The sequence below is a fragment of the Caldovatus sediminis genome (genome assembly GCF_014644455.1).
Classification (GTDB): domain Bacteria; phylum Pseudomonadota; class Alphaproteobacteria; order Acetobacterales; family Acetobacteraceae; genus Caldovatus; species Caldovatus sediminis.
Map to the genome: position 1 here is coordinate 447,016 of NZ_BMKS01000002.1, position 55,164 is coordinate 502,179.

Here is a 55,164-nt window from a genome sequence, read left to right on the forward strand (position 1 = left end):
AGATCGTGGGCCCGCCCGCCGCGGCGACGGCGCGCCCGATCTGGCCGGCGCCGCCCTGGAACCAGCGCGGCTGAAGGGAAGGGGAGGCGCGACCATGATCGACATGCGCGTGAACTGGCCGAACGGCGCCCGCATCGCGGTGATGCTCACCTTCGACTTCGACGCGGAGACGCTCTGGACCAGCCGCGATCCCGCCAATGCCCGCCGTCCCGGCACGCTCAGCCAGGGCACCTATGGCGGCCGGGTCGCGGTGCCGAAGATCCTCGAGACGCTGCGCGAGGCCGGCGTGAAGGGCACCTTCTTCGTCCCCGGCTGGACCGCCGAGCACTGGACCGACCGGGTCGAGATGATCCTGAAGGAAGGCCACGAGGTCGCCCACCACTCCTACAGCCACCGCTGGATCGATCCCGACTTCCCCGACCAGGAGGCCGAGGAGATGGAGAAGGGGCTGGAGGCGCTGAAGCGCACGGTCGGTGTCGTCCCGAAGGGCTACCGCTCCCCGGCCGGCGAGACCAGCGACAACATGATCCGCCTGCTGCAGAAGCACAATTTCCTCTACGACTCCTCGCTCATGGCGGACATCAATCCCTACCGCCTCACCGGCCCGGACGGCACCCCCGGCCCGATCGAGATCCCCTGGCACTGGAGCCTGGACGACGCGGTCTTCGCGCTGTTCTCGATCAGGAACCCCCGCCCGATCTTCACCAACGGCCACATCAGGGAGGTCTGGCAGGACGAGTTCCGCGAGATCTACCGCTGGGGCGGGCTGTTCGACCTCGTCATGCACCCGCAGGTCAGCGGGCGCCCGAGCCGGATCGCCCTGCTGCGCGAGATGATCGCCTGGATGCGGACCTTCCCCGGCGTCTGGTTCGCCACCGGCACGGAGGTCGCCGAGGCCTGGGCGAAGGCGCACGAAGGCAAGTGATCCCCCTCCTCCAGACGCTGCTCGACGGGCTGGTGCTGGGCGGCGTCTACGCCTTCGCCGCGGTGGGCTTCAGCCTGATCTTCGGCGTGCTCGGCGTGGTGAATTTGACGCACGGCGTCTTCGTCGTGCTCGGCGCCTACGGCGCGCTGCTGCTGCACGAGGTGGTCGGGCTCGACCCGATCCTCGGCCTGCCGCTGGTGATGGCGGCGCTGTTCGCGCTCGGCTACCTCTACCAGCGCACGCTGATCGCGGCGGCGGTGGAGCGCGCCTCGCTGGTGGCCTCGCTGCTGGTCACCTTCGGCGTGGCGCTGATGGCGCGCAACCTGCTGCAGGTCGTCGCCTCGCCGGACGTGCGCAGCATCGCCACCGCCTACAGCTTCGCCGGGCTGTCGCTCGGGCCGCTGCGCGTGGACCTGGTGCGGGCGGCCGGGCTGCTGACCAGCCTGGTGCTGCTCTCCGGCCTCGCGCTGCTGCTCGGGCGCACCGCCTTCGGGCGCGCGATCCGCGCCACCGCGCAGCAGCCGGTGGGCGCGGCGCTCTCCGGGGTGAACGTCCGGCACGTGCACGGCCTCACCTTCGGCCTCGGCGCCGCCTTCGCCGGCGCCTCGGGCGCGGTGATCGGCATGATGCTGCCCTTCACGCCGGGCTCCGAGGCCGCCTGGACGCTCAACGCCTTCGTCGTCGTCACCCTGGGCGGCGTCGGCAGCCCGCAGGGCGCGCTGCTCGGCGGGCTGCTGCTCGGCGTGATCGCGACCCTGACGGCGCAGTATGTCGGGCCCGCCTTCCAGAACGCGGCGATGTTCCTCGTGCTGGTGCTGATGCTGCTGCTCCGCCCGCAGGGCCTGCTCGGCCACGCCTTCGCGGCCAGCCGATGACGATCCGGATCGCCGCCGTCCTCCTCCTCTTCGCCGCGCTCGCCGCGGCGCCGGCCTTCGTCCCGCCCTTCGAGGTGCGCGTCCTCTCCCTGTTCTGCTTCTGGGGCGCGCTCTCCCTCGCCTGGAGCATCCTCGGCGGCTTCGCCGGCTACTGGAGCTTCGGCCACACCGTCTTCATCGGCGTCGGCGCCTTCGTCCCCGGCCTGATCGTCGCCAGGCTGCTCGATGGCGGCGGCGCGGAGCTGATGCCGCTGATGGTGCTCGCCGGCGGCCTCGTCTCGGCGGCCTTCGCCGCCGTCATCGCCTGGCCGCTGCTCCGCCTGCGCGGGATCTACTTCGCCATCGCCATGCTCGGCGTCGCGCAGGTGACCGGCGAGCTCTCGGCCGCGATCGAGTGGATCGGCGGCGGCATCGGCCTCTCCCTGCCCGACGCCGCGCCGGCCGCGCTCGCGCCGGAGGCCTTCTACCACTACGTCTTCGTCGGCCTCCTCGCGCTGACCGTCGGCGTCGCCGCCTGGGTGCGCGGCGCGCGGTTCGGCCAGGGCCTGCTCGCGATCCGCGAGGACGAGGACACCGCGCGCATGCTCGCCGTGCCGACCGAGGGCTACAAGATCGCGGCGCTCGTCCTCTCCGCCTTCCTCACCGGCCTGCTCGGCGCGACCTACGGCTTCAGCCTCGGCTACATCACCACCGACAGCGTCTTCCGCACCGACTTCTCGCTCAACATGATCGTCCACGCGCTGCTCGGCGGCATCGGGACCGTCGCCGGGCCGCTGCTCGGCGCCGCGGTGATGGTGGTGCTGACCCAGGTGGTGCTCGGCGAGATGCTCAACCTGCACCTCTTCGCCACCGGCGCGCTGGTCGTCGCGATGGTGCTGCTCGCGCCGCAGGGCCTGCTCGGCCTCTGGCGCCGGCGCGCGCGGCGCGGCGCGGACGGGAGGCCCCGCCCATGAGCGCGCCTCCGGTCCTCGAGGTCCGCGGCCTCACCAAGCGGTTCCGCGGCCTGGTGGCGCTGGACGGCGTGGACTTCGCGGTCCCGGAAGGCGCGATCTGCGGCCTGATCGGGCCGAACGGCGCCGGCAAGTCCACCCTGTTCAACCTCGTCACCGGCTTCCTCCCGCCGAGCGAGGGCGAGATCCGCTTCCGCGGCGCGCCCGTGACGGGATGGAGCCCGCAGCAGGCGGGCCGCAGCGGCATCGCCCGCGCCTTCCAGATCGCGCGTCCCTTCCCGGGCCTCACGGTGCGGCAGAACGTCCGCATCGGCGCGCTGTTCGGCCGCAGCGGGCCGCGCGACGTGGAGGGCGCGACGGATTCCGCGCTCGCCCTGCTCGGCATCGAGGACCTCGCCGACCGCCCGGCCGAGGGCCTCACCGTCGGCCATCTGCGCCGGCTCGAGGTCGCGCGCGCCCTCGCCGCGCGCCCCCTCCTCCTGCTCGCCGACGAGCCTTGCGCCGGCCTCAACCCCGCCGAGACCGACGCCATGATCGCCGCGCTGCGGCGCATCCGCGACGGCGGCGTGACCATCTGGCTCGTCGAGCACGACATGCGCGCGGTGATGGGCGTCTGCGACCGCATCCTCGTCATCGCCGCCGGCCGCGCCATCGCCGAGGGCACGCCGGGCGAGGTCGCCGCGGACCCCGCCGTCATCGCCGCCTATCTCGGCGCGGCGGAGGAGTCCCGCGGCGCATGATCCGGGACCCGATCCTCGTCGCCGGCTGCGGCGCGGTCGGCGGCTACCTCGCCGCGCATCTCCGGCGCCTCGGCCGCGAGATCCTGATCCTCGAGCCCTGGGCGGCGAACCGCGAGGCGATCGCCGCGCGCGGCCTGCGCGTCGAGGAGCCGGACGGCGTGCTGACCGCCCTCGGCCTGCCCGTGTTCCACGCGCCCGGCGACCTGGCCGGCCGGCCGATCGGCCTCGTCATCCTCTGCAGCAAGCTGTTCGAGGCGCTGCCCCTGGTCGCGGCGCTCGAGGCCAAGGCGCACCACCGCGGCCCCTACCTCGCCACGCTCAACGGCCTCGCGGACGGCAGGATCGCCGGCATGGTCGGGCCGGAGCGGGTGATGGGCTGCATCGTCACCGGCTTCTTCGGCCATCTCGTCGCCCCGGGCCTGGTGCAGCGCCACCGGCGGCGCGATCCGGGCGGCGCGCACCCGCTGTTCCGCATCGGCGAGGTCGCCGGCCCGCCGGGCGAGCGGGTCCGCGCCCTGGCGGAGCTGCTCGGCCGGATCGACGCGACCGAGGTCGTCGCCGACCTGCCGCGCGCCCGCTGGACCAAGCTCGTCTTCAACGCGATGACCTCGCCGCTCGCCGCCGTGCACGGCCGGCCGACGCGCGACCTGTTCCTCGACCCCGCGCTGCGGGCGGAGATGACGGAGCTCGCCTTCGAGGCGGTGCGCGTCGCCGCCCTGGTCGTCACGGAGATCGAGGCGATCTGCGGCATCCCCGGCGCGCTCTGGCATGCCGCCGCGAACGGCGAGCCGACCGCGCGCGCCGCGCTCGACCAGGCCCTCCGCCGCTACGGCGAAGGCGTCAGCCCCGCGGCCACCAGCGGCATGGCGCAGGACCTCGCGCGCGGCCGCCCGACCGAGGCGGACTGGCTGAACGGGGCCATCGTCGAGGAGGCGGAGGCGCGCGGGCTGGCGGCGCCGGCCCACCGCGCGGTCATCGCGCGCCTGCACGCCCTCTCGGCCGCGCACCGCGCGCGATGACGGCGCCGACGAGGGCGCCGACCAGCGCGAGCTGCGCCGCGATCGCGACGAAGGCCGCCTCCCACCCCGCCCAGGCGACCACCGCCGCGAACAGCGACGGTCCGGCGACATAGCCGAGGAAGATCACCAGCGTGCTCCCCGCCGTCGCCTCGGCGACGCGATCGAGCGGGCAGAGCCGGGCCACCTCCGCCATCGTCACGCCGTTCCAGCTCGCCCCCGCCGCGGCGGCGAGCGCGCCGAGCGCCGCGACCAGCCACGGCCCGGTCCCCGGCGCGTGCGTCCCGAGCGCCACGACGCAGGCGGCCGCGGCGAAGGCCTGCACCACCAGGTTCAGCAGCGCCCGCCCGGTGCGGTCGGCGAGCCAGCCCAGCACGATCCGCGCCACGATGCCGGCCGCCTGCATCGCCGCGAACACCGTCCCCGCCTGCACCAGCGGGAAGCCGCGCGCCTCGACCAGCCAGGTGACGGTGAAGGAGAACAGGCTGCCCTGCACCATCGCGAAGGCCACGGCGAGCGCCGTCAGCGGCGGCAGCAGCGGATCGAGCCGCAGCGCGCGGAAGGGCGCGGCGAGCGCCCCCGGCGCGAGCAGCGCGCGCGGGCCGAGGTGCCGCGTCGGGTCGCGCTCCGCGTCCATCGTCTCCCGCACCGGCTGCACGGCCGCGGCCGCGCACAGCGAGACGACCAGCGTCAGCAGCACCGCCGCCGGCCAGCCCGCCGCGGCCGCCACCGGGGCGCAGATCAGCCCCGCCAGCACGCCGCCGAGCGGCGCCCCCGCCTGCTTGACCGAGAAGATCAGCGTGCGGTGCCGCTTCGGCGCCGCCGCCGCGAGGATCCGGCTCCCCGCCGGCGGCGACGGCCCGTAGCCGAGGCCGAGCAGCAGCCCGGCGAGCGCCAGTCCCGGCAGCGTCCCCGTCGCCAGCGCGGCCATGCCGGCGGCCTGCAGCACCGCCCCGGCCTGCAGCGTGCGCACCGGCCCGAGCCGCGCCAGCACCGCGCCCCCGCCCAGCAGGAACAGCACCGTGCCGAAGGCGACGAGCGAGCTGAGCGGCCCCATCCGCTCCGGCGGCAGCCCCGCCTCCGCGATGACCAGGGGCGCGATCACCGGGAGGCTCTGGTTCAGGAAGGAGGCGACGGTCTGCGTCAGCAGCGTCGCCCCCAGCGCGGTGGCCCAGACGGGCATCACCGCGCGCGCCGCTCGGCCGCCCCGCTCAATCCGGCTTGATCCCGGCGGCGCGGATCACGCGCGTGAACTTCTCCGTCTCGCGCGCGATCAGGTCCGCGTACTCCGCGGGCCCGCCGCCGTGCGGGATGAACCCCATCTGGTTCAGCCGCGGGGCGAGATCGGGGCGCCGCACCGCCTCGCCGAACACGGCGGCGAGCCGCTCGATGATCGGCGCCGGCGTGCCGGCGCGGGTCAGCACGCCCCAGTTGGTGAACACGTCCACGTCGGCGAGGCCCACCTCGCGGAAGGTCGGCACGTCGGGGAAGGCCGGCGCGCGCGCCTCGCCGGTCACCGCCAGCGCGCGCACCCGCCCGCTCTCGATGTGCGGGCCGGAGGCGCTGAGGCCGTTGAAGGTCATCGGCACGTGCCCGGCGATCACGTCGTTCATCGCGGGCCCGGAGCCGCGGTAGGGCAGGTGGGTGATCTGGATGTCCGCGGCGAAGCGCAGCATCTCCCCCGCCAGATGCGTCGGCGACCCGTTGCCGCCGGAGGCGTAGGCGAGCGCGCCCGGCCGCTCCTTCGCCATCCTCACCAGGTCGGCCATGGTGCGGGCCGGGAAGCCGGCATGCACGACCAGCACGATCGGCGCGCGCGCCAGCAGGCACACCGGCGCGAGGTCGCGCGCCGTGTCGTAGGGCAGGCGCGGGAACAGCCCCGGGTTGATCGAGATCGAGGTGTCCACCGCGAGCAGCGTGTAGCCGTCGGGCTCCGCGCGCGCGACCATCTCCGTCCCGATGGTGCTGCCGCCGCCGGGCCGGTTCTCGATCACCAGCGGCTGGCCGAGCGCGCGCGAGACATGCGGCTCGAGCGTGCGGATCAGGTTGTCCGTGCCGCCGCCGGGCCCGAAGGGGATGACGAGGCGAACGGGGCGCGTCGGATAGCCCTGCTGGGCCGAGGCGCCGCGCCCGACGGCAACGCCAGCGGCAGCGGCGAGCGCCGCGGCCAGGGATCGGCGATGGATCTGCGGCATCCGGCGGTCCTCCCTCCTGCATGCGCATCGTAGCCCTGCCGGGCGGCGGGGCCAACAAGGGGCCATGCCTTGCGGCGCATGCCTGCCGGCGCTTTCATCCGCGCGACCGCGGGAGGGACCGATGCCCGAGCCGAACATGGCCTTCGTCACGGCGAGCGACGGCGTGCGCCTCGCCTACCGCGTGGACGACTTCACCGATCCCTGGGCCACCCCGCCGACGCCGATCCTCCTCCTGCACGCGGCGATGGGCGAATACCGCCGCTGGTACGCCTGGATTCCGATCCTCGCGCGGCGCTTCGCCACGATCAGCCAGGACCTGCGCGGCTTCGGCGCCTCCGAGGTGCCGGACGAGTCGAAGCCGATCACCGTCGAGCGGCTGGTCGAGGACGCGATCGGCCTGCTCGACCATCTCGGCGTCGCGCGCGCCCATGTCGTCGGCCTCTCCGCCGGCGGCTATGTCGGCCAGCGCATGGCGATGGCGCATCCCGACCGGGTGGCGACGCTCGCCCTCTTCGCCTCCACGCCGGGCCTGAAGAACAGCCGGGCCGCGACCTGGCCCGCGCGCGCCGCCGCGGTCGGCCTCGAGGCCTTCATGCGCGAGGGCGTCGCCGACCGCTTCCCGAGGGAGGCCGATCCGCGCCTCGTGGACTGGTTCTGCCGCCGGACCGGCGCCTGCGACCTCGGCTGGGTCGGCCGCTTCGTCGCCCACATGAGCAGCCGCGACTGGGAGGAGGAACTGCCGCGCATCGCCTGCCCGACCCTGATCGTCGCCCCCGGCGAGGAGCCCATCGGCTCGCACAACCAGTACGAGCGCATGCGCGACCGCATCCCCGGCAGCGAGCTCCTCACCTACGAGGGCATGCCGCACAACATCGGCGACGCGGCGCCGGAGCGCTGCGCCCGCGACCTGCTCGCCTTCCTCGACCGCCGCGGCGGCGGCGCGTGATCAGGCGCCCTGCAGCTCGACCTTCTGCCGCCCGGCCTTCTCCGCCTCCGCCAGCGCCTCGCCGTAGTTGGCGCGCTGGTAGGTGGTCATGAACTCCGAGTAGGTGATCGGCTCGTACCGCGGCGGGTTGTCGGCGTCCACGCAGGTCGGCACGGGCGTCATCACGTGCCCGAAGGAGCAGTCCATGAAGAACGGGATGGCGTAGCGCTCGCGCCCGGAGCGGTTAACCACCCGGTGCGGCGTCGCCAGGAAGCGGTCGTTGGTCCAGCGGCGCAGCAGCATGCCGCCGTTGACGAGAAAGGTGCCCTCCGGCGCCGGCGCGTCGAGCCAGGTGCCGTCCGGCAGCCGCACCGACAGGCCCGGCACCCTGTTCTGCGCCAGGATGGTCATGAAGGAGGTGTCCACATGCGGCGCGAGGCCCCATTCCTCCTCCGCCGTGGCCGGGTCCTGCTGCGGGTAGTGCGTCATCCGCAGGGTGTACATCGGCTCGCGGAACGCCTCGTCGAACCAGTCCGGCGGCAGGCCGAGCGCGACCGCGTAGAGCGGCACCAGCGACTTGCCCAGCGCCTCCATGGCATCCATGTAGCGCAGCGCCGTCTCGCGGAAGCCCGGGAGGTTCTCCGGCCAGCGGTTGCGCGCGCGGAAGCGCACGCCGTTCACCACGTCCGGGTGGTCCGCCGGCAGCTCGCGCTTGAGGAACACCGCCTCGTTGGCGTTCGGCTTGTAGATCGTGCCGAGCGAGTTCATGCGGGTCGTCGAGCCGCGCATGGGCATGTAGCCCATGTTGTGCTCGTTGAAGCGCATCGCGAGCTTCGCCTCGAGCGGCTGGGCGTGGAAGCGGCGCGCCGCCTCGAACACCTCCTCGACCAGCGCCTCCGGCACGCCGTGGTTGCGCACGAAGTAGAAGCCCACCTCGGTGAAGGCCCGGCGCAGCTCGGCGCCGAGGCGCTCCAGCGCGCCGGGCTCGCCCGCGCGCAACGGGCCGAGGTCGAGGACCGGGATCGCAACCGCCGCCATTCTCCGCACTCCCTCTCGAAAGGCGGGGACGAGCCTAGGCCGGGGCGGCCCTGGCGCAAACCCTGCCCGGATGCGCGGCGCCATGCACGCCGGGCGGGCAGGCCGGGTCCCGGCCGGCGGAAGCGCGGCCAAGGCGGGGCTTGCACCGCGGCGCGCCCAGGCGTTCACTCGCGGCGGGGAGAGGATCCGTCGGGAGGCCGCCAATGCGAATCCGCCTGCGCTCCGCACTGTTCGCCGCCGCGCTGCTGGCCCTGGCGCCTGCCGCGGACACCCAGCGGCCGGCGCACGCCCAGGCCCAGCAGCGGCCGCTCGTCTGGGGCGACAACCTGCCCGCCTCGCTCGATCCCCACGCGCTGTTCGACGTGCCGAGCCAGTTCATCCTGCTCAATGTCTACGACGGGCTCTACCGCTACCAGGGCAACCCGCCGGAGCTCGTCCCCTGGCTCGCCGAACGCCACACGGTCAGCGAGGACGGCCTGACCTGGGAGTTCACGCTCCGCCCCGGCGCCAAATTCCACGACGGCAGCGCCGTCACCGCGGAGGACGTCGTCTACAGCTTCCGCCGCCTGCTGGCCATGAACCGCGCGCCGGCGGCCGCCTTCCGGCCCGTCCTGCGACCCGAGAACGTCTCCGCGCGCGACGAGCGGACGGTGCGCTTCGTGCTCTCGCAGCCCTACGCGCCCTTCCTCGCCGCCATCCCGCTCGTCGCCGTCGTCAACCCGCGCGCCATCCGGCCGAACGTCCGCAACGACGACTGGGGCGCGGAGTGGCTGGCCGCCAACGCCGCCGGCTCCGGCGCCTACCGCATCAACCCGGACACCTACCGGCCGCGCAGCCAGCTCGACATGGAGCGGTTCGCCGACCACTTCATGGGCTGGTCGCACAACCCGAGGCCGATCGATTCCGTGCGCGTCCGGCCGGTGCTGGAGACCTCCACCCGCGTCCTCGCCCTGATGCGGGGCGAGATCGACGCCACCGACAGCTACCTGCCCACCGACCAGGTCGAGCGCGTGGACCGCAACCCGCGCACCCGCGTCGCGCGGGACGAGAGCATGCGCGTCTTCATCCTGCGCATGAACAACCGCAAGCCGCCCTTCGACAACCGCGACGCCCGCCTCTGCTTCGCGCACGCCTTCAACTACCAGGGCTTCAACGAGGTGATCCTGAAGGGCCTCGTCATCCGCAACGCCAGCCCGAACCCGAACAACCTCTGGGGCAACCCGCCGGACCTGCAACCCTACGCCTTCGACCTCGAGCGCGCCCGCCAGCACTGCGACCGCGCCCGCGCCGCGGGTGCCCCGCTCGGGCGCGAGATCGAGATCCACGTGCAGACCGAGCTCGAGCAGACGGTGCAGGCGGCGCAGATGTTCCAGGCCGACCTCCGCCGCGTCGGCGTCAACCTCAAGATCGTGCCCAACACCTGGGCCGGCATCACCAGCTCGACGACCCGCGCGGAGACGACGCCGGACATGTGGGTGCACTGGGTCTCCACCTACTTCGTGGACCCCGAGAACTGGATCGGCCAGATGTACGACAGCCGCTTCCACGGTACCTGGAAGGCCTCTTCCTGGTACCGCAACGAGCGCGTGGACGAGCTCCTGACCCGCGCCCGCACCAGCCTCGACCGCGCCGAGCGCGAGCGGCTCTACCAGGAGGCGACGCGCCTCGTCGTCGCCGACAGCCCCGACATCTGGGTGTACAACACGGTGAACCTGCGCGGCCTCTCGCGGCGCGTGCAGGGCTACCGCTTCTCGCCCGTCGGCTCCGGCGGCGAGCTGCGCAGCATGTGGCTGGAGAACTAGGCGGCTGCCTTGGCGCGCTTCGTCATCCGCCGCATCCTGCTCGCGCTTCCCGCCCTGTTCGGGCTGGTGGTGCTGACCTTCGTGCTGTCGCGCGTCGTCCCGGGCGATCCGGCGGCGACGCTCGCCGGCGACGCCGCCACGCCGGCGCAGATCGCGGAGATCCGCGCCCAGTACGGTCTCGACCGGCCGATCTGGGAGCAGGCGATCGTCCATGTCCGCCAGGTGCTGACCGGCGACTTCGGCCGTTCCGTCTTCTCGGGCCGCCCCGTCGTCGAGGAGATCGCCTTCCGCCTGCCCGCCACGCTCGAGCTCACCTTCGCGGCGCTGCTGCTCTCCACCCTGTTCGGGGTCGCGCTCGGGCTGGTCGCCGCGCTCGACCACAACGGGCCGGTGGACCACCTGGTGCGCCTGCTCTCGATCGGCGGCCTCGCCATCGCGTCCTTCTGGCTCGCGATCATGCTCCAGCTCGTCTTCTCGATGGACCTGGACTGGCTGCCGCTGCGCGGGCGCATGGACGTCACGCTCGGCACGCCGCCGCGCGTTACCGGCTTCCTGCTCGTGGACACCCTGCTCGCCGGCCGCCCGGACATGCTCGCGAGCGCGCTGCGCCACATGGTGCTGCCGGCGGTCACGCTCGCGCTTCCCGGCCTCGCCACCATCGCCCGCTTCACGCGCTCCGGCGTGTTGGAGGCGCTGCAGAAGGACTACGTCCTCTACGCCCGCGCCGCCGGCTATGGCCGCGTCCGCCTTGCAGCGATCTACGTGCTGCGCAACGCCGTCACCGTCACGGTCACGCAGATCGGCCTGCTGTTCGGCGCGCTGATCTCCGGCGCGGTGGCGGTGGAGGCCGTTTTCGACTGGCCGGGCCTCGGCACCTACGCCGTGCAGGCCATCCTCTCCTCCGACTACAAGGCGCTGCTCGCCGTCACCATGGTCGTCGGCGTCGTCTATGCGGTGGTGAACGTGGCGGTGGACGTGGCGCAGGCGCTGATAGACCCGCGTGTCGCGGAGGAGATGTCGTGAGCGCCGCCGCGACGCGGCTCCTGCGCGATCCGGTCTCCGCGCTCGGCCTCGCCATCGTGCTGTTCGCCGTGTTCGTCGCGGCCTTCGCCCCGCAGCTCGCGCCCTATCCGGAGGACGCCTACGAGAGCCACCTGCTGCAGCGCCTCCGCCCGCCCTCGGCGGAGTTCCCCTTCGGCACGGACAACCTCGGCCGCGACATCCTGTCGCGCGTCATCCTCGGCACGCGCAGTGCGCTGGCGGTGGCGCTCTCGGTCGTGGTCGCGGCGATGGCGATCGGCATCCCGGTCGGCCTCTTCGCCGGCTGGCGGGACAACTGGGTCTCGGACGTGCTGATGCGCGTGACCGACGTGTTCCTCGCCGTCCCCCAGCTGATCCTCGCCCTCGCCCTCGGCCAGCTCATGCGGCCCGGCATCGAGACGGCGATGGTCGCGCTCGCGCTCACCTACTGGCCCTTCTTCGCCCGCACCGTGTTCGCCGAGACGCGGCGGCTGCGCAGCGCCCTGTTCGTGGACGCGCTCGCCGGCATCGGCGCGCGCCCGTCGCGCATCCTGCTGCTGCACGTCCTGCCGAACGCGCTGCCCGCGGTGCTGGTGCGCGCCACGATCGGCATGGGCTTCACCATACTGACGGCGGCGATCCTCGGCTTCCTCGGCGTCGGCGCCGCCCCGCCCTCGCCGGACTGGGGCCTCGCCGTGGCCGAGGCGCGCCAGCACCTGCCGGAGGCCTGGTGGTTCCCGACCTTTCCCGGCCTCGCCATCCTGCTGCTCGTGCTCGGCTTCAACCTGCTCGGCGACGGCCTGCGCGACGCCGCCGATCCGCGCCTGCGCCGCTCGCGCCGATGAGCGACCGGCCGCTGCTCGCCGTCGAGAACCTGTCCGTGCACCTGCGCACGGAGGCCGGCCTCGCCCGCATCCTCGACGACGTCTCGCTCGCCGTGCCGCCCGGCCGCACCGTCGGCGTCGTCGGCGAATCCGGCTGCGGCAAGACCACGCTGCTGCGCGCCATCCTCGGCATCCTGCCACGCGGGGCGCTGATCCCGGGCGGCGCCATCCGCTTCGAGGGCCGCGACATCCTGGCCGACCGCGCGGCGTCCGCCCGCGGCCGCATCGGCTTCGTGCCGCAGGACCCCTACCTCTCGCTCAACCCCGTCTTCCGTGCCGGCGACCAGATCCTCGAGATCATGCGCCGCCACGCCCCCGGGACGCGGCGCGACCACCGCGCGAAGCTGGTCGAGCTGTTCCGCGCCGTTCAGCTCCCCGATGCCGAGGCGGCGCTGCGGAAATACCCGCACCAGTTCTCCGGCGGCCAGCGCCAGCGCCTGCTGATCGCCGCGGCGCTGAGCTGCGACCCCGCCCTCGTCGTGGCGGACGAGCCGACCACCGCGCTCGATGTCACCACCCAGCGCGAGATCCTCGCCCTGCTGCGCCGCCTCGCCGCCGAGCGCAACCTGTCGCTGCTGTTCGTGACCCACGATTTCGGCGTGCTCGCCGCGCTCTGCGACGCCGTCACGGTCCTCTATGCCGGGCGCGTCGCGGAAGCCGGGCCGACGCGCGCGGTGCTCGACGACCCGCGCCATCCCTACACGCGCCTCCTGCTCGCCTGCCACCCCGACCGTGCCGTGGACCTCGCCGGCATCCCGGGCACCGTTCCCGCGGCCACCGCGCAACCCGCGGGCTGCCGCTTCCACCCGCGCTGCCCGATCGCGCGCCCGGCTTGCGCGGACGCCCCGCCGCCGCCGGTCGCTCTGCCTGGCGGTCGCGCGGTCGCCTGCCCCCATCACGCCGACGCCCTGCCGGAGCCCGCGCTTGCCTGAGCCGATCCTTGCCGCGCGTGGCCTTGTCGTGGAGCTCGGTGGCCGGCGGGGACTGTTCCGTCGCGCTCCCGCGGTGCGCGCGGTGGACGGCGTGGACCTCGCCGTGGCATCCGGAGAGACCTTCGGCATCGTCGGCGAATCGGGCTGCGGCAAGACCACGCTCGCCCGCGCCCTGCTCGGCCTGCAGCGCGAGGCCGCCGGCGAGATCGTGCTCGAGGGTCGCACCGTCTCCGGCCACCACCCGCTCGCCGCGCGCCGCATGCGCGCCGCCGTGCAGTACGTGCACCAGGACCCGGGCGCCGCGCTCGATCCCTGGTGGCGCGTCGGGCGCACCCTGGCCGAGGGCCTCGCCATCCACGGCGTCACCGACCGCGCCGAGCAGGAGGCCCGCATCGCCGAGACGCTCGCCGCCGTCGGCCTCGACGCGGCGATGGCGCAGCGCTACCCGCACGAGCTTTCCGGCGGCCAGCAGCGCCGCATCGGCCTCGCGCGCATCCTGTTGCTGCGCCCGAAGGTGGTGATCCTCGACGAGCCGACCGCGGGGCTCGACCTCTCCGTGCAGGCCGCGGTGCTGCGCCTGCTGCGCGAGTTGCGCGCGCGCTTCGGCCTGACCTACGTCTTCATCAGCCACGACCTTTCCGTCGTGCGCCGGGTCTGCGATCGCGTCGCGGTGATGTACCTCGGCCGCATCGTCGAGGAGGGAAGCGCCGCGACCCTGTTCCGCGAGCCGCGCCATCCCTACACCCGCGCGCTCCTTGCCGCCGCCCCGCATCTTGACGGGCGCGACACCGGGCCCTCGCTGCCCGGCGATCCGCCGAGCCTGCGCGCCGTGCCGCACGGCTGCCGCTTCCATCCGCGCTGCTCCATGGCCATCCCGCTCTGCGCGGCGCAGGACCCCGCCCCCGAGCCCGCCGCCCCCGGCCACACCGTCGCCTGCCACCGCTGGCGCGACGCCCCGACCGAGCACCGCGACGCCGCATGAGCAGCAGCACGACCGTCACCTGCGACCCCGTCACCCTCGAGATCGTCCGCGGCGCCGCCCGCGCCGCGCAGGCGGAGATGGAGGCGCTGCTCGAGCGCACCGCCATGTCCGCCTTCATTCGCGAGAAGAAGGACTTCTACACCGCGATCTTCGACGCCGAGGGCGCGATGGTCATCGGCAGCGACCTGCCGATCTTCGGCGACATCGTCGCCCCGGTCGCGCGCGAATTCCCGCTCGACACCATGCGCCCGGGCGACCTCTACTGGTACAACGACTGCTACGGCAGCCGCGGCGCCGTCTCGCACAGCAACGATCAGGTCTTCCTCGCCCCAGCCTTCCACGCCGGCGCGCGCATCGGCTTCGTCATGGGCTGGGCGCATTTCTCCGACATCGGCGGGCTGCGCGCCGGCTCGATCAGCCCGGACGCCACCGAGCACTTCCAGGAGGGCATCATCGTCCCGCCCGTGCGCCTCGTGCGCGACGGCACCGTCAACGAGGACCTGCTGCGCACCTTCTGGCGCAACAGCCGCTTCCCGACGCAGTCCCGGGGCGATACGCGCGCGCTGATGGCCGCCGTGCGCCTCGGCGAGAGACGCCTGGAGGAGATGGCGGACCGTTTCGGCCCGGCCGTGCTGGCGGACGCCTTCCGCCAGCTCCTCGCCCGCACCGAGGCGACGGTGCGCGCGAAGCTGCGCGCCACCTTCCCCGTCGGCACGACGCGCTTCGCCGATGCGATCGACGGCGACGGCCACGGCAACGGCCCGTTCCGCCTGCGCTTCGCCCTCACCCGCACCGACGACGACCGCTTCCTGTTCGACGCCACCGGGACCGACGACCAGGCGCCGGGCCCGGTGAACTTCCTGATGCACCCCGACGTCCCCGGCATGGCGCTCGGCCTCTTTTTCCTTCAGGGCGAGCCGGGCCAGGTGCTGAACGCCGGCGGTCCGCGCGCGATGGACGAGGTGCGGCTGCGCGAGGGCTCGCTTCTCCAGCCGCGCCCGCCCGCGCCTCTCGGCATGCGCGGGCTGACGATGATGCGCTGCCTTGCCGCCCTGAACGGCCTCGTCGCCGTGGCGCGCGACGGCGAGGCGCCCGCCGCGCACTCCGCCTACGTCATCATCGCGCTGCGCGGCGAGCACGACGGCAGGACGTTCCTCCTCACCGACGGCATCGGCGTCGGCTACGGCGCGCGCCCCTTCGCCGACGGGACCGACGCGGTCTATTTCGTCGCTCAGGAGAACTACCCGGCCGAGTTCATGGAACTGGCCTACCCGGTGCGCCTGCGCGCGTACGGCCTCCATCGCGACTCCGGCGGCCCGGGCCGGTTCCGCGGCGGCTGCGGCGTCGTGCGCGAGTACGAGGTGCTGGCGGAGCGCGCGATGCTCTCGGTGCGCATCGACAGCGTGCGCAACCCGCCCTGGGGCGTCGCCGGCGGCATGAACGGCGGCAGCGGCCGCGCCGTCGTCAACCCCGGCACCGAGCGCGAGCGCGTCCTGCCCCCGCTCTCCGACGGCACCATCCTCACCCGCGGCGAGGTGCTGCGCATCGAGACCGGCGGCGGCGGCGGCTGGGGCCACCCCTTCGACCGCCCGGCGGAGCAGGTGCTGTCCGACGTGCTCTGCGGCTTCGTCAGCGAGGCCGCGGCGGCGGAGCATTACGGCGTCGCCATCGCGGATGGCGCGCTCGATCCCGCCGGCACGGAGGCCTTGCGCGCGCGCCGCCCTGCCGTGCGGCTGTTCCATCGCCATGCCTACACCGACGCGGTCGCCTGAGATGGCCGCGCGACCGCTGCTCCTCGCCGTGGACATCGGCGGCACCTTCACCGACGTCACGCTCCTGGACTCCGCCACCGGCCGGGCCTGGACCGCCAAGACGCCGAGCACGCCGCGCGACCCCTCCCTCGGCTTCGCCGCGGGCGCCGCGCTCGCGCTGGCCGCCGCCGGGCGCTCCCCGGACGAGATCGGCCGCGTGCTGCACGGCACGACCGTCGCGACCAACCTCATCCTCGAGGGCAAGGCCGCGCCGACCGCGCTGATCACCACGCAGGGCTTCCGCCACGTCCTCGAGATCGGCCGCCAGGACCTGCCCCGGCGCGAGAATCTCTGGTCCTGGCGCAAGCCCGCGCGTCCGGTTCCGGCCTCGCGCATCTTCGAGGTCGCCGGCCGCATCGCCGCCGACGGCAGCGAACTGGTTCCGCTCGACGAGGCCGCGCTGCGCCGCGCCGCGCGCGCCATCCGCGCCTCCGGCGTGCGGGCCGTCGCCGTCTGCTTCCTGCATAGCTTCGCCAACCCGGCCCACGAGCGCCGCGCCCTCGCCATCCTCGCCGAGGAAGCGCCCGGCCTCGCCGCCACCGCCTCGATCGAGGTGCTGCCCGTCGTGCGCGAGTACGAGCGCAGCATGGCGACGGTGCTGAACGCCGCGGTGATGCCGGCCGTCTCCACCTACATCGCGCGGCTGGAGACGCGGCTGCGCGAGGGCGGCGTCGCCGCCCCGCTGCTCCTGATGAAGTCCAATGGCGGCGTCGCCGGCGCCGCCGCGATTCGCCGCGCCCCGGCCCAGACGGCGCTCTCCGGCCCCGCCGCCGGCATCGTCGGCGCGCGCGCCGCCGCCGCGGCGGCGGGGTTCGAGGACCTCATCACCGTGGACATCGGCGGCACCAGCGCCGACATCTGCCTCATCGCCAACGGCCGGATCGGCCTGACGCAGCACGGCCGCATCGGCCCCTGGCCGCTGCCGCTGCCGATGCTCGACATGGTGACGATCGGCGCCGGCGGCGGCTCGATCGCCCGCGTCGGCGAGGGCGGCGCGCTCACCGTCGGCCCCGAGAGCGCCGGCGCCGATCCCGGTCCCGCCTGCTACGGCCAGGGCGGCGAGGAGCCGACCGTCACCGACGCGCACCTCGTCCTCGGCCACCTTCCGGCCGCGCTGCTCGGCGGCCGCATGGCGCTCGACCCGGCGCGGGCCGAGCGCGCGCTGCGCGCGCGCGTCGCGGAGCCGCTCGGCCTGTCCGTGGAGGCGGCCGCGCGCGGCATCCTCGCCATCGCCGACAACAACATGGTCGGCGCGATCCGCATCGTCTCGGTCGAGCGCGGCCACGATCCGCGCCGTTTCGCCCTCGTCCCCTTCGGCGGCGCCGGGCCGCTGCACGGCTGCGCCCTGGCCGGGCTGCTCGGCATCACCACGGTGCTGGTCCCGCCCGCGCCGGGCGTGCTCTGCGCGCAGGGCCTGCTCGCCGCGGACCTGAAGGCGGAGTTCAGCCGCTCCGTCGCCCGGCCGCTGCGCGGTGCCGACGGCCGACGCCTCGCCGACGCCTTCGCCGGCCTCGAGGCCGAAGCCGCCGCCTGGTTCGACGCCGAGGCGGTCGCCCCGGAGGACCGCGCCACCGGCCGCGTCGCGCTCATGCGCTACGAGGAGCAGGGCTTCGAGCTTCCCGTCCCCTGGCCGGCCGATGGCGACCTCGCCGTGCTCGCCGACGCCTTCGCCGCCGCGCACCGCGCGCTCTACGGCTTCGACCTGCCGGGCGTCGCCATCGAGATCGTCACGCTGCGGGTCGAGGCGGCCGGCCGTCTCCCGGCGCCCGCCGCCTCGCCTCCGGCCGGCGGCGAGGCGGCGGAGGCGCAGGTCGGCACCCAGACGATGCGCCTGCGCGACGGGCCGGCGCGCGTGCCGGTCTACGACCGTGCGCGCCTCGGCCCCGGCGCTCGTTTCGACGGCCCGGCGATCGCCACCCAGCTCGACGCGACGACCCTGGTGCCGCCCGGCTGGCGCGCGGCCGTGCTCCCGACCGGGGCGCTGGTCCTGCGTCCCGCCTGAGCGGCATTGCCTTCCGCGTCCCGCCGTCCGACGATCGGCCGGCACGGAGGAGAGGGAAGGGAAGGGAATGGGTCCGATCGGCTTCATCGGCCTCGGCATGATGGGTCTGCCGATGGCGCGCTGCCTGCTCGCGAAAGGCCACCGCCTGCTGGCCTGCGACACCTCCGGAACCGCCTGCGCCGCGCTGCGCGAGGGCGCGCCGGCGGGACGGCTCGAATTCGCGCCGACGCCCGCGGCCGTCGCCGCGGGCGCGGACATCATCGTGCTGATGCTGCCGACCAGCGCCGTGGTCGCGCAGGTGATGGAGGGGCCGGACGGCCTGCTCGGCGCGCTGCGCCCCGGCGCGCTGGTGATCGACATGGGCTCCTCGGTCCCCGCCGAGACGCGGCGCCTGGCCGCGCTCGCCGCCGCGCGCGGCGCCGCCCTGATGGACGCGCCGGTCTCGGGCAGCGTGACCAAGGCGCGCGCCGGCACCCTCGCGATCATGGTCGGCGGCGACGACGCCGCCTTCGCCAGGGCCGAACCCGTCCTGCGCGGCATGGGCGAGACGCTGATCCGCTGCGGCGCCGTCGGCAGCGGCCACGCGATGAAGGCGCTCAACAACTACGTCTATGCCGCCGGGCTGCTCGCGCTCTCCGAGGCGCTGCAGATGGGCGCGCGGCTCGGCCTCGACCTCGGCGTCCTCACCGACGTGATGAACGCCTCCTCCGGCCGCAACGTCGCGACCGAGACCAAGGCGAGGCAGGAGATCCTCTCCGGCCGCTACGCCGGCGGCTTCCAGCTCGGCCTGATGGCCAAGGACCTGGAGACGGCGGGCGCCATCGCCGAGGAGACGGGCTTCGACGCCCAGGCCCTCGCCCTCTGCCGGCGGCTCTGGCGCGAGGCGGTGGCGGCGCTCGGCCCGAAGGTGGACAACACCATGGTCCACCGCTTCCTCGGCGGCGCGCCGGACAAGCCCTGACCGGCGCTACCCGAACACCGCGACGGCGCGGATCGGGCTCGCCGTGCCGTCGCGGATCTTCAGCGGGAAGCCGACGAAGCGGAAGCGCCCGCGCCCGACCAGCCTGTCCAGGTTGCAGAGGCATTCCATGTGGGTGATGCCGCGCTCCGCGCAGATCATGTGCGCGATGTAGTTCAGCTCGCCCTCTGGCGCCGGGCTCACCGCCTCCACGCCGAACATGCCGATGCCGCGGTCCGCCAGCCAGTGGACCGACTCCGGCGCGAGGCCCGGGAAGTCGTGCGCGTAGCGCGGCGTGCCGAACAGCCGCTCGTTCGTCGCCATCCACAGCAGCACGGTGTCGCCCTTGCGGATCTCCTGTCCCGAGCGCGCCAGCGCCTGCTCCATCTCCGGCACCGTCGCCGCGTGCCTGAGCGGCACGTGGGACAGGTCGAGGCAGATCGCCTCCGTGTAGAACCGCTCGAGCGGCATCCGGTCTATCGAGAGGGCGCCCGGCCGCGGGTCGAAATGCACCGGCGCGTCCACATGCGTCGTCGAGTGGTCGCTCAGCGACAGCGCCAGCGACTTGCTGGTGAAGACGGTGTTTCCCGCGACCTTCCTCTCCGAATGGTCGTTCCAGACGGTGAGATCACCGGCGGATGGCTCGGATGCGCCGGCGTGCGGTGGTGGATCTCGCGGCTGAGGTCGACGAATTCCACGGACGGCTCCTCCCTCTTCCTCGCGCTCACGGCCCGGGCGCGTCGCAGAGATAGCGGCGCACATGGTAGGGCTGCGCCGCGAGCGCGGGGCAGAAGCTCGCCACCACCGGCTCGAGCCTCGCGAACAGCTCGCGCATGCCGGCGTTCAGCGCCTCCAGCCGCTCGCGCGCCGCCTCCGCCTCCCGCGCCAGCTTCGCCAGGTCGAGCGTCAGCAGCCTGCGGTCGCGCACGACGAAGCCGCCGCCGATCATCACGTGCCGCACCGAGGTGCCGTCCTCGGCGTGCACCATCTGGTTCACGGTCCAGTTGTGCGGGATCCAGTTCACCGATTCGAGGTCGAGGAAGACGATGTCCGCCTTCATCCCCGGCGCGATCGCGCCGATGTCCCTGAACCCGAGCGCCCGCGCCGAGCCCTCGGTCGCGGCGCGATACACCTCCTCGACGCTCGCCCAGAGCCGCGGATCGGGCGTCTGCACCTTGGAGACCATCGAGGCGTAGCGCATCGCCTCGTACATGTTCTGGTTGTCGGAGCAGTTCGCCCCGTCCGTCCCGATCCCGACGTTCACGCCGAGGTCGAGCGCCCGCCGCAGCCGGAACAGCCCGTTGCCGAGCCGCATGTTGCTGCCCGGGTTGTGCGCCAGCGAGCCGCCGGCGTCGCGCACCCGCTTCAGGTCGTCGTCGTCGAGCCAGATCGCGTGCGCCGCCGTGAAGTCCGGCCCCAGCAGGCCGAGGCCGTCCATGTGCGCGAGCAGCGTCTTGCCGTAGCGCCTGATCCCGGTCAGCGCCTGCACCTTGCTCTCGCCGACATGGCTGTGCAGCCCGACGCCGTGCTCGCGCGCGAGCCTCGCGCAGCCGCACATGAAGGCGTCGGAGCAGTGGTGCGGGATGGTCGGCGCCACCGCGGTCCGGATGTCCTGCGCGTCCCAGCGCCAGTTGCGCAGCACCTCCGAGATCGCCGCCAGCGTCCGCTCGTGGGGCGCGAGCCTCAGCTTCTCGACCGCCGCCTGCAGGTCGGCGGGCAGCGCGTCGTGAAGCCCGGGGATCGCCTCGTACATCGTGCGGTCCGCCACCATCGGCGCGACCACCGCGCGCATCCCCACCTCGGCATAGGCCTCCGCCGCGGCGTCCATCCCCTCGCGCGTCGGCAGCGGGAACTCGTAGTAGAGGTCGTAGGCCGCCGTGCAGCCCTTCAGCACCATCTCCGCGGCGGCGATCTGCGTCGTCAGCTTCTTGTCGGCGAGCGCGCGGTTGCCGCCGATCCACGGCGCCGCGGCGAGCAGCAGCTCCAGCGTCCACTTGTCGCCCTGCCCGCGCGCCAGGCCGCCATGGCCGTGGGTGTGCGCGTTGACGAGGCCGGGATGCAGCAGCATCCCTTGCGCGGCAATCGCCCGCGCGCCCTCCGGCGCGGCGAGGCCCGCGCCGACCGCGCGGATCACGCCGTCCTCGATCAGCACATCCGCGGGCCCGGCCCGGCGGCTCCCGGGGTCGGCGAGGCGCCCGCCGCGGATCACGGTGAAGCCGGGTTCGCTCCGTGCCATGGCTCGATCCTTCTCTCAGGCGCCGAGGGCCGGCTGCCCGGCGCCGCTCGACCAGGGGAAGAAGACGCGCTCGACCAGCTCCACCGCCCAGAACATGACGATGCCCATCAGCGCCAGGATCACCACCGCGCCGTAGGCGAGCGAGGGCCGGAAGAACGACATCGAGGTCTGGATCAGGTAGCCGAGCCCCGCATCGGCGCCGACGAACTCCGCCACCACCGCGCCGACGACGGCGAGCGCCGCCGCCACCTTCAGCCCGCCGAACACGAAGGGCACCGCGAAGGGCAGGCGGATGCGCAGCAGCTCCTGCACCTTCCCGGCGCGGCAGGCGCGGCCGAGCTCGACCAGCTCCGGCGGGGTGGCGAGCAGCCCCGCCACCGCCCCGACCACCAGCGGGAAGAAGGCGACGAGGAACGTCACGATGATGCGCGGCACCTCGTTCGCGCCGAGCGCGATGATCAGGATCGGCGCCAGCGCCACCTTGGGGATGGACTGCGTCACCACCAGCAGCGGATAGACCGCGGCCGAGATCGTCGGCGAGGCCGCGATCAGCATCGCCAGCGGCAGGCTGATCACGACCGAGGCGACGAAGCCCCCCATCGCGGTGAGGAAGGTCGCCCAGGTGTGGCCGAGCACGGTCGGCCACACCGCGACGGTCGCCCCCCAGATGGCGCTCGGCGCCGGCAGGATGAACTCGCGGATGCCGAACAGCCGGCAGGACGCCTCCCACGCCGCGAAGAAGGCGATCACCGCGATCCAGGCGGGCAGGGCGGCGCGCAGCCGCGCGATCGTCTCACGCCGCGCGCGCGCCGTCGCCGGTCCCGCCGCGGCCGCCGAAGATGTGGGCGCGGATGCGCCGGGCGCAGCGCTGGAACTCATCGCTCCCCTCCTGGTCGAAGCTGCGCGGGCGCGGCAGCCCGACCTCCACCACGTCCACCACGCGCCCCGGGCGCGGCGACATCACCACCACCCGGTCGGCGAGCAGCACCGCCTCCGGGATCGAGTGCGTGACGAACAGCACCGCCATCCGCCGCGCCGTCCAGAGGCGCAGCAGCTCCAGGCTCATCTCCTCGCGCGTCAGCGCGTCCAGCGCGCCGAAGGGCTCGTCCATCAGCAGCACGCGCGGCGCCTGCAGCAGGGCGCGGCAGATCGCGACGCGCTGCTGCATGCCGCCCGAGAGCTCCCGCGGCAGCCGTTTCTCGAACCCCGCGAGCCCCGCCACCGCGAGCAGCGCGCGCGCCTCGTCCTCCGTCCGCGCGTCGGCGCGGCGCATCAGGCGGAGGGGGAAGGTGACGTTGCGCAGCACGTCCGCCCAGGGCAGCAGGGTCGGCGCCTGGAAGACCATCGCCGTCTCCGCCCGCGGCCCGCGCACCACCGCTCCGTCGAGCGTCACGGCGCCGGCGCTCGCCGGCACCAGCCCGGCCACCAGCCGCAGCAGCGTGGACTTGCCGCAGCCCGAGGCGCCGACGATGGCGACGAACTCCCCCGCCGCCACCTCGAGCGAGACCTCGCGCAGCGCCTCCACCGCGCCGCCGTCGCGCCCGCGGAAGGTCTTGCCGACGCGGTCGAGGCGGATCACGGCAGGAAGCGCGTGTCCACCGCCTGCGTCGGGTCCCAGTTCGCGGGCAGGTTCAGGCTCTCCGCCACGACCCGCCAGGTGAAGGCCAGCCGCTCCGGATCGAAGCGGCCGAGCCCGGTCCGGCGCTGGTGGTCGTTGAACACGAAGGTCATCACCGCGCGCAGCGAGCCCTCGCAGTCGTCCTGCTCGACCTCGGGATTGCGCGCGACATGCAGCCGGCAGGCCTCCGGCTGGTTGTCGCGCGCCCATTCGAAGCTCCGCTGCGCGCCGCGCAGGAATCGGCGCACCAGGTAGGGGTTGCGGGCGATCGTGTCGTCGTGCGCGACCAGCGAGGCGGCGTAGATCGCGAAGCCCGTCTCGACGAAGGGCAGCACCACGATCTCCTCGCCCGCCCGGCGCGCCGCCTTGTTCTGGTAGTACCAGTGGATCGAATAGAACGGCGCCGCGTCCACGCGGCGGCTGATCAGCATCGCCGCCATCGCCGAGGCGTCGGTGTTGACCCACTGGATGCGGCCGGGATCGGTCCCCGCCCGCCGGGCCACCTCCGGGAAGTACAGCCGATGGCTGTTCCCCGGCGTGATCGCGATTCGCTTCCCCTCCAGCCCGCGGAAGTCCGTGATCCCGGAGGAGCGCAGCACGAACAGCGAATGCGGCGAATGCGTGTAGACCGCCGAGATCGAGCGCACCGGCACGTTCGTCTGCGCCCGCGCCGCGAGCACCGCGCCGAGGTCGGCGACGCCGAACTGCGCCGCGCCCGCGGCCACCTTGCTCACCGTGTCGCCCGAGCCGTAGCCGCGCGTCAGCGAGAGCTCGATCCCGTCCTCCCGCCAGAAGCCGCGCTGCTGGCCGGCGAAATAGGCCGCGTGCTCCCCGGTCGGAATCCAATCCAGCTGCAGCAGCACACGATCCTGCGCGCGGGCCGGCTGCGCCACGCCGAGGACGAGCGCCGCCATGCCGGCCACGATGCTGGTGCGCAGCATACCGGTCTCCCTTCGGTGTCGCGGGAACGCCGTGGCCGCGTCGTCTCCCTGGGATACAATCCAACGCCGATTCCGACCGCGGCGCAAGCGAGACCGTGCTCACCCCTCCGGCGGCAGGTAGCCGAAGCGCCGGAGCGGCCCCGCGAGCGCGCCGTCGAGGAAGGCGACATCCTCCGCGGCCAGTTCCAGCCGGTGGCTGCCGGGCCACACCCGGCGCACATGCGCGTCCGGGTCCGGCGTGTCCGGCAGCAGGTCGAAGCGTTCGGCGGCCGCGCGCCGGACCCGCGCCGGGATGCGCCAGCCGTACCAGTCGCAGAGGTCGTCCACCCACTCGCGCTTGCGGAATATCACGTCCTCGTAGCGATAGACCCGCAGGTTCGGCCGCTCCGTGAGCCCCGAGGCGAGGAAGCGCTCGAACATCCGCTGGTACACGCCGACGCGGCTCCTGCAGAACTCGGCGAGCGTCATCGCCTGCGCGCGCCGGCGCAGTTCGGCCATGTAATGCTCGCGCCCGTCCGCGCCCGCGTCCGGGATGCGGTGGCTCCGCACCGTCGAATGGTAGAGCGAGACCAGCATGTCCCGGGGATCGCGCAGGAGCCAGACGGCGCGCGCGGTGCCGAGGATCGGGATCGGGTGCGGCGGCCAGTCGCGGAAACCGCCATAGCAGTAGCCGCGGGGCAGGAAGAGGCGTGCCGCCTCCTGCGGCGCTTCCGCCTCCCGCACGCCGATCCGGAACAGGTGGTCGTTGAGCGAGAACCAGGCGAGCCCGGCGGCCGGGGCGAGCGCCGCGAGCAGGTCGAAGAGCAGCGTCGAGCCGCCCTTCATCATGCCGAAGGCGAGCACGCTCGGCGCCTCCGAGCCGGGCGGCGGAAGCGCGGGCAGGGGAATCGTCCCGGCGGTCATCGCGCGAGCTGCGGCATCCGCCTCACCTGCGGAAGCGCAAGTCCAGCCCGCGCGCGATCCACTCCGCCTCGATCCTGTCGAGGTCCGTCTCGCCCGACGGATCCGCCTTGCGTGGCGCGCGCGACAGCCCCGGCTCGCGCATCTGCCGCCACAGCCCGAGCAGCCGCCGCAGTTCCGCCAGCGGCTCCGGATGGTCGTCCACCCGCAGGTCGAGATCGGGGAAGTCCTCGGTCGTCGTGATCACCATCGCCGCCGACTGCTTCCCGCGCCGGTCCCCGCCGGCGGCCTGCCCGGCGTCGAGCGCCGCCAGCAGCCGCTCAGGCAGTGCCAGGTCGCGCCGCACGGCGAAGGCGGCGAAGGTCTCCTCCACCACCGCCGGGCCCGCCAGCATGTTGCCCGCGACGCTGAAGCCCTGCCCGGTCCGCTCGCCGCACCACGCGACGCAGTTCTCCCCGGTGAAGGCCGCACTGCGTCCGTGGCGGTCCACGCAATGCACCTGCCGGATGCCGCGGCCCGCGTCGCCCGCGAGCGCGCCCTCGATCGCCGCCGCCGGCGGCAGGCCGCGCGCCAGCCCGTCGAGGATCGCCGGCCCGAGATAGCGGTTGGTGAAGGACTGGGTGGAGACCGCGCCCACGCCGGCGCGGACGAAGGGGCAGCTCGCCCCGACCGCGAGATTGCAGGTGGTGACCGCGACGGCGAAGGCGCCGGTTGCCGGATCATGCGCGACGATGGACCAGGTCATGGGAGCTCCCCTCCGTCCCCGTTCCGGGACCACACCCTCGCACGGCGCGGGCCGTTGCGCATCCCGCCGGCCGGTGTCATGAGCGGCCGACACGCCTGCGGGAGAGAACGCCATGCCGACGCATCCCTCGCGCCGCCACCTGCTTGCCGGCTCGGCCGCCGCCGCGGGTGCCGCAGCGCTCGCCCTGCCGGGCCGGGCGCGCGCCCAGGCCGCCTGGCCCGACCGCACGGTGCGCCTGATCGTCCCCTTCGGCCCCGGCGGCGCGGTGGACACCCTCTCGCGCACCGTCGCCAACGCCTTCCCGCCGCACGCCAACGGCCAGACGCTGGTGGTGGAGAACCGCGGCGGCGCGGGCGGCACCATCGCCGGCGCCTTCGTCGCCCAGTCGCGGCCGGACGGATACACGCTGATGATGGCCGACCTCGGCGCCAACGCCATCGGCAAGGAGCTGCAGCCCAATCTGGGCTACGACCCGGCGAGCGCCTTCACCCCGATCGTGCACCTGGTCAACCTGCCGATCGTCGTCATCGTGCGCGCGGGCATCCCGGTTCGCGACCTGCCGGGCCTGATCGAGCGCGCGAAGCAGAGCCGCGACGGCATCCCCTACGCCTCCCCCGGCATCGGGCACCCGAGCCATCTCGGCGTGGAGATGCTGGCGCGCATGGCCGGCGTGCGCTTCACCGCCGTGCACTACCGCAGCGGCGCCGACGTGATGCGCTCGCTGATCCAGGGCGAGACCGAGTTCTCCATGCCGAGCGTCTCGACCGCGATGCCCTTCATCCGCGAGGGCAGGGTGCGCCCGATCGCGGTCGGCGCGCCGCATCCCGTCGCCGCCCTGCCCGACACGCCGCCCGTCGCCGCCACCCTGCCGGGCTTCGAGGCCACCACCTGGCACGGCGTCGTCGGCCCGGCGGGCCTCCCGGCGGAGATCGTCGCCGCGGCCAACCGCGTCTTCAACGCCATCATCACCTCGCCCCCGGTGCGCGAGACGGTGCAGCGCGTGCAGGCCGCGGAGGTGGTCGGCGGCACGCCGGAAGCCTTCGCCGCCTTCATCCGCCGCGAGATCGAGAAGTGGACGCCGGTGATCCGCACCGGCGGCATCCGCGCCGACTGAGGCAGGGTGGGGGAGGGGCCGCCCCTCCTCCCGGCCGGCCCCGTCAGCAGCGCAGCTTCGCCGCTAGGTCCACGAAGTCGGTCGCCACCACGTCCCAGGCCTCGGACGGCGCGAGGTCGGTCGTCTGACCCGGCCCGTGCTCGCGCGGGCGCGCGACGAAGCAGGTGCGCAGCCCGCAGCCGCGCGCCGCCTTGAGGTCGCCGTTGTGCGCCGCGACCAGCGCCACCTGCTCCGGCCTCAGCCCGAGGATGTCCGCGGTGCGCAGATAGGCCTCCGGCCGCGGCTTGTAGGCCTGCGCCACCTCGGCGCCGAGGATCGCGTCCCAGGGCAGCCCCGCGCGCTTGGCCATGTTCAGCAGCAGCGCGACGTTGCCGTTGGAGAGCGGCGCGATGATGTAGCGCGCCTTCAGCCGCGTCAGCCCCGCCACGGTGTCCGGCCAGGGATCGAGGCGGTGCCAGGCGCGATTCAGCTCGTCCAGCTCCGCCTCGGCGATCGCCGCGGGGTCGAGGCCGTGGTCGCGCAGCACCGCCTCCAGGTTCTCGCGGTGCAGGATGTCGAGGCGCGTGAAGGGCCGCCGCCCGCTGCGGCATTCCTCCATCGCCGGCTGGTAGCGCCGCCGCCAGGCGTCGGCGAAGGCCCGGGGGTCGATGTCCGCCCGCCCGTGCCGCTCCAGGAAGGGCGCGGCGTCCCGCGCCACCCCCTCGCGCCAGTCCACCACGGTGCCGAACACGTCGAACACCAGCGCGCGCACCTGCTCCATCGCGGTCACCCCTCTGCCGGCCGGTCCTGGGCCCAGCGCCGCTCGAACTCCCACACCTCCGGGAAGCCCATCAGCTCGCAGATCCGCCCGAAGCCGTAGGAGGCCTCGGCCGGCAGCCCGTTCGAATCGCCCCGCGCCTTCAGATGCGCATAGGCCCGCTCCAGCGCCGCCGCGGCGGCGAGGAAGCCGAGCGCCGGATAGATCGCGATCGCGTAGCCGATCTCCTGGAGGCGCCTGGCCGGCAGGATCGGCGTCCGCCCGCCCTCGACGCAGTTGGCGAGCAGCGGCCAGCGCGGGCCGAGCTGCCGGCCGATCTCGATCATCTCCGCCTCGCTCTCCGGGCTCTCGACGAAGACGATGTCGGCGCCGGCCTCGCCGTACAGGCGCCCGCGCCGGATCGCCTCCTCGAGGCCGAGCGAGGTGCGCGCGTCGGTGCGCGCGACGATCAGGAAGTCCGGGCTCCGCCGCGCCTCGACGGCGACCCGGATCTTCAGCGCCATCTCCTCCGCCGGGATCACACGCCGGCCCGGCGTGTGCCCGCACTTCTTCGGCACCTCCTGGTCCTCGATCTGGATGCCGGAGATGCCCGCCACCTCGTAGCCGCGCACCGTCTCGCGCACGTTGAGCAGGCCGCCATAGCCCGTGTCCGCATCCGCGATCAGCGGCGTGCGGCAGCCCTGCGCGATGCGGCCCATGCGGCCCACCATGTCGGTGTAGGTCGCGAGCCCGGCATCGGGCAGGCCGAGGTGCGAGGCGACGACGCCGAAGCCGGTGCCGTAGAGGCACGCGAACCCCATGCCGTCCGCCACCCTGGCGGAGATCATGTCGAACACGCCGGGCGCGACGATGAAGCGCCGCTCGGCGAGGGCGCGGCGCAGGGCGGGATCGGCCATGGCGTGTCTCCGTGAGGCGGGGCGGCTGCGCGCCGGCCCGGATCAGTCTATCGTCGCGCCCGAGATCCGGATGATCGGCGTCCAGCGCTCGATCTCCGATGCGATGAACTCCCGCGTCCGCTCCGGCGTGTAGCCGAGCGTGATCACGTTGCCGAGCTGCAGCAGTCGGTCGCGCACCTCGGGCGTCTGCAGCGCCACCTGGATCTGCTCGTAGAGGAACTGCCGGATCGGCATCGGCGTGCCGAGCGGCGCCGACCACGGCGTCCAGGTGCTGGCGACGAACTCCGGCAGCCCGGCCTCCGCCGAGGTCGGCAGGTCCGGCAGCATCGGCGAGCGCTCCGGCGTCGAGACGAACAGGGCCCGCACCGTCCCGGCGCGGGCATGGCTCTCGAGGAAGGAGATCGTGTCGAGCTGGAACGCGATCCGTCCCGCCGCCAGATCGGAGAACGCCGCCGCGGAGCCGCGATAGGGGATGTGGTTCGCCTGCACGCCCATCAGGTGCAGCATCATCACCGCCGCGATGTGCCCGGTCGAGCCGTTGCCCGCCGAGCCGAAGTCGTAGCGCCCCGGATTGGCCGCGAGCAGCGCGCGGAACTCGGCGAAGTTCCGCGCCGGCACGCTGGGATGGACCGCCAGCACCAGTGGCGAGAGGCTGTTGATCGTGATGTGGTCGAGGTTCCTCAGCGGATGCACCGACAGGTTGCGGTACAGCCCCGGGGTCAGCCCGTGCGTCCCGAGCGCGCCGACCAGCAGCGTGTAGCCGTCGGGCGTTGCCCTCGCCACGGTCTCGAGCGCGACGATGCCGCCGCCGGAGGGCCGGTTCTCGACCACGAACTGCTGGCCCGTCTGCGCCGACAGCGCCTGCCCGATCAGCCGCGCGTTCATGTCGGCGTTGCCGCCCGCGGCGAAGGCCACGACGATGCGCACCGGCCGGTTCGGATAGTCGCTCCCCGGCGCGCGCGGCTGCGCCGCCGCCACTCCGGCCGAGAGCAGCAGCGCGCCGAGCGCCGCGATCCACGTCTTCATCGGTCTTCCTCCCCGTCAGCCCGCGGGGCCGCGCACGCGGCCCGCTTCTCTATTCACCCGATCGCGTGCTCCAGCACGCCGACCCGCTCCACCTCGATGCGCAGCCTGTCGCCCGGCCGCAGCCAGCGCGGCGGATCGCGGAACGCGCCCGAGCCCGCCGGCGTCCCGGTCGCGATCAGGTCGCCGGGCTCGAGCGTCACGTAGCGGCTGAGATAGGCGATCAGCCGGGGCACCGGGAAGATCATCTCCGCCGTGTTCCCCTCCTGCACCAGCTCGCCGTTCAGCCAGCAGCGCACCGCGAGGCGCCAGGGCTCGCCCACCTCGTCCGCCGTCGCGAGCCACGGCCCGATCGGGCAGAACCCGTCCATCCCCTTGGCGAAGGAGGTCTGCGGCGGGCTGACGTCGAACTGGAATTCGCGCGCGCTCACGTCGTTCAGCGCCACGTAGCCGGCGACGTGCTCCAGCGCCACGCCCTCCGGCACGTCGCGCGCCGCGCGGCCGATGACGACGCCGAGCTCCGCCTCGTAGTCCGGCTTCGTCACCGCCTTCGGGATGCGCACCGTGCAGCCCGGACCGGCGACCGCCGAGGACGGCTTGAGGAAGATGCGCGGCGCCGCCTGCGCCGGCCCGCCCACCTCCTTCGCGTGCTCCGCGTAGTTCCGCCCCACGCCGAGGATCTTCCCCGGCCGCAGCGGCGCCAGCAGCTCCACGGCGCCGAGCGGCACGCGCAGCCCCGCGCTCTCCGGCCGCGCCGCGAAGGCGAGCGCCCGCGCCGCCGCCACCATCGCCGCCTCGTCGCCGATCAGCGCCACCATGTCCTCGGGGATCGCCGCCGCCGCGCGGTCCGGCTCGCCCGCCGCCCGCATCGCCGCGGCCAGCGCCGGGCGCAGCGCCGCCACCGAATCCCCGCCGACCACGCCGCCGAGCACCGGCGCCTCGCCGCCTCCCGGGCGGCGGAACCTCACCAGCCTCATGCCGCGAGCGCCCCGTAGTCGAGGCTCGCCATCACCTGCACGCGGTGGATCAGCCGCGGCTCGTCCGGCCCGTAATCCGCCACCGCGTTGTGGATCGTGCCGATGTTGTCCCACATCAGCACGTCGCCCTCCGTCCAGCGGTGGGAGTAGAGGTACTTCTCCTGCGCCTGGTGGCGGAACAGGAATTCGAGCATCGCCTCGCTCTCCGCCGGGTCGAGCCCCTCGATGCGCACCGCGTAGCCGACGTTGCAGTACAGCACCCGCCGCCCGGTGATCGGGTGCAGGCGGAAGATCGGCTGCGGCACAGGCGGCTTCTTCGCCCGTTGCTCCGGCGTCAGCGGCCCGCGGATCGAGCCGGGTCGCTGCCGCGCCATGTCCCAGAACTTCGCGAAGTCGTGGATCGCGACCTTGCCCTCCAGCCGCGCCTTCACCTCCGCCGGCAGGTCCTCGTAGGCCGCGTGCATGTTGCGGAACTGCGTGTCGCCGAGCGGCCGCCCGTCGCGGACCGGCACGCGCTTGGCGTGCAGCACGTTGGCGAGCGCGATCTCCCTCGAGTAGCTCATGTCGGTGTGCCAGCCCTGGCCGGCGTCGCCGAGCCCGATCGGCTTCCCGCTCTCGTCCCGGATGTTGGAGAGGATCATCACCTCCGGATGCCCCGGAGCGTGGAACCCGCCGGCGGCGACGTTCACCTCCAGCTCCCCGAACCGCCGGCCGAAGGCCGCGAGCTGCGCGGGCTCCAGGTCCTGGCCCGGGAAGCACAGCACGCCGTGCGCGCCGAGCGCGCGCAGCAGCGTCCGGAACGCCGCGTCGTCCAGCGGTCGTCTCAGGTCGATCCCCTCCACGCGCGCGCCGAGCCCGGCGTTGTTCGGCGTGATCCGCATGGCATGCCCTCCGTGCGCGGAACTTCGGCCAAGCGCGCGCCGGCGTCAACGCCGCCTCCGGCCGCGGGCTTCCGCCCGCGCCCGCGGCGCGCCATCCTCGGCTCCCTCGGGACGGCATGCCAGAGGGGGATCGCGCATCCATGGACATTGCGCCGCCGCCGGGGGACCGGCCCCGCGAGAACCGGCCGCGCGTGCTGGTGATCGGCGCCGGCATCGTCGGCCTCTGCGTCGCCTGGCACCTCGCGCGCCGCGGCGCCGCGGTCACGGTGCTGGACGGCGAGGAGCCCGGCAGCGGCGCCTCCTCCGGCAATGCCGGCGCGATCAGCGCCGGCTCGGTCGCGCCGCTCGCCATGCCGGGCGTGCTCCGGCAGGTGCCGCAGATGCTCACCGACCCCGCCGGCGCGCTGCACGTCCCGCCGGGCTATTGGCCGCGCGCCGCCCCCTGGCTGCTGCGCTTCGTCGCCGCCGCCCGTCCCGCCCGCGTCGAGGCGATCGCCCAGGCGCTCGCCGGCCTGCTGTTCGGCGCCATGGAGCGCCACCGGGAGATCCTCGCCGCGGAGGGCGCCCTCGACCTGCTGCGCGACGACGGCCAGCTCTACCTCTACCGCGACGACGCCCACTACGCGAAGGACGCCGCCGCCTGGACGCTGCGCCGGCGCCACGGCCTGCGCATCGAGGTCCTGCGCGGCCACGACGCGATCCGCGCGCTGGAGCCCGAGGTCTCGCCCGCCTACACGCTCGGCCTGTTCCTCCCCGAGCAGGGCAACTCGATCAACCCGCTGCGCCAGGCGCAAGCCGTCGCCGCCGGCGTCCGCCGCATGGGCGGCCGCATCCTCCGCCGCCAGGTGCGCGCCATCGCCACCGCCGAGGGCCGCGTGGTCGGCGCCGAGACCGACGGCGGCCGCCTCGAGGCCGACGCCGTGGTCCTCGCCGCCGGCGCCTGGTCCGCGCGCCTCCTGCGCCCGCTCGGCCTCAGGGTGCCGCTCGAGACGCAGCGCGGCTACCACGTGATGGTGCCGGACGCCGGCGTGCGCCTCTCCCGCCCCGTCGTCCCGGCCGACCGCAAGGCCTTCCTCACGCCGATGGAGGGCGGCCTGCGCGTCGCCGGGACGGTGGAGTTCGGCGGCCTCGACCGCCCGCCGACGCCCCGCCGCGCCGAACTGCTGATCGGCGACCTGAAGAAGGTCTTCCCCCACGCCGACACGCGCGGCGCCCGCGGCTTCTGGATGGGCCACCGCCCCTGCCTGCCGGACAGCCTGCCGGTGCTCGGCCCGGTGCGGCGCTGGCCCGGCCTCTGGTGCGCCTTCGGCCACGGCCATCTCGGCCTCACCGGCTCGGCGCCGACCGGCGCCGTGCTCGGCGCGGCGATCCTGGGCGAGCGGCCGAACCTGGACCTCGCGCCCTTCGCCGTCGAGCGGTTCGGCTGAGCGCCGCCGCCCCGGCGCGACTTCCCGTCCGCGCGCCGCCCCGGTAGCGTCGCGGCGCGGGGCGCATCGCCCGTCGCCCCGCGCCGCGGGAGGACAGGAGCATGACGGCGGATGCGGACCGGACCGATGCGACCGAGGGCCGCGGCCGCGTCGCCGTGGTGATCGGCGGCGCCAACGGGATCGGCGAGGCGACCGGCCGGCTGCTCGCCGCGCGCGGCTGGCGCGTCGCCCTCGCCGACCTCGACGAGGCCGCCGGCAAGGCGGTCGCCGCCGACCTCGCCGCCCCGTTCTTCCGCCTCGACGTCGCCGACCGCGCCGCCGTCGAGGCGCTGCCCGGCCAGGTCGAGGCGGCGCTCGGCCCGGCGGCGGCGCTCGTCGTCTCCTCCGGCGCCTTCCAGCGCAACGTCCCCGCCGAGGAGCAGGACCCGGCCGAGCTCGACCGCATCCTCGCGATCAACGTGAAGGGCACCTGGTACGCCAACCGCGCCTTCGGCGTCGGCATGGCGCGCCGCCGCGCCGGCGGCAGCATCGTCAACCTCGCCTCGACCACCGCCTCGCTCGCCACGCCGCTCTCGATCTACGGCCCCTCGAAGTCGGCGATCGTCGGCATGACGCGCTCCTTCGCCGGCGAGTGGGGACGGGCCGGCGTGCGCGTCAACGCCGTCTCGCCGGGCATCACCCTGGTGCCGCGCGTGCGCGCGCGCCTGCGGAGCGAGCCCGGCCGCTACGGCGCCGACCCCGCCGAGGGCACCGCGCTCGGCCGCCTCGTCGAGCCGGCGGAAGTCGCCGAGACCATCGCCTTCCTCTGCTCCGACCGCGCCTCCGCCATCACCGGCATCGACCTCACGGTGGACTGCGGCTGGGGCGTCAGCGCCGGCTGGGCGATGTATGGCGGCGTGCGCCCCGCCCCGCCGCCGCCCGGATAGGCGGCGGCGGGCGCGCCGCCTCAGCCGGCCGGCGCCGGCGTGCGGAGGTGCGAGAGCCTCGGCAGCACCTCCTCGGCGAGCAGGCCGAGCGAGGTGCGCCACGCCTCCGGGTTCTCCGAGTAGTCGAAGCCGAACACCAGCAGCGCGCCGAAGCCGCCCACCTCCTCGTGGATGCGCGCGAGCTTCTCCGCCACCGTCGCCGGCGAGCCCACCAGCCAGTTGTGGCGCGCGCAGTACTCGACCGTGACGTCGGAGTCCGGCACCTCCGGGCTGTGCTTGAGGTATTCGAGGAAGCCGAAATTGGCGAGCAGCGGCAGGAAGTACTCCCGCATCATCCGCCCCATCATGCCGCCGACCGAGAGCCGCCAGGCCTCGGCGTCGGTCTCGGCGACGAACACCTCGCGCACCAGGCGCCAGTCGCGCCGGTCGGGCGTGCGCCCGGCGCGCCGCGCCCCGGCCTCGACCGACTCCCAGTGGCTGCCGACATAGGCCGGGTTGAGGTTGAGGCTCATCGGCAGGAAACCGCGCTCGCCCGCGAGCTTCAGCGTGTCCGAGTTCTTCGACAGCCCGGCGACGCCGATCGGCGGATGCGGCTTCTGCAGCGGCCGGATGTGCGGCTTGAGGAAGCCGAACATCGTCTCCGGCGCGCTCACCTTCCAGAACTTCCCGTCGTGCGTGAAGGGCGCCTCCTCCGTCCACAGCCGGAGGATGATGTCGAGCGCCTCGCGCGTCATCTCGCGGTTCACGCCCGACATGCCGTCCACGTGGAACATCGCCCAGTCGCTCGGCAGGCCGGAGGCGGCGACGCCGAAATTGAGCCGCCCCTCGGAGAGGTGGTCGAGCATCGCCACCCGGTTCGCGAGCTCCGCCGGATGGTGGTAGGGCAGCAGGAAGCCGCCGGGCCCGAGGCGGATGCGCTGCGTCTCCTTCAGCGCCTGCGCCACCAGCAGGTCGGGCGCCGGATGCGGCTCCCACGGCGCGGTGTGGTGCTCGCCGATCCAGGCCTCCGCGTAGCCGAGGCCGTCCAGCCAGCGCAGCACCTGCAGGTCCCAGTCATGCCCCGCCTTCAGGCCGCGCTCCGGCGGATGCGACGGCATCGCGAAATAGCCGAACTGCATGATCCGTTCCTCCCAGTGCGCCAGGCCCGGGGGCATTCTCGCGCGCGCGCAAGGCGCGGCGCAAGCGGCGCGGGCGGCCCGGCGCGGCTTCCGCGCCCCGTGGCCCGTGCTAGGCTGCGCCGCAACGTCAGGAGGGGATCGGAGCGATGGCGGAGAGGCGAGTGCTGTTCGTCACCGGCGCGGGCCGCGGCATCGGCGCGGCGATCGCGCGCCTCGCCGCCGCACGCGGCCACGACCTCTGCCTGACCTACCGAAGCGAGACCGCGCCCGCCGAGGCGACGGCCGAGGCCTGCCGCGCCGCCGGCGCCACGGTGCTGCTCGAACGCGCCGACATGGCGGAGGAGGCCGAGGTCGCCCGCGTCTTCGCCGCGCTCGACGCCCGCTTCGGCCGGCTCGACGCGCTGGTGAACAACGCCGGCACCGCGGGCACGGTCGGCACCCTCCTCGACACGCCGCTCGCCACCTGGGAGGCGGTGTTCCGCCTCAACGTCCTCGGCCTCGTCGCCTGCACGCGCGAGGCGGTGCGGCGGATGTCCACGAAGCGCGGCGGGCGCGGCGGCGCGATCGTCAACGTCTCCTCCCGCGCCTCCGCCCTCGGCGGCGCCGGCGAGTGGATCCACTACGCGGCGAGCAAGGGCGCCACCGACACCATCACCATCGGCCTCTCCCGCGAGGTCGCCGCCGAGGGCATCCGCGTCAACGCCGTCAGCCCGGGCCTGATCGAGACCGAGCTGCACGCCCGCGCCGGCCTGCCCGACCGCGTCGCGCGCCTCGCTCCCGGGGTGCCGCTCGGCCGTCCCGGCACGGCGGAGGAGGTGGCGGAGGCCGTGCTCTGGCTGCTTTCCGACGCCGCGCGCTACATCACCGGCGCGATCCTGCCGGTGAGCGGCGGGCGTTAGGGTCCGTCAGCAGGCGGCGGGTACCCGGCCGGGCCGCCGGCGATGGCCCGCACCGGCTGCCGACCGGGCGGATAGACCGCCGCGCCGCGCGCGCCGAGCGTGTAGAGGTAGGCGGCGATGTCTCGCGCCTCGGCCTCCGTCAGCCCAAGGTCCGGCATCGCCGTCATCGGGTTGATCGCCGGCGGGTTCCGCAGCCAGGCGAGCAGGTTCGCCGGTCGGTTGGGCAGCACCCCCGCGACGTAGCCGCGCTGCGCGAAGGCATCGAGCGGCGGGCCCACCATGGCGCGGGCGTTGCGCACGCCCGGGATGCGGTGACAGGCGCCGCAGCCGAGCACTTCGATCGTCGCGCGCCCGCGCCGGGTCTCCGCCGGCGACGCGCAGATGCGGCGGCGGCTCGTCCGCGTCCTCGCCGCAGGTCGCCGCGCCGAGCGGGAGCAGGAGCGCGAGCGGGGCGAGCCAGGCGCGCATCGCGGACAGCCCCCTCACAGGCAGGCCGGCGCGAGCAGGGCGGGCAGCCCGACCATCAGCGTCGCGGCCGCGAAGAGCAGCGCGAGGCCGGCGCCGGTGCGCCCGTAGAAGTCTCTGCGCCGTGCCGCCGCGCGGTCGCAGAGCAGCACCGCGGCCGCGAAGACGAAGGTCGCCGCGGCGACCACCGCCGCCGCGAGCGGCAGGCCGAGCACGGCGGCCCGATGCCAGCCCCAGAGGCAGGCGAGCGAGACGAAGACGTACACCGCCAGGAAATGCGCCGCCCACAGCAGCGGCGGCGCGGGCAGGGCGAGGCCCGCGCTCATCGTGCGAACAGGAAGGGCGCGAGGTGGACGAGCGGGAAGCCCACGCCCCAGAGCGCCGCCGAGTAGGTCCAGAACCGCGTCGCGATGCGCACCGTGAGGTGCCGATCCGGCGTGAACTCCCCGCGCCGCGCGCGCCAGCGCGAGCGCCGCCATCGCCATCGCGAGCGCGATGTGGACCCCTTGGTAGAGCGCCATGAAATGCGACAGGGCGTCGCGCGCATGCCGCTCCGGCGGCTCGAGTCCCGCGCCGGCCCGGGCCTGCAGCGCGAGGAATGCCCCTCCCGCCGCCAGCGCGACCGCGAGCCAGGACGCCAGCCGGAAGCGCCGGCCGCCGGATGGCGCGCTCCGCCCACCACATTGCGAGCGTGCCGAGGACAAGCGGCGCGAGGGCCGCGATCGCCGCCCAGGGCATGTCCGCGCGCGCCACGGCGGGCAGCCACTCGGCGGCGTAGCCCCACAGAAAGAAGAAGGCGAGCGACGCGTCCGCCACGAGCGCCGCCCAGAGCGCCGTCTGGCCCGGCGCGCGGTGATGCTCGCGGGCGAGCGGCAGGGCGAGGCCCGGCGCGGCCGCCACCGCCGCGGGAAGGTCGGCGTCGCGCTCCGTCGGCCGCATCCATGCGAGGACGGCGACGAGCACCGCCACGGCGCCGGCGACCGCCACCGCGTAGGTCTGCGCCAGCACGCCGATGAAGAGCGCGGCGACGCAGAGCGCCGTGACGAGCGGGATCCATGTCGGTCCCGGCACGCTTTGCGCCATCTCCGGCCGCGCCCCGACCTCCGTGGTGGCCAGGCTGAGCCGCCGCCCGTCGAGCGGGTCGGGAAGCGGGCCGGCGCCGCGGCGCACCGCGCGCGCGAGGTCCCCCTGGTCCCAGAGCGGGTAGCGCGCCTCGATCACCGGGATGGCACGGAAATTGAACACCGCCGGGGGCGCCGCGATCCACTCCGGGGTTCCCGCGCGCCAGGGATCGTCGGGCGCGCGCGGCCCGCGCAAGGCGGCGTGGAGCAGGCCGCCGAGGAACACCAGAGCACCGAGCGCGAAGGCCGCGGCTCCGGCGGTCGCTGCCAGGTCGTCCATTCCCAGCCGAGGCCGGTAGGATAGGTGTAGACTAAAAGCGCCGCGGCATGCCCGCGAGGCCGGTGTGGTGTAGCGGGAGGAAGTTCAGGTTGAAGCCGACGAAGAGGAGCCAGAAGGCGAGCCTGCCCGTGCGCTCGCTCGGCATGCGCCCCGTTGCCAACGGCCACCAGTGGTGCAGCGCGCCGAGCATGAGCGGCAGCAGCAGCGTCGCCGTCCCCTGCAGCACCGGACGGCGAACAGGAAGAATATCACCGTGCCGTGCATGGTGAAGACCTGGTTGTAGGTCTCCGGTCCGAGCACGGTGTTGTGCGGCACGGCGAGCCGCGCGCGCATCAGCAGCGCGAGGAGGCCCGCGACCAGGAAGAAGACGAGCGCGGTGAGGACGAAGCGCCGGCCGAGCGGCCGGTAGTTCACGGCCGAGAGCGAGCGCCATCCGGGCGGCGAGGACCAGGCGCGCGTGAGCGCCTCCTCCTCCCCCGGCGGGCGGAGCGGGGGCGGCGCGTCGGGCGCGTTCACCGCAGGCCCTCGAGGTAGGCGGCGAGGGCGCGCAGCTCGGGGCCGGAGAGCTGGTTGAAGCTCGGCATGTTCGCGCCGGGCTCGATCTGCTGCGTCGCGGCGATCCAGCCGGCGAGCGAGGCGCGCGTGTTCGGCAGCATCCCCGCCCGATCGTCGTGCGCGAGGCGAGGTGCGTCAGGTCGGGCGCAACGTCCCCCTTGGGCCATGTCCGCGCACGGTATGGCAGGAGCCGCAGCGGGAGGCGACGAACAGGGTGCGTCTGCGCCGCGCCTCCTCGGTCGTGGGCTCGGCCGCCGGCGCGGCCTCGCGCCGCAGCCAGGCCTGCCACGCCGCCGGCGGCAGGGCGTGCACGGTGAAGGCCATGTTGGCGTGCTGCAGGCCGCAGAACTCGAAGCAGGCGCCGCGGAACTCGCCCGGCGCGTCGGCCTGCAGCAGGACGTGGTTCACCCGGCCCGGGATCATGTCCACCTTGCCGCCGAGCTTCGGGATCCAGAAGCTGTGGATCACGTCGCGCGTGGCCAGTCGGAAGCGCACCGGCACCCCGACCGGCATGCGGACCTCGTTGGCCGAGACGACCGGCGGGCCGCCCGGTTCCGGATTCGGGTAGCGGACCTCCCACCAGAACTGCCAGGCGACGATCTCGACGGTGAAGGCGCCCTCGCGCTCCTCCGCGAAGGGCCAGGGGATCCGCAGGCTGGCCACCAGCATCAGGGGGAGCGCGAGCGCCGGCAGCGCGACGCCGCCGCCGCCGACGAGCAGCCGTCCGTAGGTCGTGCCGCCGCGCCGGCGGGGCAGCAGCCAGGCATGGACCAGCGCGGCGCCCACCAGCAGGCAGACCACGGCGGAGACCCAGAGCGTCAGCCCGAACAGGGCGAGCGTCTCCCGCGCGTTCGGGCCGAGCGGGCTGAGCCAGGACTGCGCGCCGGCGCAGCCGCCGAGGGCCGGCGGCAGCGCCGCGAGCGGAAGGAGGCCGCGTCGCGGGACGCGAGGATCGCGACGGATCGGTGTGGGCGGGACGGGCAAGTGGCCTTCTCCCTCCCCGACGGTCGGGCCGGCTGCCGCCGGCAGGGCAGCGGGCGGGGCGGTGGGTGGGCAAACACGCCGTGCCCGCGGCGGTTCCGGGAACCCGACGGCATCCGGCGCCTGATGCGCGAAAGAGCGGCGCCAGGTCCCGGCAACACGCGGCGGCGAGCGCGCCGCGGCGTCTCCATCGCGCTCGGCTTCGCCCGCCTCGCCCCGCCGGGCGGAGGCGGGCTCGACCCGCTGGACATGCCAGGGACGAGCGCTTCGGCGCATCATGGTCGCCGGCGCCACCGCCAAGCGCGGCGATCCGTTCGGGCGCATTGCGCCGATCGCGCGGACCGGCTCCCGGCCGCCGAGTGCAGCCGCCTGCCCGGCATCTCGCGCCGCTTCTCGATCCCGATGCCGGAGCGGCTGGACCGGCCGGGGGAAGGCCGCCGGCCGCCTGCCGGCGGCCGGCAGGACGGGCCCGCGCGCCGTCCGTCCGTCGCGCGACGGAATCTAGACCGTGCCGGACCTCCGCGCATGCGGGTCGAAGCGCGGCACGGAGATCGCGCCACCGCGATCGTTGAAGGTCGAGGCCTGGGCGACGCCGACATTCGCACCCTTGCGGCCGTACGCCTCGACGATGGGGATCTCGGCCTCGGCCGCCTCCGGCATGCGCGGCTTGCGGGCGAGCGCCGCCTCGATGAACGGCGCGAGCTCGCGCCGCTTGCGCGCCTCGCGCTCGGCGTCGCGCGTCTTGAACTCCGGCAGCAGCGTCCGCGCGAAGAGCTCGAGCGATTCGCAGATGTGCTCGTGTCGGTTGGTGCCGCTCTGCTGGACGAAGATGATCTGGTCCACGCCGACCTTCTCGTAGCGCAGCAGGTGCTCGCGCACCTGGTCCGGCGTGCCGATGCCGCCGCGGCCGGCGTTGTCCGGCAGGGAGTCCTTCACCTCCAGGAACCTGTCCCACACGCTGGTCCGGCCGGGCGCGTGCTGGCCGAACAGGCCGTAGTAGCCGAGCGAATAGCCGAAGAAGCGGAAGCCATCGAGGCCGCGGCGGATCGCCTCCCGTTCGTCCTCATGCAGCGACAGGCCGCAGACGAGGGCGATGTTCGGGTTCACCGCATGGGCGATCGGCACGCATTCCTCGGAGCGGAGGATGTCGTAGTACTCCTGCACCCACTTGCCCGCCTGCTCGGGCTCGACGAAGGCGAAGGCGAGCGCGCCGAGGCCGTGGCGGGCGGCGCGGTGGATCGTCTCCCGCCGCGAGCACGCGACCCACATGGGCGGGTGGGGCCGCTGCAGGGGCTTGGGCACGATGTTGCGGCAGGGCATCTCGAAGTATTTGCCCTTGAAGCCCGGATATGGGGTCATCGCCAGCATGTTCGCCGCCTGCTCCGTGGCCTCGCGCCACATGGCGGTCTTCTCGTCCGGGTTCACCAGGAACCCGCCCATCTCCATCGCGGTGGCGCTTTCGCCGGTGCCCCACTCCACACGGCCGCCGGAGACGAGGTCGAGCGTGGCGATGCGCTCCGCCGCGCGGGCCGGGTGGTTGTAGGAGGGCGCCATCAGCATCACGCCATGGCCGAGGCGGATGCGCTGCGTGCGCTGCGAGCAGGCAGCGAGGAACACCTCGGGTGCCGAGGAATGCGAGTACTCCTCGAGGAAGTGGTGCTCGACCTCCCACACGTAGTCGATGCCGAGGCGGTCGGCGAGCTCCACCTGGTCCAGAGCCTCCTGGTAGAGGCGCCGCTCCGAGTCCTCCGTCCAGGGCCGCGGCAGCTGGTGCTCGTAGAACAGGCCGAATTTCATCGCCGTTTCCCCTCGTCGTCCCCGGACGGTGCGGCCGGCCGCCGCCGGCGGCCCGCCCGCGCCAGAGGTTGAGAGCCGCGGCACGCCGGCGCAACGCGCGCGGAGCGAGGACCATCTTTCCGCGCGCCGCAAAGCTGATCGCGCGATCGCCGACCGGCGGGGGCAGGGTAGCCGCAGGCCGGGCAGGAGACGGCGCCGGCCCGTCCCTGCGACCGTCACCGCGATCCCCCTGCCCGCGACCGGTTCGGGCGGGGACCGATGCGCATGCCGAGCGCCGGCGGTGGCGGCCCGACCGGTGCATCCGCCGTCGCCGCGCCCCGGCGTGGCCGCGGCGCGGAACCGCCGCACGCCCGGCGCGCGCGGCCGCCCGGGCGCACCATGCCGCGCCCTCGCCGGGGTCCCGCGTCGGGCGGAAGGTCGTCGTGGCCGCTCCGCGGTCCGCCCCAGGCGGCTCTCCCGGCCGGCCGCGCCGCTTGCCCTGGCCCGCGGAGGGGATAGCATCGTTGCACGCGCCGCAAAGACGAGGGAGGGATGGAGACGCTCCGCGACATGCGGCTGTTCGTGAGGGTCGCGCACTCCGAGAGCTTCTCGGCGGCAGGCCGCGCCTTCGGCCTCTCGCCCGCCTCGGTATCCCGTCACGTCAACGCGCTCGAAAGCCGCCTCGGCGTTCGCCTGATTCACCGCACCAGCCGCCGGCTCGCGCTGACGGAGGCCGGCCATCTCTATCTGGAGCGGGCCACGCGCATCCTCGCCGAGATCGACGCGCTGGCGGGGCAGCTCTCGGAGCACCAGGCGCGGCCGCGCGGCCTGCTCCACGTGCACACGCGCGTCGCCATCGGCACGCATTTCCTGGTGCCGGTGCTGCCCGAGTTCCTGGTCCGCCACCCGGAGCTGACCGTCAAGCTCTGGCTCACCGAGGAGCCGCGCGACCTGATCGAGAACGGGATCGACGTGGCGATCCGCCTCGGCCAGCCGGTCGAGCCGCTCCTCGCCCTGCGCAAGCTCTCCGACGCCGCCGAGCGCATCCTGTTCGCCAGCCCGGCCTATCTCGAGCGCCACGGTCCGATCCGCGAACCGGGCGACCTGCTGCACCACAACTGCCTGACCTGGCCGCTCGACGGCCGCCACGAGGACGGCCGCGCGGCCTGGCTCTTCCGGGGTCCGGGGGGAACGCAGGAGCTGCGCGTCGCCGGAACCCTGCAGGTGAACAACGTCGAGGTACTGCGCGAGGCGGCGCTCGCGGGCATCGGGGTGGCGCTGCTGCCGGTTTGGTGCGTCGCGGGGGACCTGGCCGCGGGACGCCTGCGCCGGGTCCTGGCGCAGTGGGAGGTCACGCCGACCACCTTCGACCACTGCCTTTACGCCGTCTACCAGAAGACCCAGCACGTCCCCGCGAAGATCCGCGTCTTCGTGGACTTCCTCGCGCGCGCGCTGCGCGATGCGGGCGCGGCACGACCGCCGGCGGCGCGGGGCGGGCGCGGCGGGCCGGGGTCGCCCCAGCGCGCCGCCTAGCGCCCGGGTGGCCGCGACGGTGACCGGATCGTCCGGCGCCGGCCGCCCCCGGGACGGCAATCCGCGCCCCGGCGTGCCGGGCTCCGGGCGCGCAGCCGGGGAGGCGGCCGCGAGCGCGCCAACGCCTCTTCAGCGCCGCAGGTGCGCGACGAACCAGTCCCGCGCATGGCCCGCCGCCTCCTCGAGGCGGGGGCCGTAGGGCTCGTAATGGCCGCCCTCCAGCAGCACCAGGCGCTTGGGCTCGCGGGCGGTGGCGTAGGCGGCGAGCTGGTCGTCCACCGGCGTGCGCACGTCCTCCCGCGCGAGGATCATCAGCAGCGGCGTCGGGGCGATCCGCTCGACGAAGGGCCAGGGCTCGTACTCGCTGAACATGTCCCAGCTCTTCAGCGTCACCTCGTTGCGATAGCTCGTGCCGGTCGCGGCGGCACTGCTCCAGGCGTAGCTCTCGCTGCCGGGGCGCGAGATCGGCGCGGTCCGCGGCCGCTCCCCCCGCATGCGGGCCTCGCGGTCGGCGTAGTACTCGCGCCGCAGGGCGGCGAGCTGGTCGGCCGGCGTCGTGCGCTGGACCGTCTTCAGGCCGCTCACCACCGGCACCTGGGAGACGACGCAGGCGACGCGTCGGTCGGCGGCGGCCACGACCAGCACATGCCCGCCCGAATAGCTCGTACCCCACAGGCCGATGCGCGCGGGGTCCACGCCTTCGAGCTGGCGCGCGCAGGAGATGACGTCGCGCATGTCGCCGACCTGGCGCCAGGGATCCGCCTCCTGGCGCGGCGCGCCGGTGCTCGCGCCGAAGCAGCGGTGGTCGTAGAGCAGGACGCCGAGGCCGGCGGCGGCGAAGATCTCCGCGAACCGGGGCAGCGCCATCTCGCGCACCGCGCCGAAGCCGTGGCTCATGACGACGAGGGGGTGCGGGTCGGTCCCCGCTGGCACGTAGCGCCAGGCGGCGAGCTCGGCGCCGTCCACCGGGATCGTCAGGTCGTCCCTTCGCATCCCCGCCTTTCCTTTCTTCGTCCCGGGCCGCGGGCGCGAGGGTAGTCGGATGCCGGACGCCGGATAAGCGCGCCATCTTTCCGTTCATCGCAAAGCAGCTGATCGCCGGCCAAGATTTCCAAGCCGGGGCGCATCGCGCATGCTCCGCCCCAGGTTCTGCGTCGCGGACGCCAGGGACGACAGGCGGGGGCCTCGGGCGCGCCGCCCGCGCCCCCACGCCCCGCGCAGACCACGGAGGACGCGCAGAGCCATGACCGACCTGACCCCGCGCCAGCGGCAACTCAAGGAGGAGTTCACCAGGGCGCGCGGCTACTGGAGCGACATCTGGAACGACATCCTCGCCCTCGATCCGGAGTTCTTCGCGGCGTACCTGGAATTCTCGTCGGTACCGTGGCGGCAGGGCAGGCTCGAGCCGAAGGTGAAGGAGTTCATCTACATCGCGATCGACGCCGCGACGACGCACCTCTACGAGCCCGGAACCCGGATCCACGTCCGCAACGCGCTGCGCCACGGCGCGACCCGCGAGGAGATCATGGAGGTGTTCCAGCTCATCTCCGTCCTCGGCATCCACAGCTGCACCCACGGCGTGCCGATCCTCGTCGAGGAGATGCGCGCGGCGGGGCGCGAGGCGGAGCTGCCGCGCCTCGCCTTCGGGCCGCGCGAGGAGAGGCTCAAGGCGGAGTTCGTCGAGGCCCGCGGCTACTGGAGCGAGCTGTGGGAGAACGTCCTCGCCCTCTCGCCGGACTTCTTCGAGGCCTATCTCCGCTTCTCCTCGGTGCCCTGGCGGAACGGCCGCCTCGAGCCGAAGGTGAAGGAGTTCATCTACATCGCGATCGACGCCGCGACGACGCACCTCTACGAGCCCGGCACCCGGATCCACGTCCGCAACGCGCTGCGCCACGGCGCGACCCGCGAGGAGATCATGGAGGTGTTCGAGCTGGTGAGCGTGCTGGGCATCCACAGCTGCACCCACGGCGTGCCGATCCTCGTCGAGGAGCTGCGCGCGACGGGCGCCGCGGGCGCGAGCTGAACGGGCCCGCGCACCGCGCGGGCCGCGACCGAGGGGGAGGAGAGGGAACCATCATGGCAAGGATCGGACGCAGGGGATTCGGCGCGCTCGCCCTGGCGGGCGCGGCCTCCGGCCTCGCGGCGCCGCGCGTCGCGCGAGGGCAGGCCACGACCATCAAGTTCGGCTTCACCGCGGCCCTGACCGGCCCGTTCAACGAGTTCGGCGAAGGCATCCGCCGCGGCGCCGAGATCGCGGTGGAGGAGGCCAACAAGGCCGGCGGGGTCAACGGCCGCCGCGTCGAGCTGGCCGAGGTGCTCGACGACCAGCTGGTGCCGGACCGCGCCGTGCAGAACATGCGCCGCATCCTGGACAACCGCGAGATCGTCGGCCTCATGGCGCCCTCCGGCAGCGGCCCGACGCTCGCGATCGTGGACATGGTCCAGGCCGACGGGAGGCCGATCATCAACCCGCAGGCGCAGACGCCGACGATCGTGTATCCGAACGGCCCCGACAGGCCGCCGCGGCCCAACGTCTTCTCGGTCGCCATCAGCAACACGGTGGAATCGGAGAAGCTCGCGGCCGCCCTCGCCGGCTTCCGCAACATCGGCATCCTGCACGAGAGCACCGGCTACGGCGTCACCGGCGCCCAGCTCGTCCGCGCCGAGATCCAGGCGAAGCGCCGGGATGCGCGGATCACCGTGGAGTCCTACAACCAGCGCGCCCAGGACATGACCGCGCAGCTCGTGCGCGTGCAGCGCGCGGGGGCGGAGGCGCTGCTGGTCATCGGCCTCGGCGCCGACTTCGCGGTGATCCGGCGGACGATGAGCCGGCTGAACATGAACCCGGCGCTGTTCGGCACCGCCGGCGCGGTCACGGTGCCCTACATCGAGGGCGCCGGAGACCTCGTCGTCGGGACGCGCGCGGCGAGCCACGCCTCGCTGGGGCGGCGGCCGATGGCGGCCTCCGCGCAGCGCTTCGTGGATCTCTACCGCGCCAAGTACGGCACCGATCGGTGGTACGGGCCGGACCCGGCGAACCCGCTGATCTCGCTCGCCGCGACCGTCGGCTCGGGCTACGACTGCATCAACCTGCTGATCGACGCGATCCGGCGCGCCGGCTCGACGGAGCCCGCCGCGATCATCGGCGCGCTCGAGGCGACCCGCGACTTCCCCGGGGTCACCTCCGCCGCGATCTCCTTCACCCCGCAGGAGCACACGTCGCTCAAGGTCGGCGACCTCGGCATGTACGAGATGGTCAAGCGCGACGGCCGCGTGGTGCTCGAGCTGCGCGACTAGCGCCCCCGCCCCGGGTGCCGCCGGCCCCGCGCAGCGGCCGGCGGCGGCCCCGCTTCCGCCGCCTCCTTCGCCGAGAGCCCGCGACCGATCCTCCTCGATGGACGACTTCTTCTTCTCCCTCGTGCTCGCCGGAATCAGCGTCGGTTCCGTCTACGCGCTGATCGCGCTCGGGCTGAACCTGACCTTCTGGACGACGCGCACGCTGAACTTCGGCCAGGGCTCGCTGATGATGCTCTGCGCCGTCCTGACGGTGTTCCTGTCGAGCCAGGGGCTGGCGATGATGCTGGCCGTCATCGGCTCGCTGCTCGTCGTCGCGGCGCTCGGCATGTTCGTCGAGCGGTTCGCGATCCGGCCGGCCCTCGCGGCGGGGGGGGGCAGCATGGGCTGGGTCGTCTCCACCCTCGGGTTCGGCATCGTGCTGCAGGGGGTGGCGGCGAAGTATTTCGGCTCCCAGGCCATGGCCTTCCCGGAGGTGCTGTTCACCGCGCAGGACTACGTCACCGTCTTCGGCCAGCACGTCTCGCTGCAGTACCTCGTCGTGCTGGCCCTGTCGGTTTCGTTGATCCTGCTGCTCGAGCTGTTCGTGCGGAAGACGGTGTGGGGGCAGGCGGTCCACGCCGTGTCGCACGACCCCGAGCTCGCGCTGGTGCAGGGCATACCGGTGCGGCTGATCGTGCTCGGCTCCTTCATCGCCTCCAGCCTGCTGGCGGGGGTGGCGGGCATCCTGAGCGCGCAGATCGGCGGCACCGTCGACCCGGCCTTCGGGTTCGACCTGGTGCTGCTCGGCTTCGTCGCCGGCGTGCTGGGCGGCATGGGCACCTCGCTCGGCGCGCTCGCGGGCGGCCTCGCGGTCGGCCTGATCAGCAAGCTGGTCGGCGGCTACATCTCCACCGCGGCGGAGCACGCCATCGCCTTCGCCCTCCTCATGGCCATGCTCGCGCTCAGGCCGCAGGGCCTGCTCGGCCGGCCGGAGGTCAGCAAGGCATGAGCGGCCGCCGCCTGCGCGGCGCGCTCAGCCGGCTGGTCGCGCATCCCGCCTTCTTCCTGGCCCTGGTGGCCACGCTCCTGGTGGGCTGCCGCTGGTTGAGCGGCGGCACGGTGCAGATCCTGACCTTCGTGCTGATCGCCGTCATCTTCGCCCAGAGCATCAATCTGCTGACCGGGCTGGCGGGGCAGATCTCGCTCGGCCATGCCGGCTTCTTCGGCATCGGCGCGTACTGCTCCGGCATCCTGGCCAAGGCGCACGGCGTGGACGTCGCCCTCTCCGTTCCCGCCGCTGCGCTGCTCGCGGCCGTCGCGGGCTGGCTGCTCTCCTTCCCGGCGGGCCGGGTGCGCGACGTCTACCTCGCGATGATGACGCTCGGCTTCGGGATGATCTTCTACGAGATCGTGCGCGAGTGGAACGACGTCACCGGCGGCACCATGGGCTTCCCGGGCGTCCCCTCCGCCGCGCTGCGCACCCTCTCCATCCTCGGCCTGCCGGTCGACGGCGTCACCTACTTCCAGATCGTCCTGCTGGTCACGGCGCTCGTGCTGGTGCTGATGCGCAACCTGACGCAGAGCCGGATCGGCCGGGCCCTCTTCGCCATCCACGTCAGCGAGGTCGCGGCCGGCAGCATCGGCATCCCGGCCGGCGCCACGAAGCAGCTCGCCTACACGCTGAGCGGCGCGCTCGCGGGCCTCGCCGGGGCGCTCTACGCCCATCTCGTCGGCTATCTCGGGCCGGAGAGCTTCGCCCTCCCGCGCTCCATCGAGGTGCTGGTGATCTCGATCGTCGGCGGCCTCGGCTCCATCGCCGGCCAGGTGCTCAGCGCCACGCTGTTCACATTCCTGCCCGAGCGGTTGCAGGTCTTCGCCGAGTACCAGTTCATCGCCTACGGCATCATCCTCACCTTCTCGCTGGTCGTGCTGCCGAAGGGCATCGCGGGCCTGCTGCTCGAGCCGCCGCGCTTCATCAAGCCGCGCGCGCTGAAGCGGACCGCGGTGTTCGGACCCGACCCCTCGGTCCTGCAGCGCGAGGCCGGCGGCGGCAGCCTGGAGGTCGAGGCCGTGACCATGCGCTTCGGCGGCCTCGTCGCGCTGGACGAGGTCTCGCTGCGGGTCGAGCCAGGTCGGATCACGGCGCTGGTCGGGCCCAACGGCTCCGGCAAGAGCACGCTGGTCAACGTGGTCTGCGGCCTCTACCGGCCGAGCGCGGGGCGCATCGCCTTCGAGGGGCGGGACGTCACGGGCCTGTCCGACCACCGGATCGCCCTCGCGCGGATCGTGCGCACCTTCCAGGACCCGCGGCTGGTGCCGCACTTCACGGTGCGGGAGAACCTCCTGCTCGGAGCGCACCGGCTGCTCCGCCACTCCGGCGTCGCCGCTGCCCTCGCGCTGCCCTCCGCGCTGGAGGAGGAGGCGCGCCAGCTCGCCGCCGTCGAGGCGGTGCTCGCACTGACCGACCTGACCGCGGTCGCCGACCGGACCGTCAGCACCCTGCCCTACGGCACCCGCCGCATGGCGGAGGTCGGGCGCGCGCTGCTCGCCCAGCCGCGCGCGATCCTGCTCGACGAGCCGGCGGCCGGCTTGTCGGAGGCGGAGATGGAACGCCTCGCGCAGGTGATCCGCGACATGAAGGCGATGGGGCTCGCGATCCTGCTGATCGACCATCACATGGACTTCCTCGCCGAGCTCGTGGACGACGTCGTGGTGCTCGACAGCGGGCGGGTGATCTACCGCGGCGACATCTCGGGCATGCGACGCGACCCCGGGGTCATCGCGGCCTACCTCGGCGACGAGGCGGTGCACGCCCATGCTTGAGGTGCAGGACCTCCGCGTCGCCTACGGCGCCGTGCAGGCGCTGCAGGGCGTCACGCTCGGCGCGACGGCGGGCCGCATCACCGCCGTGCTCGGCGCGAACGGCGCGGGAAAGTCCTCGCTGCTGCGCGCGATCTCCGGGATCGCTCCCGTGGCCGGGGGACGGATCCTGCTCGACGGCAGGGACATCACCGCGCTGCCGGCCCCGGCGCGGGCGCGGCTCGGCCTGGCGCACGCGATGGAGGGGCGCCGGCTGTTCCGGCAGCTCAGCGTCGAGGAGAACCTGAGGCTCGCCTGGAATTTCGGGTCCCGCAACGTTCCGCTCGACCAGGCCATGGCCGAGGTCCAGCAGCGTTTCCCGATCCTCGGCGAGAGGGCGCGCACGCCGGCGGGGCTGCTGAGCGGCGGCCAGCAGCAGATGCTGATCCTGTCCTGCGCGACGATCCGCGGCCCGCGCTACCTCCTCCTCGACGAGCCGTCGCTCGGCCTGGCGCCGATCATCGTGCGGCAGATCTACGCGTTCATAACGGACTACACCCGCCACTCGCGGACGACCGTGGTGATCGCCGAGCAGATGGCGACGCTCGCGCTCAAGGTCTCGGATCGGGCCTACGTGCTCCGGCGCGGACGCCTGGTGCTGGAGGGCAGCAGCGCGGACCTGCTCGCGGGCGGTCCCGAGGGCACGCTCGTGGCCAACTATCTCTGATCTGATGGGATCTGATGGGACCCGTGCGCGGGTGCGTTGGGCGCGCGCTGTTGCGGCGGATCGGGCGGGAGGACCTCGTCGCGCGGCCGGAGCCGAGGGCGGCCTCGTCGCCGGCTCGCCGCTGGCGGAATTCGCCGCGCCGCGCGGCCGGGTCGAGACTGGCCGTGCCCTCGCTGCCGTCACGGCCGCGGCGAACCTCGCATCGCCGGAGCGCACGGCCTCCGGCGCATTCGCACGGGTCATCGGACCGGATCGCGGGCGGCTGGAAAAGCCGCGCGTGACTTCTTCGCGAACGCCGGGCGAGGCCCGTCGCGCGCGCAGCCGCGCGGAAACTGTCCCGGCCGCCCGCGGATGCGCTCCGTGCCTCCGAAGGCCGAGGCGCAGCGGGATCTGCGGGCGGCGCCTCGCGCGAGCGGTCGCCGGCACAGCGGAGGGCGCCGATCAGCCCCCTGCTCGCCTCTCCGCCGGAGCGGGGGATCGTTCCGCCATCGCGTCGGCCCGCCGTCGTGGCGGGCCATGGCCCCGGCCGCATCGCCCCCGTCCCGCGGCACTGCCGGCCCCGTCCACCGGGGCCGGGCGAGCGGTGCCGCGGTGCGCGACGCCGAGCCGTCGCGGTCCCCCCAGCAGCGGCCGGCGCGGGCACGGGCTCCGGCGGCCCCGTCCTACCCTCCGCGGCCGGGGCCGCGACCTCACGACCGGTTGACAAGGCCGCGGCCGGGGCGGCAAACGGCCGCGCCTTTCCCTCCGCAACCTCCAGCCCGCAGGACCCGCCCGCGCATGGCGCTCGCCTTCCTCTTTCCCGGCCAGGGCAGCCAGGCCCCCGGCATGGGCCGGGACCTCGCCGCCGCCTTCCCCGCCGCGCGCGAGGTGTTCGAGGAGGTGGACGAGGCGCTGAAGCAGCGCCTGACCCGCCTGATGTTCGAGGGGCCGGCCGAGGAGCTGACCCTCACCGCCAACGCCCAGCCGGCGCTGATGGCCGTCTCCGTCGCGGTCCTGCGCGTGCTCGAGCGCGAGGGCGGCCTCGACCTCGGCGCCCGCGTCGCGCTGGTCGCGGGCCACTCGCTCGGCGAGTACAGCGCCCTGACCGCGGCGCGCGCCTTCGCGCTGGCCGACGCGGCGCGGCTGCTGCGGCTGCGCGGCGAGGCGATGCAGAAGGCGACGCCGCCCGGCACCGGCGCCATGGCGGCGCTGCTCGGCGCGGAGCTCGACCAGGCGCGCGCCGTCTGCGAGCGGGCGGCGGCGGACCCGGAGACGGGCGAGCGCGAGGTCGTCGAGGTCGCCAACGACAACGGCGGCGGCCAGGTCGTGGTCTCCGGCCACAAGGCCGCGGTCGAGCGCGCGGTCGAGATCGCCAGGGCGGAGGGCATCCGCCGCGCCATGCTGCTGCCGGTCTCCGCGCCCTTCCATTGCGCGCTGATGGCCCCGGCGGCGGAGGCGATGGCCGAGGCGCTGGAGCGGGTCGCGATCCGTGCGCCGGCGGTTCCCGTGGTCGCCAACGTCACCGCGGCCAAGGCGACCGACCCGGCGGAGATCAAGGACCTGCTGGTCCGCCAGGTCACCGGCACGGTGCGCTGGCGCGAATGCGTCCAGGCGATGGCGGCGATGGGCTGCGACCGCTTCGTCGAGCTCGGCGCCGGCAAGGTGCTCACCGGCCTGATGAAGCGCCTCGCGCCGGAGGCGGCGGCCTCCGCGGTCGGCTCGCCGGCCGAGGTCGAGGCCTTCCTGAAGTCGCTCTGATCCCTGCGCCGCCGCCGCCGGGCCCGGCGGCGCACCGACCGAGGAGGACCGAGCATGTTCCGTCTTGAGGGCAAGGTCGCGCTGGTCACCGGCGCCTCGGGGGGCATCGGCGCGGCGATCGCGCGCGCGCTGCACCGCCAGGGCGCGGCGGTCGCGCTCTCCGGCACCCGCCGCGCCGCGCTGGAGGCGCTGGCCGAGGAACTGGGCGAGGGGGCGCTGATCGCGCCGGCCGACCTTTCCGACCCGGCGGCGCCGGCGGCGCTGGTCGAGCAGGTGGAGAAGTCGCTCGGCGCGCTCGACATCCTGGTCAACAACGCCGGGCTGACGCGCGACATGCTGGCGCTGCGCATGGGCGACGCCGACTGGCAGGCGGTGCTGGAGGTGGACCTCAACGCGCCCTTCCGCCTCGCGCGCGCGGCGCTGCGCGGGATGATGAAGAAGCGCTGGGGGCGGGTGGTCTCGATCGCCTCGATCGTCGGCGTCACCGGCAATGCGGGCCAGGCGAACTACGCCGCGGCCAAGGCCGGGCTGATCGGCATGAGCAAGTCGCTGGCGCAGGAGGTGGCGAGCCGCAACATCACGGTCAACGTGGTCGCCCCCGGCTTCGTCAAGACCGCGATGACGGACGCGCTGGGCGAGGCGCAGCGGGCGGCGCTGCTCGCGCGCATCCCGACGGGGCGGATGGGCGCGCCGGAGGACGTGGCGGCGGCGGTGGTCTACCTCGCCAGCGAGGAGGCGGCCTGGGTGACCGGCCAGACGCTGCACGTGAACGGCGGGATGGCGATGGTCTGAATCGCCGGCGCCCGATGCGGCCGCGCCGGGCGATCGGTGCCGCCGCCCCCCGTCGGACGAGGTCCACCCCACGCCGACGCTGAGGGCGAAGGCAAAGGTGGCGGTGCCCGCGTCCACGCCGGCGACCGCGGTGACGTCGCCGTCGGGCTCGGCTGCCGCGTCGGCGTCGTGGGTGTCGCCCGACGCGAAGGACCCGCAGAGGCCGAAGGCGACGTCGGCGCCCGCGGTGGCGATCGCGGAGCCATGGTGGTGCTGGTCGCCTCGGCGCCGTCGCCCGTCGCGACGCCCGAGGCGGTCGTCGCCACGCCCGCGCCCGAGCCGTCCCCGTCCGACGCGCGGCAGAGGCTGGTGATGCCCGTCAGGGCGAGGGAATCGCCGCCTGCCGTCGCGGTGGCGCCGATCCTGGCAGTGTCGGCGCCGTCGCCGTCCGTCGCCGTGGCCTCGATCGCCAAGGTGGCGAGGCTGGCATCGCCGGGGGCCAGCGCCTCAGCCTCGAACTCAGCGCGTGCTGCCGTGGCGCCCGCACCCCTTCCTTCCGCTCCGCCCCCTCGGCGCCGCGCGCGGAACGGGCGCGGGGATGACCCGATCGGGGCCGCCACCATAGGCGGGGAACACCGGGACGCGGGAAGGATCCGGGAGGATGATGCGCGCGGCGCCGATGGCGTAAGACCTCCGGCCGAATGGATGTGCCGCGGATGGTCGGCGATTCCCGCGCCCGGCCTCGACCGGGATCGCGACGGCTGCGGGAGGCGGCGCCGCGCCCGGGCCGGGCCAACCAGCGGACTGAGGCACCGGCCGAGGAAGCGCCGCCGACTTCGGCGAGGTCCCGGCGGAGGTCGGGATCGGGTCCCTGCGCCGGGGCGGGATCCCCGGGCGGGCCTCCACCTGTCCGGCTGTGGCGTCGCATCGGCGCGGCGGAGGCGTCTTCGGTCATGCCCGCCTCGCCGCGCGCGGGTGGGGGCGACCCGAGGGTCGGAACGATATCGCATCCGATCGAGAGCCGGGGATGTTTCAGTGGCGGGCAGGGGAGAGTCGACGGCAAGGAGGATCATGGCTCCGGGATCCAGGGGAGATCGCGTCCGCGCCCCCAGGATGGGGCGCCTCGGCGCCGCAGGCGGCGCCAGATGCTCGTCCGTCGGGCCGGCGGAGAGCGGTTACGCGTTCGGGGCAAGCTCAGCCCATGCGGCCAGGGGCTTCCCCGGCCCCGGCCTTGAGTTCAAGCCGCCCTTGGCCGAGCCGCCACGGGCCATTCCCGAACGGTCCCCGGACCCCGGGGCAGCCGGGACGGTCCTCGCCCGAGGGGCGCCGTCGCCCGGGTCGGGACGCCGGCCGGGGCGGCACCGGGCGCCCCCGGACGTCGTTCCCGCCCCGGACCGTGTCCCGTCTGCCACGCGCCGCGCACAGGCCCTCGCGCCGCCGCCCCAACGCCTTGCCGGCGGCGCTTCAGGACGCCAAACAGCGCCTAGGCCCCGGCGGGCTTCCATGCTAAGGCCCGGCCGCCGCGGGGACCCCCGAGGAGGCGATTCCGGGCGGACCGGGACCGGCAGCAGGAGAGATCGAATCCGATGAGCGACACCGCCGAGAAGGTGAAGAAGATCGTTGTCGAGCACCTCGGCGTTGAGGAAGCGAAGGTGACCCCCGAGGCGTCCTTCATCGACGACCTCGGCGCCGACAGTCTGGACACGGTCGAGCTGGTGATGGCGTTCGAGGAGCAGTTCGGCATCGAGATTCCGGACGACGCGGCCGAGAAGATCACGACCGTCAAGGACGCGATCGAGTACATCGAGAAGCAGAAGGCCGCCTGACGCGGCGCCGGGCCCGGACCGGCCTTCGCCGCGGCGGACGGACCAGCCAGTCAGAAGCAGAGCCGAGGGGGTCTCCGAGAGTGTTCCAGTACGGCGCATCGCCGCGGCGCGTGGTCGTCACCGGCATGGGGATCGTCTGCCCGCTCGGGGTCGGCGTCGAGCACGTCTGGCGCCGCCTGCTGGCGGGCGAGAGCGGCATCTCCGCCATCCAGTCCTTCGACGTCAGCGCGCTGCCGGCGAAGATCGCCGGGCAGGTGCCGGCGGGGTCGCGGGCCGAGGGCAAGCTCGACATCAACGAGTGGATCCCGGTCAAGGACCAGAAGAAGATGGACCGGTTCATCCAGCTCGCCCTCGTCGCCGCCGAGGAGGCGGTGGAGGATTCGGGCTGGCGACCGGAGACCGAGGAGGAGAGGTGCGCCGCCGGCGTGCTGATCGGCTCCGGCATCGGCGGGCTGCCGACCATCTACGACGCGGCGCTGCAGGTGGGGGCGGGCAAGGCGAAGCGGATCTCGCCCTTCTTCATTCCCTCGGCGCTGATCAACCTGGCCTCGGGCCACGTCTCCATCCGCTACGGGCTGAAGGGGCCGAACCACTCGGTGGTGACGGCCTGCGCCACGGGGGTGCACGCGCTCGGCGACGCGGCGCGGCTGATCGCGCTCGGCGATGCCGACGTGATGGTCGCGGGCGGCGCGGAGGCGGCGGTGTGCGAGATCGGGATGGCGGGCTTCTGCGCCTCCCGCGCCCTCTCCACCGGCTTCAACGACACGCCGACCAGGGCCTCGCGCCCCTGGGACGCCGATCGCGACGGCTTCGTCATGGGCGAGGGCGCGGGCGTGCTCGTGCTCGAGGAGCTGGAGCACGCGAAGAGGCGCGGCGCCAAGATCTACGCCGAGGTGATCGGCTACGGCATGTCCGGCGACGCCTACCACATCACCGCGCCCTCCGAGGACGGCGACGGCGCCTACCGGGCGATGCGCAACGCGCTCAGGAGCGCCCGCATCGCGCCGGGCGAGGTGCAGTACGTGAACGCGCACGGCACCTCGACGCCGCTCGGCGACGACCTGGAGCTCGGGGCGGTGGAGCGGCTCTGGGGCGACGACGCGAAGGGGCTCGCGATGTCCTCGACCAAGTCGGCGATCGGGCATCTGCTCGGGGCGGCCGGGGCGGTGGAGGGGATCTTCTCCATCCTCGCCATCCGCGACCGGGTGGCGCCGCCGACGCTCAACCTGGAGAAGCCGAGCCGGGAGAGCCCGGTGGACCGGGTGGCGCTGCAGCCGCAGGAGCGGCCGATCCGGGTCGCGCTCTCGAACAGCTTCGGCTTCGGCGGCACCAACGCGAGCATCGTCTTCCGCGCCGCGCCCTGAGGTGCCGACCGGGGTTGCCCGGTGCCCCCCGGCGCCGGCGCGAAGCCGCGCCGGGGGAGGGGGCGTGAGACCCGCTGCGGGCCGCCGCCGCGTCCGGCGCCGAACCCGCGGCCCCCGCGCCGCGTAGTGGCGCCGTGATGCGATCCGTTCGCCGATTCCTGATCCTCCTGCCGGTGCTGGCCGGGCTCGGTGCGGGCGCGGCCTGGTATGCGCGGAGCCTCTGGCTGGCGCCCGGGCCGCTGGCCGAGCCGGCGCAGGTCGTCGTCCCGCGCGGCGGAACCGAGCGCATCGCCGCCACCCTCGCCGAGCGCGGCGTGATCCGCGATGCCCGCGCCTTCCTGCTCGCCGCCTGGCTGACCCGCGGCGAGGGGCCGCTCCGCGCCGCGGAGTTCGCCTTCCCGGCCGGCGCCTCGCTGCGCGAGGTGCTGGAGATCCTGCGC

Annotated in this window: 53 protein-coding genes and 1 pseudogene (2 of these 54 cut by a window edge); 30 read left to right on the forward strand and 24 right to left on the reverse strand. The window is 74.2% G+C overall.

Annotated elements, in window-relative coordinates; genetic code table 11:
• The 6 genes in view from IEX99_RS04875 to IEX99_RS04900 are tightly spaced (at most 20 nt apart) and all read left to right on the forward strand, a layout consistent with a single transcriptional unit that may run on beyond the window.
• Nucleotides 1-74, forward strand: partial view of an amino acid ABC transporter substrate-binding protein gene (locus tag IEX99_RS04875; protein ID WP_188898870.1) — the end only. It extends 1,144 nt beyond the left edge of the window; only the last 74 of its 1,218 coding nucleotides appear in the window; its start codon lies beyond the left edge, outside the window; the stop codon is at nucleotides 72-74.
• A gap of 20 nt (nucleotides 75-94) precedes the next feature.
• The gene (locus IEX99_RS04880; RefSeq protein WP_188898871.1) at nucleotides 95-925 is read left to right on the forward strand and encodes a polysaccharide deacetylase family protein; all 831 of its coding nucleotides are present in this window, start codon (nucleotides 95-97) and stop codon (nucleotides 923-925) included.
• Nucleotides 922-1,800 (forward strand): branched-chain amino acid ABC transporter permease, encoded by an 879-nt coding sequence (locus IEX99_RS04885; RefSeq protein WP_188898872.1) that lies wholly within the window; start codon nucleotides 922-924, stop codon nucleotides 1,798-1,800. The genes IEX99_RS04880 and IEX99_RS04885 overlap by 4 nt, the downstream gene beginning before the upstream one ends.
• Nucleotides 1,797-2,753 (forward strand): branched-chain amino acid ABC transporter permease, encoded by a 957-nt coding sequence (locus tag IEX99_RS04890; protein ID WP_188898873.1) that lies wholly within the window; start codon nucleotides 1,797-1,799, stop codon nucleotides 2,751-2,753. The genes IEX99_RS04885 and IEX99_RS04890 overlap by 4 nt, the downstream gene beginning before the upstream one ends.
• The gene (locus IEX99_RS04895; RefSeq protein ID WP_188898874.1) at nucleotides 2,750-3,490 is read left to right on the forward strand and encodes an ABC transporter ATP-binding protein; all 741 of its coding nucleotides are present in this window, start codon (nucleotides 2,750-2,752) and stop codon (nucleotides 3,488-3,490) included. Before IEX99_RS04890 ends, IEX99_RS04895 begins: the two co-directional genes overlap by 4 nt.
• Nucleotides 3,487-4,509: a ketopantoate reductase family protein gene (locus IEX99_RS04900; protein ID WP_188898875.1), complete on the forward strand. Its 1,023-nt coding sequence runs from the start codon at nucleotides 3,487-3,489 to the stop codon at nucleotides 4,507-4,509. The genes IEX99_RS04895 and IEX99_RS04900 overlap by 4 nt, the downstream gene beginning before the upstream one ends.
• Here the strand turns inward: IEX99_RS04900 and IEX99_RS04905 are convergent.
• Complete coding sequence (locus IEX99_RS04905) at nucleotides 4,463-5,689, reverse strand: MFS transporter (protein ID WP_188898876.1); 1,227 nt, start codon at nucleotides 5,687-5,689, stop codon at nucleotides 4,463-4,465. The two genes, IEX99_RS04900 and IEX99_RS04905, sit on opposite strands and share 47 nt — an antisense overlap.
• Nucleotides 5,690-5,717: 28 nt before the next feature.
• Nucleotides 5,718-6,701 (reverse strand): Bug family tripartite tricarboxylate transporter substrate binding protein, encoded by a 984-nt coding sequence (locus tag IEX99_RS04910; RefSeq protein ID WP_188898877.1) that lies wholly within the window; start codon nucleotides 6,699-6,701, stop codon nucleotides 5,718-5,720.
• Between the two features lie 121 nt (nucleotides 6,702-6,822).
• Here IEX99_RS04910 and IEX99_RS04915 point away from each other — a divergent pair, with 121 nt between their 5' ends.
• The gene (locus IEX99_RS04915) at nucleotides 6,823-7,647 is read left to right on the forward strand and encodes an alpha/beta fold hydrolase (RefSeq protein ID WP_188898878.1); all 825 of its coding nucleotides are present in this window, start codon (nucleotides 6,823-6,825) and stop codon (nucleotides 7,645-7,647) included.
• On the opposite strand, the gene IEX99_RS04920 is transcribed toward IEX99_RS04915, so the two are convergent.
• Complete coding sequence (locus IEX99_RS04920; RefSeq protein WP_188898879.1) at nucleotides 7,648-8,664, reverse strand: isopenicillin N synthase family dioxygenase; 1,017 nt, start codon at nucleotides 8,662-8,664, stop codon at nucleotides 7,648-7,650. It lies immediately after the preceding gene.
• A gap of 203 nt (nucleotides 8,665-8,867) precedes the next feature.
• Between IEX99_RS04920 and IEX99_RS04925 the strand changes: the two genes are divergently transcribed.
• From IEX99_RS04925 to IEX99_RS04970, 8 genes are all read left to right on the forward strand, one after another.
• Nucleotides 8,868-10,466, forward strand: coding sequence for an ABC transporter substrate-binding protein (locus tag IEX99_RS04925; protein WP_188898880.1), 1,599 nt, complete (start codon nucleotides 8,868-8,870; stop codon nucleotides 10,464-10,466).
• Nucleotides 10,467-10,475: 9 nt separating this feature from the next.
• Complete coding sequence (locus tag IEX99_RS04930; protein WP_188898881.1) at nucleotides 10,476-11,489, forward strand: ABC transporter permease; 1,014 nt, start codon at nucleotides 10,476-10,478, stop codon at nucleotides 11,487-11,489.
• Entirely contained in the window at nucleotides 11,486-12,331 is an 846-nt protein-coding gene (locus IEX99_RS04935; RefSeq protein WP_188898882.1) for an ABC transporter permease, read from the forward strand. The genes IEX99_RS04930 and IEX99_RS04935 overlap by 4 nt, the downstream gene beginning before the upstream one ends.
• The gene (locus IEX99_RS04940) at nucleotides 12,328-13,302 is read left to right on the forward strand and encodes an ABC transporter ATP-binding protein (RefSeq protein ID WP_188898883.1); all 975 of its coding nucleotides are present in this window, start codon (nucleotides 12,328-12,330) and stop codon (nucleotides 13,300-13,302) included. The genes IEX99_RS04935 and IEX99_RS04940 overlap by 4 nt, the downstream gene beginning before the upstream one ends.
• Entirely contained in the window at nucleotides 13,295-14,284 is a 990-nt protein-coding gene (locus tag IEX99_RS22350; protein WP_229677810.1) for an oligopeptide/dipeptide ABC transporter ATP-binding protein, read from the forward strand. The genes IEX99_RS04940 and IEX99_RS22350 overlap by 8 nt, the downstream gene beginning before the upstream one ends.
• Entirely contained in the window at nucleotides 14,281-16,056 is a 1,776-nt protein-coding gene (locus IEX99_RS04960) for a hydantoinase B/oxoprolinase family protein (RefSeq protein WP_188898884.1), read from the forward strand. The genes IEX99_RS22350 and IEX99_RS04960 overlap by 4 nt, the downstream gene beginning before the upstream one ends.
• Nucleotide 16,057: 1 nt before the next feature.
• The gene (locus tag IEX99_RS04965) at nucleotides 16,058-18,097 is read left to right on the forward strand and encodes a hydantoinase/oxoprolinase family protein (RefSeq protein WP_188898885.1); all 2,040 of its coding nucleotides are present in this window, start codon (nucleotides 16,058-16,060) and stop codon (nucleotides 18,095-18,097) included.
• 67 nt (nucleotides 18,098-18,164) lie between these two features.
• Nucleotides 18,165-19,058, forward strand: a complete 894-nt coding sequence (locus IEX99_RS04970; RefSeq protein WP_188898886.1) for an NAD(P)-dependent oxidoreductase — start codon at nucleotides 18,165-18,167, stop codon at nucleotides 19,056-19,058.
• 6 nt (nucleotides 19,059-19,064) lie between these two features.
• Here the strand turns inward: IEX99_RS04970 and IEX99_RS04975 are convergent, their stop codons facing one another.
• The 7 genes from IEX99_RS04975 to IEX99_RS05005 form a co-directional block, all read right to left on the reverse strand.
• Nucleotides 19,065-19,817 (reverse strand): cyclase family protein, encoded by a 753-nt coding sequence (locus tag IEX99_RS04975; protein WP_229677811.1) that lies wholly within the window; start codon nucleotides 19,815-19,817, stop codon nucleotides 19,065-19,067.
• On the reverse strand, nucleotides 19,780-21,291 hold the full coding sequence (locus IEX99_RS04980) for an amidohydrolase family protein (RefSeq protein ID WP_188898887.1): 1,512 nt from the start codon (nucleotides 21,289-21,291) through the stop codon (nucleotides 19,780-19,782). Before IEX99_RS04980 ends, IEX99_RS04975 begins: the two co-directional genes overlap by 38 nt.
• 15 nt (nucleotides 21,292-21,306) lie before the next feature.
• Nucleotides 21,307-22,170, reverse strand: a complete 864-nt coding sequence (locus IEX99_RS04985; RefSeq protein WP_229677812.1) for an ABC transporter permease — start codon at nucleotides 22,168-22,170, stop codon at nucleotides 21,307-21,309.
• Nucleotides 22,085-22,870, reverse strand: coding sequence for an ABC transporter ATP-binding protein (locus IEX99_RS04990; RefSeq protein WP_188898888.1), 786 nt, complete (start codon nucleotides 22,868-22,870; stop codon nucleotides 22,085-22,087). The genes IEX99_RS04985 and IEX99_RS04990 overlap by 86 nt, the downstream gene beginning before the upstream one ends.
• Entirely contained in the window at nucleotides 22,867-23,850 is a 984-nt protein-coding gene (locus IEX99_RS04995) for an ABC transporter substrate-binding protein (protein WP_188898889.1), read from the reverse strand. The genes IEX99_RS04990 and IEX99_RS04995 overlap by 4 nt, the downstream gene beginning before the upstream one ends.
• Before the next feature lie 99 nt (nucleotides 23,851-23,949).
• The gene (locus IEX99_RS05000; RefSeq protein ID WP_188898890.1) at nucleotides 23,950-24,753 is read right to left on the reverse strand and encodes a sulfotransferase domain-containing protein; all 804 of its coding nucleotides are present in this window, start codon (nucleotides 24,751-24,753) and stop codon (nucleotides 23,950-23,952) included.
• A 22-nt stretch (nucleotides 24,754-24,775) separates the two neighbouring features.
• Nucleotides 24,776-25,495 (reverse strand): DUF1028 domain-containing protein, encoded by a 720-nt coding sequence (locus tag IEX99_RS05005; protein WP_188898891.1) that lies wholly within the window; start codon nucleotides 25,493-25,495, stop codon nucleotides 24,776-24,778.
• Between the two features lie 112 nt (nucleotides 25,496-25,607).
• On the opposite strand from IEX99_RS05005, the gene IEX99_RS05010 reads away from it, so the two are divergent.
• Nucleotides 25,608-26,609, forward strand: coding sequence for a Bug family tripartite tricarboxylate transporter substrate binding protein (locus IEX99_RS05010; RefSeq protein ID WP_188898892.1), 1,002 nt, complete (start codon nucleotides 25,608-25,610; stop codon nucleotides 26,607-26,609).
• Nucleotides 26,610-26,652: 43 nt separating this feature from the next.
• On the opposite strand, the gene IEX99_RS05015 is transcribed toward IEX99_RS05010, so the two are convergent.
• From IEX99_RS05015 to IEX99_RS05035, 5 genes are read right to left on the reverse strand one after another with little or no spacing between them, the layout of a single operon-like run.
• Nucleotides 26,653-27,369, reverse strand: coding sequence for a haloacid dehalogenase type II (locus IEX99_RS05015; RefSeq protein WP_188898980.1), 717 nt, complete (start codon nucleotides 27,367-27,369; stop codon nucleotides 26,653-26,655).
• Between the two features lie 5 nt (nucleotides 27,370-27,374).
• A complete protein-coding gene (locus IEX99_RS05020; protein ID WP_188898893.1) occupies nucleotides 27,375-28,262 on the reverse strand; it encodes an isocitrate lyase/PEP mutase family protein in 888 nt (295 codons plus the stop codon).
• Nucleotides 28,263-28,304: 42 nt separating this feature from the next.
• Nucleotides 28,305-29,288 carry a Bug family tripartite tricarboxylate transporter substrate binding protein gene (locus tag IEX99_RS05025; protein WP_188898894.1) on the reverse strand — a complete coding sequence of 328 codons (984 nt, stop codon included), beginning with the start codon at nucleotides 29,286-29,288 and terminating at the stop codon, nucleotides 28,305-28,307.
• A gap of 53 nt (nucleotides 29,289-29,341) precedes the next feature.
• Nucleotides 29,342-30,262, reverse strand: a complete 921-nt coding sequence (locus IEX99_RS05030) for a fumarylacetoacetate hydrolase family protein (protein ID WP_229677813.1) — start codon at nucleotides 30,260-30,262, stop codon at nucleotides 29,342-29,344.
• Nucleotides 30,259-31,143 (reverse strand): TauD/TfdA dioxygenase family protein, encoded by an 885-nt coding sequence (locus IEX99_RS05035; protein ID WP_188898895.1) that lies wholly within the window; start codon nucleotides 31,141-31,143, stop codon nucleotides 30,259-30,261. The genes IEX99_RS05030 and IEX99_RS05035 overlap by 4 nt, the downstream gene beginning before the upstream one ends.
• Before the next feature lie 140 nt (nucleotides 31,144-31,283).
• Here IEX99_RS05035 and IEX99_RS05040 point away from each other — a divergent pair, with 140 nt between their 5' ends.
• A complete protein-coding gene (locus IEX99_RS05040) occupies nucleotides 31,284-32,570 on the forward strand; it encodes an NAD(P)/FAD-dependent oxidoreductase (protein ID WP_188898896.1) in 1,287 nt (428 codons plus the stop codon).
• Between the two features lie 101 nt (nucleotides 32,571-32,671).
• Nucleotides 32,672-33,496, forward strand: a complete 825-nt coding sequence (locus tag IEX99_RS05045) for an SDR family NAD(P)-dependent oxidoreductase (protein ID WP_188898897.1) — start codon at nucleotides 32,672-32,674, stop codon at nucleotides 33,494-33,496.
• A gap of 20 nt (nucleotides 33,497-33,516) precedes the next feature.
• Here the strand turns inward: IEX99_RS05045 and IEX99_RS05050 are convergent, their stop codons facing one another.
• The gene (locus IEX99_RS05050) at nucleotides 33,517-34,614 is read right to left on the reverse strand and encodes an LLM class flavin-dependent oxidoreductase (RefSeq protein ID WP_188898898.1); all 1,098 of its coding nucleotides are present in this window, start codon (nucleotides 34,612-34,614) and stop codon (nucleotides 33,517-33,519) included.
• A 146-nt stretch (nucleotides 34,615-34,760) separates the two neighbouring features.
• Here IEX99_RS05050 and IEX99_RS05055 point away from each other — a divergent pair, with 146 nt between their 5' ends.
• Nucleotides 34,761-35,513, forward strand: a complete 753-nt coding sequence (locus IEX99_RS05055) for an SDR family oxidoreductase (RefSeq protein ID WP_188898899.1) — start codon at nucleotides 34,761-34,763, stop codon at nucleotides 35,511-35,513.
• Here IEX99_RS05055 and IEX99_RS05060 read toward each other — a convergent pair.
• From IEX99_RS05060 to IEX99_RS05085, 7 genes and pseudogenes are all read right to left on the reverse strand, one after another.
• Entirely contained in the window at nucleotides 35,510-35,848 is a 339-nt protein-coding gene (locus tag IEX99_RS05060; protein ID WP_373285150.1) for a c-type cytochrome, read from the reverse strand. The genes IEX99_RS05055 and IEX99_RS05060 overlap by 4 nt on opposite strands.
• A gap of 147 nt (nucleotides 35,849-35,995) precedes the next feature.
• The gene (locus tag IEX99_RS05065; RefSeq protein WP_188898900.1) at nucleotides 35,996-36,304 is read right to left on the reverse strand and encodes a hypothetical protein; all 309 of its coding nucleotides are present in this window, start codon (nucleotides 36,302-36,304) and stop codon (nucleotides 35,996-35,998) included.
• 1,106 nt (nucleotides 36,305-37,410) lie between these two features.
• Nucleotides 37,411-37,605: a cbb3-type cytochrome c oxidase subunit I gene (locus tag IEX99_RS22355; RefSeq protein WP_229677815.1), complete on the reverse strand. Its 195-nt coding sequence runs from the start codon at nucleotides 37,603-37,605 to the stop codon at nucleotides 37,411-37,413.
• A gap of 14 nt (nucleotides 37,606-37,619) precedes the next feature.
• Nucleotides 37,620-37,895: pseudogene (locus tag IEX99_RS22795) on the reverse strand (cbb3-type cytochrome c oxidase subunit I); the annotation flags it as partial.
• Nucleotides 37,892-38,035 (reverse strand): hypothetical protein, encoded by a 144-nt coding sequence (locus IEX99_RS05075; protein WP_188898902.1) that lies wholly within the window; start codon nucleotides 38,033-38,035, stop codon nucleotides 37,892-37,894. The gene IEX99_RS05075 and the pseudogene IEX99_RS22795, both read right to left, overlap by 4 nt.
• Nucleotides 38,036-38,069: 34 nt before the next feature.
• Nucleotides 38,070-38,918 carry a cytochrome c oxidase subunit II gene (locus tag IEX99_RS05080; protein ID WP_188898903.1) on the reverse strand — a complete coding sequence of 283 codons (849 nt, stop codon included), beginning with the start codon at nucleotides 38,916-38,918 and terminating at the stop codon, nucleotides 38,070-38,072.
• A 498-nt stretch (nucleotides 38,919-39,416) separates the two neighbouring features.
• A complete protein-coding gene (locus IEX99_RS05085; protein WP_188898904.1) occupies nucleotides 39,417-40,712 on the reverse strand; it encodes an LLM class flavin-dependent oxidoreductase in 1,296 nt (431 codons plus the stop codon).
• 531 nt (nucleotides 40,713-41,243) lie between these two features.
• Between IEX99_RS05085 and IEX99_RS05090 the strand changes: the two genes are divergently transcribed.
• Nucleotides 41,244-42,224, forward strand: a complete 981-nt coding sequence (locus IEX99_RS05090; RefSeq protein ID WP_188898905.1) for a LysR family transcriptional regulator — start codon at nucleotides 41,244-41,246, stop codon at nucleotides 42,222-42,224.
• A 129-nt stretch (nucleotides 42,225-42,353) separates the two neighbouring features.
• Here IEX99_RS05090 and IEX99_RS05095 read toward each other — a convergent pair whose 3' ends face one another.
• Entirely contained in the window at nucleotides 42,354-43,217 is an 864-nt protein-coding gene (locus IEX99_RS05095; RefSeq protein ID WP_188898906.1) for an alpha/beta hydrolase, read from the reverse strand.
• 250 nt (nucleotides 43,218-43,467) lie between these two features.
• Here IEX99_RS05095 and IEX99_RS05100 point away from each other — a divergent pair, with 250 nt between their 5' ends.
• The 10 genes from IEX99_RS05100 to mltG form a co-directional block, all read left to right on the forward strand.
• Nucleotides 43,468-44,247: a carboxymuconolactone decarboxylase family protein gene (locus IEX99_RS05100; RefSeq protein ID WP_188898907.1), complete on the forward strand. Its 780-nt coding sequence runs from the start codon at nucleotides 43,468-43,470 to the stop codon at nucleotides 44,245-44,247.
• 53 nt (nucleotides 44,248-44,300) lie between these two features.
• Complete coding sequence (locus IEX99_RS05105) at nucleotides 44,301-45,521, forward strand: ABC transporter substrate-binding protein (protein ID WP_188898908.1); 1,221 nt, start codon at nucleotides 44,301-44,303, stop codon at nucleotides 45,519-45,521.
• Between the two features lie 97 nt (nucleotides 45,522-45,618).
• Nucleotides 45,619-46,509 carry a branched-chain amino acid ABC transporter permease gene (locus tag IEX99_RS05110; RefSeq protein ID WP_188898909.1) on the forward strand — a complete coding sequence of 297 codons (891 nt, stop codon included), beginning with the start codon at nucleotides 45,619-45,621 and terminating at the stop codon, nucleotides 46,507-46,509.
• Nucleotides 46,506-48,323: a branched-chain amino acid ABC transporter ATP-binding protein/permease gene (locus IEX99_RS05115; RefSeq protein WP_188898910.1), complete on the forward strand. Its 1,818-nt coding sequence runs from the start codon at nucleotides 46,506-46,508 to the stop codon at nucleotides 48,321-48,323. Before IEX99_RS05110 ends, IEX99_RS05115 begins: the two co-directional genes overlap by 4 nt.
• A complete protein-coding gene (locus IEX99_RS05120; protein ID WP_188898911.1) occupies nucleotides 48,316-49,026 on the forward strand; it encodes an ABC transporter ATP-binding protein in 711 nt (236 codons plus the stop codon). The genes IEX99_RS05115 and IEX99_RS05120 overlap by 8 nt, the downstream gene beginning before the upstream one ends.
• Nucleotides 49,027-49,803: 777 nt before the next feature.
• Nucleotides 49,804-50,763, forward strand: coding sequence for an ACP S-malonyltransferase (gene fabD / locus IEX99_RS05125; RefSeq protein WP_188898912.1), 960 nt, complete (start codon nucleotides 49,804-49,806; stop codon nucleotides 50,761-50,763).
• A 54-nt stretch (nucleotides 50,764-50,817) separates the two neighbouring features.
• Nucleotides 50,818-51,555 carry a 3-oxoacyl-[acyl-carrier-protein] reductase gene (gene fabG / locus IEX99_RS05130; protein WP_188898913.1) on the forward strand — a complete coding sequence of 246 codons (738 nt, stop codon included), beginning with the start codon at nucleotides 50,818-50,820 and terminating at the stop codon, nucleotides 51,553-51,555.
• 1,565 nt (nucleotides 51,556-53,120) lie between these two features.
• Nucleotides 53,121-53,360, forward strand: a complete 240-nt coding sequence (locus tag IEX99_RS05135) for an acyl carrier protein (protein ID WP_188898914.1) — start codon at nucleotides 53,121-53,123, stop codon at nucleotides 53,358-53,360.
• Nucleotides 53,361-53,440: 80 nt separating this feature from the next.
• Nucleotides 53,441-54,724, forward strand: a complete 1,284-nt coding sequence (gene fabF / locus IEX99_RS05140) for a beta-ketoacyl-ACP synthase II (RefSeq protein ID WP_268237462.1) — start codon at nucleotides 53,441-53,443, stop codon at nucleotides 54,722-54,724.
• Between the two features lie 137 nt (nucleotides 54,725-54,861).
• Nucleotides 54,862-55,164, forward strand: the beginning of a protein-coding gene (mltG, locus tag IEX99_RS05145; RefSeq protein ID WP_188898915.1) for an endolytic transglycosylase MltG. The gene runs 717 nt beyond the window's last position; only the first 303 of its 1,020 coding nucleotides appear in the window; its start codon is at nucleotides 54,862-54,864; its stop codon lies off the right edge, out of view.

Coding starts and splice junctions, on each gene's coding strand:
- IEX99_RS04880 (WP_188898871.1), top strand. CDS start 95: ATGATCGACATGCGCGTGAACTGGCCGAACGGCGCCCGCATCGCGGTG.
- IEX99_RS04890 (WP_188898873.1), top strand. CDS start 1,797: ATGACGATCCGGATCGCCGCCGTCCTCCTCCTCTTCGCCGCGCTCGCC.
- IEX99_RS04895 (WP_188898874.1), top strand. CDS start 2,750: ATGAGCGCGCCTCCGGTCCTCGAGGTCCGCGGCCTCACCAAGCGGTTC.
- IEX99_RS04900 (WP_188898875.1), top strand. CDS start 3,487: ATGATCCGGGACCCGATCCTCGTCGCCGGCTGCGGCGCGGTCGGCGGC.
- IEX99_RS04905 (WP_188898876.1), bottom strand. CDS start 5,689: ATGCCCGTCTGGGCCACCGCGCTGGGGGCGACGCTGCTGACGCAGACC.
- IEX99_RS04910 (WP_188898877.1), bottom strand. CDS start 6,701: ATGCCGCAGATCCATCGCCGATCCCTGGCCGCGGCGCTCGCCGCTGCC.
- IEX99_RS04915 (WP_188898878.1), top strand. CDS start 6,823: ATGCCCGAGCCGAACATGGCCTTCGTCACGGCGAGCGACGGCGTGCGC.
- IEX99_RS04920 (WP_188898879.1), bottom strand. CDS start 8,664: ATGGCGGCGGTTGCGATCCCGGTCCTCGACCTCGGCCCGTTGCGCGCG.
- IEX99_RS04925 (WP_188898880.1), top strand. CDS start 8,868: ATGCGAATCCGCCTGCGCTCCGCACTGTTCGCCGCCGCGCTGCTGGCC.
- IEX99_RS04940 (WP_188898883.1), top strand. CDS start 12,328: ATGAGCGACCGGCCGCTGCTCGCCGTCGAGAACCTGTCCGTGCACCTG.
- IEX99_RS04960 (WP_188898884.1), top strand. CDS start 14,281: ATGAGCAGCAGCACGACCGTCACCTGCGACCCCGTCACCCTCGAGATC.
- IEX99_RS04965 (WP_188898885.1), top strand. CDS start 16,058: ATGGCCGCGCGACCGCTGCTCCTCGCCGTGGACATCGGCGGCACCTTC.
- IEX99_RS04970 (WP_188898886.1), top strand. CDS start 18,165: ATGGGTCCGATCGGCTTCATCGGCCTCGGCATGATGGGTCTGCCGATG.
- IEX99_RS04975 (WP_229677811.1), bottom strand. CDS start 19,817: ATGTGCGCCGCTATCTCTGCGACGCGCCCGGGCCGTGAGCGCGAGGAA.
- IEX99_RS04980 (WP_188898887.1), bottom strand. CDS start 21,291: ATGGCACGGAGCGAACCCGGCTTCACCGTGATCCGCGGCGGGCGCCTC.
- IEX99_RS04985 (WP_229677812.1), bottom strand. CDS start 22,170: ATGAGTTCCAGCGCTGCGCCCGGCGCATCCGCGCCCACATCTTCGGCG.
- IEX99_RS04995 (WP_188898889.1), bottom strand. CDS start 23,850: ATGCTGCGCACCAGCATCGTGGCCGGCATGGCGGCGCTCGTCCTCGGC.
- IEX99_RS05000 (WP_188898890.1), bottom strand. CDS start 24,753: ATGACCGCCGGGACGATTCCCCTGCCCGCGCTTCCGCCGCCCGGCTCG.
- IEX99_RS05005 (WP_188898891.1), bottom strand. CDS start 25,495: ATGACCTGGTCCATCGTCGCGCATGATCCGGCAACCGGCGCCTTCGCC.
- IEX99_RS05010 (WP_188898892.1), top strand. CDS start 25,608: ATGCCGACGCATCCCTCGCGCCGCCACCTGCTTGCCGGCTCGGCCGCC.
- IEX99_RS05015 (WP_188898980.1), bottom strand. CDS start 27,369: ATGGAGCAGGTGCGCGCGCTGGTGTTCGACGTGTTCGGCACCGTGGTG.
- IEX99_RS05020 (WP_188898893.1), bottom strand. CDS start 28,262: ATGGCCGATCCCGCCCTGCGCCGCGCCCTCGCCGAGCGGCGCTTCATC.
- IEX99_RS05025 (WP_188898894.1), bottom strand. CDS start 29,288: ATGAAGACGTGGATCGCGGCGCTCGGCGCGCTGCTGCTCTCGGCCGGA.
- IEX99_RS05030 (WP_229677813.1), bottom strand. CDS start 30,262: ATGAGGCTGGTGAGGTTCCGCCGCCCGGGAGGCGGCGAGGCGCCGGTG.
- IEX99_RS05035 (WP_188898895.1), bottom strand. CDS start 31,143: ATGCGGATCACGCCGAACAACGCCGGGCTCGGCGCGCGCGTGGAGGGG.
- IEX99_RS05040 (WP_188898896.1), top strand. CDS start 31,284: ATGGACATTGCGCCGCCGCCGGGGGACCGGCCCCGCGAGAACCGGCCG.
- IEX99_RS05045 (WP_188898897.1), top strand. CDS start 32,672: ATGACGGCGGATGCGGACCGGACCGATGCGACCGAGGGCCGCGGCCGC.
- IEX99_RS05050 (WP_188898898.1), bottom strand. CDS start 34,614: ATGCAGTTCGGCTATTTCGCGATGCCGTCGCATCCGCCGGAGCGCGGC.
- IEX99_RS05055 (WP_188898899.1), top strand. CDS start 34,761: ATGGCGGAGAGGCGAGTGCTGTTCGTCACCGGCGCGGGCCGCGGCATC.
- IEX99_RS05065 (WP_188898900.1), bottom strand. CDS start 36,304: ATGAGCGCGGGCCTCGCCCTGCCCGCGCCGCCGCTGCTGTGGGCGGCG.
- IEX99_RS05075 (WP_188898902.1), bottom strand. CDS start 38,035: ATGCTGCCGAACACGCGCGCCTCGCTCGCCGGCTGGATCGCCGCGACG.
- IEX99_RS05085 (WP_188898904.1), bottom strand. CDS start 40,712: ATGAAATTCGGCCTGTTCTACGAGCACCAGCTGCCGCGGCCCTGGACG.
- IEX99_RS05090 (WP_188898905.1), top strand. CDS start 41,244: ATGGAGACGCTCCGCGACATGCGGCTGTTCGTGAGGGTCGCGCACTCC.
- IEX99_RS05095 (WP_188898906.1), bottom strand. CDS start 43,217: ATGCGAAGGGACGACCTGACGATCCCGGTGGACGGCGCCGAGCTCGCC.
- IEX99_RS05100 (WP_188898907.1), top strand. CDS start 43,468: ATGACCGACCTGACCCCGCGCCAGCGGCAACTCAAGGAGGAGTTCACC.
- IEX99_RS05105 (WP_188898908.1), top strand. CDS start 44,301: ATGGCAAGGATCGGACGCAGGGGATTCGGCGCGCTCGCCCTGGCGGGC.
- IEX99_RS05110 (WP_188898909.1), top strand. CDS start 45,619: ATGGACGACTTCTTCTTCTCCCTCGTGCTCGCCGGAATCAGCGTCGGT.
- IEX99_RS05115 (WP_188898910.1), top strand. CDS start 46,506: ATGAGCGGCCGCCGCCTGCGCGGCGCGCTCAGCCGGCTGGTCGCGCAT.
- IEX99_RS05120 (WP_188898911.1), top strand. CDS start 48,316: ATGCTTGAGGTGCAGGACCTCCGCGTCGCCTACGGCGCCGTGCAGGCG.
- fabD (WP_188898912.1), top strand. CDS start 49,804: ATGGCGCTCGCCTTCCTCTTTCCCGGCCAGGGCAGCCAGGCCCCCGGC.
- fabG (WP_188898913.1), top strand. CDS start 50,818: ATGTTCCGTCTTGAGGGCAAGGTCGCGCTGGTCACCGGCGCCTCGGGG.
- IEX99_RS05135 (WP_188898914.1), top strand. CDS start 53,121: ATGAGCGACACCGCCGAGAAGGTGAAGAAGATCGTTGTCGAGCACCTC.